Origin of the sequence: Shivajiella indica, assembly GCF_042683085.1 — a bacterium.
Lineage (GTDB): Bacteria > Bacteroidota > Bacteroidia > Cytophagales > Cyclobacteriaceae > Shivajiella > Shivajiella indica.
In genome coordinates this window covers 1-41,756 of record NZ_JBHUIV010000037.1, presented here as the reverse complement: position 1 = coordinate 41,756, position 41,756 = coordinate 1, and the positions used below count along the sequence as shown (strand labels likewise).

Sequence of the window (41,756 nt, the reverse complement as noted above, 5' to 3'; positions counted from 1 at the left end):
TCAGAGACGATGACGTTGATAGGCTGCAGGTGTAAAGTCAGTAATGACAAAGCCGAGCAGTACTAATAGCCCGAAAGCTTACTTCAGGTCGCCCTGTTGCATTTTCTGCGAGACATATCAATAAGAAACAAGAAACAAGAGACAAGAGCCAAGACTCGTGTATCGAAAGAACAAAGATATTAAGAGATTGAAGTGAAACGGGTCTAAAAGTCCCGCATCTCGCATCTAGAAGTCTCAAAGATTAGGCGGCCCAGCGCAGGGGTCCCACCTCTTCCCATCCCGAACAGAGAAGTTAAGCCCTGCAGCGCCGATGGTACTGGGGTTACACCCGGGAGAGTAGGTCGCCGCCACATTATTAAGACCCTCAGGAGATATCCTGGGGGTTTTGTGTTTTAGGGACAACAGGCCAGATGCGAGAGGCGAGAGGATAGATTAGACTCAAGAGAATCAAGAATAAAGAAACAAGATTTTGATAGGTGGATGTCGAAAGGCGGATTTCGGAAATAGTTGTCACGTCCTGAATTTACTTGACACAATTTTAATTGTTCAACCCCTTTAGGGTTGGGATTCTATTTTAGATTTTAAACTTCCAACCCCGCATTTCATACGGGGCTAATCAAGGTTAAACCACTTCGTGGTTATATAACTTTTCTAAAGTGTGGACTTTTTCTCTTGTGTCCTTTTGTCACTGTGGTGGTTCAAAAATAATCTCTCTGGGGTTATCTCATTGTTTTTTGAACAAAGGAAAAGGCTATTTTGGATTTGAAATTACCATGAAATTTCTGCCATTACGGGAAAATGATCAGAAGGATATTTCATCCCGTAATTGTCCGTCAGGATTCCATGCCTTAAAACTGTAATATTCGGACTGACAAAAATATGATCAATTATTCCCTCAGGTAGCTTGTCCCAAATATAGCCATTGAAAGTTCCCTGGTTTCCAATGGAAGGGATTTTGGATATCAATCTACTGTCTTTTAAATTAGAATTTTGGATTACTGTCAGGTATGCGGGGTTATCCGGAGTTACGTTGAAATCCCCCATAAAAATGACAGGTAGATTATTGTTGTTGATCTCTTTTATCTTTGACAGTACTAATTTACTGCTTTCTTCCCTTGCCAATTGCCCTATATGGTCATAATGTATGTTGAAAACATAAAATTGTTTGTTTCCCTTTTTTATTTTAAATCTCCCCCAAGTACATACCCTGTTTAATGCAGCATCCCAACCTTTGGAGGGCTTTTCCGGACTATCAGAAAGCCAGAAAGTTTCCTGTTCCATCACTTCAAATAGCTCTGGATTATAAAAAATCGCACTGAATTCTCCCTCATTTCCTCCTTTGTCCCTTCCAACTCCAATATAAGGGTAGCCAATTCCAGCCTTAATGTCTTCTAATTGATGATATAGTCCTTCCTGGGTACCGATTATATCCATTTTGTGAAACTTAATCTGATTGATCAAATGGATAGATCTGTCTTTCCATAAATTCCCAATGTCATTGGGGTTGTCAAATCTTATGTTATACGTGGCAATTTGATAACTTTGGGCAAAGACAATCCCAGAGGATAAAAAAGAAAATCCCAATAAAGTAAAAATCAAACAAATGGTTTTAGGGTTTAAAATCTTCATGGCTGTTATTTTTGTGAATGGAATATAATAAAATAGAAACAAGGTTTTCCAACCGTTTAGAAAAAGGTTTTGTTAAAACATAAAACAAAGACATGAAAACTATAAACCCAAAAGAGATCAGTACGACTCTGCTTCATAGTTATTTATTAGGTTCTATCGCTCCAAGACCTATTGCATTCGCCAGTACAATTGACAAAGACGGTAATGTAAATTTGAGCCCATTTAGTTTTTTCAACGTTTTTGGTTCAAATCCTCCCATTTTGATTTTTTCTCCTGCAAGGAGGGTCAGGGATAACAGTACCAAGCATAGCCTGGACAACGTGAAGGAAGTACCAGAGGTGGTAATCAATATTGTGAATTATGAGATGGTGGAACAGATGTCCCTGGCCAGTACTGAATATGAAAGAGGTGTAAATGAGTTTGTGAAAGCGGGTTTGACTGAAGAAAACTCCATAATGGTTAAGCCCCCAAGAATTAAGGAATCTCCGGCAGCATTTGAATGTAAGGTAGTAGAAGTGATTCCCTTCGGTGAAGAGGGGGGAGCAGCTAACCTGGTTGTTTGTGAGGTTATTTTAGCCCATTTCAAAGAGGAGATTTTTGGAGAGAACGGTCAAATTGATCCTTTTAAATTGGATGCAGTTGCCAGGATGGGAGGAGATTGGTATTGTAGGGCCAATGGGCAAGCACTTTTTGAAATACCAAAACCATTAAGAAATAAAGGGATTGGAGTAGATAATATTCCTAAAGAAATCAAAAACAGTGTTGTCCTGACCGGGAATAATTTAGGAAGATTGGGTAATGTTGAAAAAATTCCTTCCGAAGAGGAAATAGAGGCTTATGCCAAGCAGCCTACTATTAAAGAAATGAAACTTCGTTTTAAAAATGATAAAGAGAGCTTTTTATTCCATCTGCATGAATATGCTAAAGAAGTTCTCGAAAACGGAGATGCTGAAACAGCATGGAAAATCTTACTCCAGAAATTTTGAAAGTTTTACTAGAATTTTAGGCAATTAGAGGATTTTTCGTAATTAAAAAAAAGGAGCATCAAGGCTCCTTTTTTTATTGAATAAGATAATCATAGGGGGATCTTAACATCAGGCCCTCGTATTTTTTTATACTTTCGATCTGCTTGTAAACGGGATAAAGATTACCGAATTTTTGTTTTTGATAATACGCCTGTACCTCATTTGAAAATTGGCTTAAAAACCTTTCAAACCAAGGTTTGATTTCAGGATAATATACTACCCTATAGTCATCTCCAAGATCTGCTTTTTCTGCAGCGATTTTTATAGCATCCTCCAATCCTCCCAAAACATCGACCAGCCCATTTTCCAAAGCTTGGTTACCTGTCCATACCCTTCCAGAAGCAACGCCCATTACTTCTTCTTTTGTCATATCTCTACCCTCTGCAACTCTTTCCAGGAATATGTCATATCCCTCTTCTACTTGACCCTGAAATATACTCCTTTCTAATTCACTGACTTTTCTTGTTGGACTGAGGAAATCTGAAAATTGGCCTGTTTTCACTACATCAGTCGTAATTCCCAGTTTGTGGTTGAGTAATCCCTGGGCATTGAACCATAAGGCGAAAATTCCAATAGAACCGGTAATGGTGTTGGGTTGTGCCACGATGGTATCTGAGGCAGCAGCAATATAATACCCACCTGAAGCGGCAACTTCACCCATGGATGCAATGACAGGTTTTTCCTTCCTTGCCAATTCAAGTTCTCTCCAAATCACCTCAGAAGCCAAAGCTGAACCTCCCGGAGAGTTTACCCTAAGAACTATTGCTTTCACATTATCATTCTCCCTGGCTTTTTTGATTTCTTTTTTAAACTTCTCTGAACTGATCAATCCATCTGTTTCTCCGCCCATGATTTCACCTTCAGCAACTATAACCGCGATTCTGTTTCCTGAATACTTCTTTTTTGAAGTAGGGACTTTATTGATTCCGCTGATATTGATTGTATTGATTTTATCCTCTTTTTCCAGACCAAGTTTTTGTTTCATCAGATCAATCACCTGGTCTTCATACCAAATTCCATCTACGATATTCAATTCTGTAGCATCCTTTAGTTTTCTTACCAGCATATTGGAATTGATATTTGTAATTGTTTCAAAATCCAACCCTCTACTTTCTGCTATTTCACGCAAATAAAACTCATTCATGTCGTTCAGGAAGGACTGGGTCTGAAGTCTGTTTTCTTCACTCATTTTATCCAATAAAAATGGTTCAACCGCACTCTTAAAATCACCCACCCTGAAAACCTGTGGTTCAATTTCCAATTTTTCAAATAAACCTTTAAAAAATACGATTTCAGAGGCAAGGCCGTTAAATTCAACCAATCCGGACGGGTTGATATATATTTCATCGGAGATGGAACTCAGATAATATCCGTTTTCCGAATAAATCTCCCCATAGCTGATGATGAATTTTCCTGATTCTTTAAAACTTTTAAGTTCGTCCCTCAACTCTTTTATCCCAGCCTGTCCGGCAATTATGGTTCCCCCTTTCAGAAAAATGCCTTTGATATTTTCATTTGTTTTGGCGGTTTTAATCGCGTTTTTCAAACTTGTTAATCCTATTGTAGGAACACCGCCGAAGAGACTTATTGAGGAGAAATCAGGATCATCTTCACTGCTTCTTTCTACCAAAACCCGTCCTTCAAGATTCATGACCAAAACAGTATTTTCTTTTAGACTGATTTCTTCTTCAGAAGAGGATATCACAGCAATGATTCCTGCCAAAAAGAAAAAGCTGAGTACAGAGAAAATCAATAAGCCGACGATCACGGCCAAGACGTTACCAAGGAATCTCATATTCTATTTTGTTTTATGGGCTAAATTACTTCTTTTTTATTTATGTTTGACGTACTTCTATTAACAGTTAAATGGAAAAACTAGTTTTGATTATCGGAGGAAATCTTGGGGATAGAATAAAACTGATCCATGAAACTGTTCTGATGTTAAATCAGATTTTCGGTTTTCCTCTCTTATCCTCTTCCATATTTGAAAGCAGCCCATGGGGAGGTAATTCTTCAGGCAAATACCTTAATCAGGTTTTGGTTTATAATACTGATGTAAACCCTAAAAAGGTATTAGAACTTATTCAACATATTGAGAACTCCCTTGGAAGGAAAAGAGATGTGAAATGGGGAGATAGGACCATGGATATTGATATAATATATTATGGAAAAAAAGTAATGTCTAGCAAAACGCTTACCATCCCTCATCCATACATCTCAGAAAGAAAATTTGTTTTGGAGCCATTGCAGGAAATCCTTCCTGATTTCATTCATCCTGTTATAAAAAAATCGCATATTCAACTCAATGGTGAATGCTTGGACAAATCGGAAGTGAAAAAATATCAAAAAAGCCCAGGTTGAACCGGGCTTTTGATTTTTAAATGCTTGAAACTTCTGCTTCCTTGTGGATTTTTTTCACTAATCCTTGTAAAACTTTTCCAGGCCCGCACTCGATAAAATGGGTGGCACCATCTTCCACCATGTTTTGTACAGACTGGGTCCATTTAACAGGTGCAGTAAGTTGGGCTATTAAATTCTTCTTAATTTCTTCTACATCACTTACCCCGGTTGTACTCACATTTTGATATACAGGACAGCTTGGTTTATTGAATTGGGTACTCTCTATTGCTTTTTTTAATTTTTCACCTGCTGGAGCCATAAGAGGGGAGTGGAAAGCACCACCTACGGGTAGGGGTAGGGCTCTTTTCGCACCTGCTTCTTTCATCTTTTCGCAGGCAATTTCGATGCCTTTATTACTACCGGATATTACCAATTGACCAGGGCAGTTGTAATTGGCAGGCACAACTATTTCGTTTGAGATACCCTGACAGATTTCTTCAACTTTTTCATCTTCCAAGCCTAATATGGCAGCCATCCCAGATGGGTTGATTTCACAGGCTTCCTGCATTGCCAATGCCCTTTGATATACCAATTTTAGGCCGTCTTCAAAGGCCAGGGTGCCATTGGCAACCAATGCGGAAAATTCCCCCAATGAATGGCCTGCCACCATATCAGGGTTAAAATCAGGGGAAGTTTTTGCTAGGATGACTGAATGAAGAAATATAGCAGGTTGGGTTACTTTGGTCTGTTTTAATTCTTCATCACTACCTTCAAACATGATGTCAGAAATCCTAAACCCTAAAATTTCGTTTGCTTTCTCAAACAGTGCTTTGGCTTCGCTATTGTTTTCATACAGATCTTTTCCCATTCCTGAAAATTGGGCTCCCTGTCCGGGAAAAACATATGCTTTTTTCATTATTTAAGAATTTGTGAGTTGCAAATATACCAAAAAATAAAAGGCCTGGATAATGGCCCTTCACTGTTATTTTATTCCATTGTACCTACTATAATGTATCTATATTCATTCCCCCCAAATCATATATTTCAGTAATCTCTTTTAGAATACTTTTGAAGTCGATCTTTAAATCAATCAATTTCCCTGTTGCAACATCGAAGACCCAGCCATGTATTTTTAATCCTCTGCTTCTCACTGCTTTTTGAACAGTCGCTGTTTTCAAAACATTCACACACTGCTCCTGCACATTCAACTCCACCAATCTGTTATATTTCTCTGATTCGTCTGTGATGTTATTAAGCTCTTTTCTATGAATTCTGTAAACATCTCTTATATTCCTCAGCCATGGATTTAATATGCCTAAATCTGCAGCATTCATCGCTGCTTTTACCCCGCCACAATAATAATGTCCACAAACCACGATATGGTCCACCTTTAAATTTTCAACCGCATAGGTTAATACGGACATCATGTTGAGGTCAATACTGATGACCATATTGGCTATGTTCCTATGGACAAAAACTTCTCCCGGTTGCACTCCCATCAAATCCTCTGCTGTTACCCTGCTATCAGAACATCCAATGTATAAAATATCCGGATTTTGACCTTTTGCCAATTCTTGAAAATAATCTGGATTTTTTTCCAGTTTACCAGCAATCCATGCCTCGTTATTTTTGAAAACAGATGTTATATCCATCACTTATCATTAATTTGTTTAATGATACATTAAAAAAAAATTAATACCAAAACAAAATATTGAAAGGGAAGCTGTTCGTCTAAAGATCTTGACTATTGAGGAATTTTGACTTTTCTCTTTCATTCGGCAAGCGGCAGGTTTCTTTTTTACCAAACCATTTATATCTGTTCCTGGCAATCCAATCATAAATAGGATCTCTTAAAAATCCGGGAAATAGGATGAGAGTATAAAATATGGGCCAAAATCCGCTTAAATTTTTACTTATTTCCAAAGCTGCCCGGCTTTTTGAAAATACATCATTTCCCCTTACTAATAAAATTGAATCTGGGAAGCCTTCTGTTAACTTATAATTTTCCAATAACTTCTGGGCAATCCCGTCCTGAAGAGAAACAAATTTATACTTATTTTTTTTGTCTCTTTTGATTATAAAATCAACGGCGTCATTGCAAAGATTGCAGACGCCGTCAAACAGAATGATATCAAACCGATCCTGAATCCTCATCGGATAATCTGAACTGTTCCTTTTAGTTTTTTCTCCTGAAGTGAAGGATCCAAAGCATCAAACCTTACGGTTGCTGAGTAGAAATAGGTTCCTGCAGGTAATTCATTGCCGTTTTTATCCCTTCCATTCCATCTGATGAAAACATCATTTTCATTAGATGAAAGACTATTGTAAGTAAAGACTTCTACCCCCCATCTATTGACAATGAATATTTCTACACCTACCACAAATCTTGGGCATTTATCAAAAGGATTATCAAATGCCATGAATGTATCATTGATTCCATCTCCGTTTGGTGTAAATGCATTTGGCAATTCATAGGAAGGACAGTTATCCACGCAGACAATATTACTGGGTTCGCTTTCATTTCCAGAACGATCTACTGCAGTGATATAATAGCAGCCCCTATAGTTTGTCAGGTTTGAAACCGTGGCCTGGAATTCAAAAGGAGAATAGGTTCCGACAAGATTGAATTGACCTTCCTGGCCATTTTGGTTAAAATAAAGCCTAAACTCATTTAATTCATCATCGCAGACTCCTGTAAAGTCCGGCTCCCAACTTAATTCATGTTCAAAACTATTAAAGCCACAGATTTTATCTGATAAAAATTCAGTACAATCTGGCCCTTCAAAGGTTAGAACTGGTGGGCAAGGTAACCTATCATCATCCGGTCTGGCACAGACTATTTGCGATTTGTTTTCCAGTGGATAATCTATCCTATCAATATTGTAGATACCTTTAGTTATGACGTAATAGCAATATTCAATATCTTTTTTTAAGGAAACCCCGTTATGACTGCCATCATCAAAATAGGAGAAACCAGAAGTAGACGGGTCGACTTCTGCAATCAATACAAAATTATCCGCATCCTGCGCATCTGGATCTGTCCTGTTTCGGTATACTTCGTGTTTAAACTGGGATACTACATTGTTCCAAGGGACATTAAAAGTCCAGTTCAATTCAATGGCCTCATTGATAATTGTAGGCGAAAGCCTGACAGATGAAGCAGAACTTGAGCTGTCTATTGTGACATTATTTTGTTTCAGGATCACCTTATAATTATAAACCAGATTTTCAGTGTTTAGTCCTGTATCTGTAAATAAGGTGTCAGATGTCGTTACAACGGAAACTCTGTTTTGGTTTCCGGTAAAACCGGTATTTCTAAAGAGCTCATAGGTAAATGGACCTGGAAATTGGGTTCTGTCAATATCATAGGGAGGAGTCCATTTTACAAATATCTGCCCAGTTTCGGTATCTGTTTCCTCCACACTCACATTCGTAATGATGGGAACATCTACATCTACTGTGATACATATTTCTTCCGAAACGATACTTTCCCCTAACCTAGGTTGTGGAAATGCAGCAACTAAGCGGTAACAATATGTATTGCCGGGGGCAAGGCCTTCTCCATTATTATTATCCAAAAATTCAAAAACCCCCATGTTTGTAACGCCTACAAGTTCGTAACCCGCTCTGATCCCTGTTTCACAGGAGTCTGGTTCATATGGATCTGAATTGATTCTCCTCCAAACCTGCATGGTCTCGGCGGTACTACCACAGGAATAAGGTTCCCATGAGACATTGGCGGATCTTCCTTGTTGTTGTTCTACATCTTCCAAAACCGGTGGTGGTCCAACTACTTTGATATTCCAGGTTTTGATGTCCACCAATGCCGGGCCTGATCTAGGTTGATCGGTAATTCTTATCCTTACCTGATATTCTCTCTGCCGCACGTGGCTACAAATTGTCTGCCAATCAAAATTGATAATTCCTGGACTTTGTTGGAAAATACTTTTCGGGGAATAGTCGGCAGGGGATGAAGTTATCTCAATTGGATCCCCAAAAACCTCAATTTTGACCGGATCCCCATCAGGATCTGAACCTTGGATTATTTCTTCAATTCTTGTTCCTGCAATTACACATAAATCTGGGGGAAGAATCAATTCTGGCCTTCGGTTATTGGTGTTTTCTATGATGATCTGCATGTCCCTAATGACATAACCGATCATGATGTATTCTCCTCCTATTTTACGCCATTCCTGAATTTGGAAAGCAATGTTATATTGGCCTGCCAATCCCGGTGCATCCCAAAAAAGATCACCTGTAATTGGATCCATAGATATAAATGGATTTCCTGACCCATCCTCCCTATTGAAACTGAATTCACTGGACGCAGGACTTCTATAATTATTTACAAATCTTTGGAATCCCTGCTTTGGTTTAATAGTGACTTCATCAAAAAAGTAAGCTAAGCTATCTCCGTCTGGATCATACGCTCCAGGGTTGTGTATATATCTGATGTTGACTCCACCATTATCCACCGGAGGGATTGTCAGAACAGGGGAGTTGTTGATGCCAATAAATGGATCGATGGTGATCATTGTTTCTACGTAAAATGGGGTATCAACAGAATTGTCCATATTTAAGGTGGCATCATTTCTATTGAATTCCCTGAACCTGATCACATATTGCCCTGGACCTTGATAGGTATGGGTAATCACGAAGGTGTTTTTTTCAATCATATTTCCCAGTGATTCCACAAGAACAAAGTCACTTTCTGTATTTAAACTCACTTCTCTTCCATCCCCAAATTCTATATCTCCAGGACCAAATATTACGCTTGACCTGGTATCTGTGTAACCGACTACAGTTATTTTGTAAGTGAGTGTTACAGGAGACACCCTTTCAGCAGTGATTTCCCCGGCCCTGATATGCGTGGCATATGAGAATTGGGTTATTGTTAAAAGTGCTAAACAAAAAACTACAAATAATATAAATCTGAATTTCATGAATTTTCAGCTTTGTTTTTAGACTATATACGAAAGTAAACAAATCAGGATGAAAATATTCTATTTATTCAAACAATAAAAATAAACACTTGGTTAAAAAGACATTCAAAATACAACAAACATTTAATTTGAATACCTATTTAGAACGTTTTAAAATAAGTTTAAAGGATGAATTATGGATTGTTTGCTAAGATTTCCAAATGTAAATTTGTCCACGGAGTAAAATCTTAAAAAATCAATCGCACAATTAAGAAAAGTCATATGAGTTGGGTATCAAAAACCTTAAATAGCACCTTGGGCAGAAAGTTACTAATGGCCCTCACTGGATTGTTTCTCATTTTGTTCCTTATAGGGCACGTGTCGGGAAATACTCTATTATTTAAAAATGACGGAGGAGAGGCATTTAATATCTATGCCAAGTTTATGACCACTAATCCTGCGGTCAAAATTTTATCCTACCTCACCTATATTTCGGTAATCGCCCATGTAATCTATTCTATTATTCTTACTAGAGTTAACAAGTCAGCAAGACCTGTACCCTATGCAAGTAATCAAGCATCCACCAATTCTGCTTGGAACTCAAGAAACATGGGTGTTTTGGGTACAATTATTTTGATTTTCCTGGTAATCCACATGCAGGGATTCTGGTATCAAATGCACTGGGGTAATTTGCCTATGGTTACCTATAACGGTGAAGAATACAAAGATCTGTACACAATTGTCCAATTTGCCTTTCAGCAGGAATGGTTGGTCGCCCTTTATGTCGTCTCCATGGTATTCCTGGGATTTCACTTATCTCATGGATTTGCCAGTGCATTCCAGACCCTGGGCCTCAACCATGTGAAATATTCGCCGGCAATCAAGAAGTTAGGCATGGCATTCAGTATTATTGTTCCGGCTCTTTTTGCCAGTATGCCCTTGTACATCTATTTCTCATAAATGAATTAAACAAAATCAAGTATGATTCTAGATTCTAAAATTCCAGAAGGCCCTTTAGCAGAAAAGTGGTCAAAACATAAATTCAATGTAAAATTGGTCAACCCGGCCAATAAAAGAAAATACGATGTAATTGTGGTAGGTACAGGTTTGGCCGGAGCATCTGCAGCTGCTTCGCTGGCTGAACTTGGCTATAATGTCAAGGCTTTCTGTTTCCAAGACAGTCCCAGAAGAGCCCATTCCATTGCCGCACAAGGTGGAATTAATGCTGCTAAAAATTATCAGAATGATGGGGATTCTGTATATAGATTATTCTATGACACCATCAAAGGAGGAGATTACAGGGCAAGAGAAGCCAATGTATATAGGTTGGCAGAGGTCTCTGTGAATATTATCGACCAATGCGTGGCACAAGGTGTTCCTTTTGCCAGGGAATATGGTGGATTATTGGCCAACAGGTCCTTTGGGGGTGCCCAGGTTTCCAGGACTTTTTATGCCAGAGGCCAAACCGGACAGCAATTGTTGTTGGGAGCCTATTCTGCGTTGAGCAGGCAGGTGGCCAATGGAAAGGTTAAATTGTATCCAAGAACTGAAATGATGGATGTGGTATTGGTAGACGGTAAGGCAAGAGGTATTGTAACCCGTAACCTTATCACAGGAGCGATAGAATCCCATTCAGCACATGCTGTTTTGTTATGTACCGGTGGCTATGGAAACGTGTTTTTCCTTTCTACAAACGCTATGGGTTCAAATGTAACAGCTGCTTGGAGAGCGCATAAAAAAGGAGCTTTGATGGCCAATCCATGCTTCACCCAAATTCACCCAACCTGTATCCCTGTTTCAGGTGACCACCAGTCAAAATTAACTTTGATGTCCGAATCCTTGAGAAATGATGGAAGAGTTTGGGTTCCTGCAACAAAGGAAACTGCTGATAAATTAAGAAAGGGCCAAATTCAGGCAAATGATATCAAAGAAGAGGACAGGGATTATTTCCTGGAGAGAAAATATCCTTCATTTGGTAACCTTGTACCTAGAGATGTAGCTTCCAGAAATGCCAAATATGTATGTGACGAGGGAAGAGGAGTGAATGAAACAGGAGAGGCAGTTTTCCTTGATTTCAGGGATGCTATCATTAGAGATGGCAAAAATGTAATTGAAGCTAAGTATGGCAACCTGTTTGACATGTATCAGCAAATTACGGGCGAGGATCCCTATAAAGTTCCAATGATGATTTATCCTGCTGTGCATTATACCATGGGCGGTCTTTGGGTAGATTATAACCTGATGACCAATATCCCTGGTTTATACGCACTCGGAGAAGCAAATTTCTCAGACCATGGAGCCAATAGATTGGGAGCTTCTGCTCTGATGCAGGGATTAGCTGATGGATATTTCGTTATACCCTACACTATTGGGGATTATTTGGCACAAACCCCTTCTACAAAAATTGCATCTGATCATCCTGAATTCCAAAAGGCTGAGAAAGAAGTAAAAGATAGAATTCAAAAATTATTGGGCATAAAAGGTGATAAAACCGTAGATCATTTCCATAAGAAATTGGGAAAAATCATGTGGGAATACTGCGGTATGGCAAGGAATGAAGAAGGTCTGAAAAAAGCCAAAGCGATGATCAAGGAACTGAAATCCGAATTCTGGTCCAATGTCAAGGTCTTGGGAGAAAATGAAGAACTCAATCAATCATTGGAAAAAGCCCATAGAGTTGCAGATTTTATTGAACTGGGAGAATTGATGGTGGATGATGCCTTAAATAGAAACGAATCCTGTGGAGGGCATTTCAGAGAAGAATATCAAACTCCGGAAGGTGAAGCCTTAAGGGACGATGAAAATTTCGCTTATGTAGCCGCCTGGAAATATTTGGGAGAGGGTCAGGAAGAGGAACTGGTTAAAGAGCCTTTGAAATTTGAAAATGTGAAGTTGACCCAAAGAAGTTATAAGTAATTGTAAAAGCATTAAACTCGTCAGAGCCATGAATTTAACTTTGAAAATCTGGAGACAGAAAAACACTTCCGATAAGGGAGGTTTTAAAGAATATAAATTAGGGGGTATTTCCAAAGACATGTCCTTCCTTGAAATGTTGGATGTATTGAACGAGGATCTCTCTGAAAAAGGGGAAGATCCGGTTCACTTTGACCATGACTGTAGAGAAGGTATCTGCGGAATGTGTTCCTTATTCATCAACGGCAAGCCCCATGGTCCTTTGCAGACCACTACCTGTCAGCTGCATATGAGGTCATTCAATGATGGAGAAACTATCACTATTGAGCCTTGGAGAGCCAAAGCCTTTCCTGTAATGAAAGACTTGGTTGTAGATAGGTCTGCATTTGACAGAATTATTCAGGCAGGTGGATATGTTTCAGTAAATACAGGGGGCGTACCAGATGCCAACGAAATCCCTATTCCAAAAACCATTGCAGACCAGGCTATGGATGCTGCCCAATGTATTGGGTGCGGCGCTTGCGTAGCAGCCTGTAAAAATGCTTCCGCCATGCTTTTCACTTCAGCCAAAATATCCCAATTGGCACTATTGCCCCAAGGTCAGGTGGAAAGAAAAAGAAGAGCGGAGCAAATGGTGGCCCAAATGGATGCAGAGGGTTTTGGAGCATGTACAAATACAGGAGCATGTGAGGCAGAATGTCCAAAAAGTATCAGTATTACCAATATTGCAAGAATGAACAGAGAGTATTTCACAGCTGTAGTGAGCAGTGAAAATCTTTGATTCAAGATTGTTGTTTGATTGATATAGCCGGCTTGTCCGGCTTTTTTTATGTCAATTTAGGAAAAAATCCATATAACGATCCAATTAGATGAATTCTTGCTTTTAGACTAAATAAATTATCATTATCTTTGAAAATTCATATTAATTTAAAGTTTTGTTAATTATAAAGAAAGGGATTTAAATGCATTACATTGACCTTGGCATTTTTGTCGGGTACATGTTCTTGATGTTGGGGGTAGGTTATTACTTCATGCATCAAAATAAAAGTCAGGATGATTATTATGTGGGGGGCAGGAATATTGGCAGTTGGCATATCGGTCTATCTGTTGTAGCTACGGATGTAGGTGGTGGTTTTTCCGTCGGTTTGGGAGGGCTGGGTTTTGTCATGGGACTTTCAGGAAGCTGGATGTTGTTTACGGGATTATTGGGTGCATGGCTGGCAGCAGTTTTTTTAATTCCCAGGGTAAAGCAGGATAAAGCATTTGCTGGTTTTTATACCTTTCCTCAAATATTCAACCACCTTTTTGACAGGAAAGTAGGAATTGTCGCGGCGGTTATTTCACTGATAGGTTATTTAGGATTTACTTCTTCCCAATTATTGGCAGGGGCCAAACTGGCTTCAGGAACCTTTTCAGAACTGGGTCTGACCGAAGCTTTGGTGTTGATGAGTATAATTGCCGTAATTTATACTGTACTGGGTGGATTGAAGGCTGTAATTTATACAGACACTGTTCAATGGATTATTCTAATGGCAGGATTTATTTTTATTGGACTGCCTGTTGCTTATTTTCACGTTGGAGGATGGGAAAATATTAGAAGCACCCTACCGGCTGAGTTTTTGTCTTTATCCAATTTAAGTTGGCAGGACTTTGCAAACTGGGGAATAACCATCCTCCCCATTTGGTTTATAGGGATGACCCTTTACCAAAGGATTTTTGCAAGTAGGGATGTCAAATCAGCTAAAAAAGCATGGTTTATTGCTGGACTCTTTGAATGGCCGATCATGGCATTCATGGGTGTTTCTTTAGGATTATTATCGAAAGTCGCTTTTGAACAGGGATTGTTGGTATTTGATCTTGGAGAATTGGATCCTGAAATGGGATTGCCTATATTGTTAAGGACGATTCTTCCTCCCGGGATTTTGGGTTTAATGATGGCCGCTTATTTTTCAGCTGTACTTTCTACTGCAGATTCCTGTCTCATGGCCGCTTCAGGGAATCTCACCACTGATATTTTTGGAAAATGGTTAAAAAAGAAAAAAGAAAATTCTCAAATCAGATACAGTCAGGCATTCACACTTTTATTAGGAATCCTTGCCTTATGGATTGCTTTACAAATGACCAATGTCTTGTCCCTGATGTTATACAGTTATGCCTTTATGGTTTCCGGATTATTGATTCCGATTCTGTTTGGGCTATTTACCAATATGAAAACCCCATGGGCTGCAGTTACTTCCATGATTACCGGAGGCGCAGTTACTGCAAGCTTAGGGTGGTTAGAAGTTGACCTTTTTTTGGATTTAGATCCGAATTTTTTTGGGATTTTGACCTCTTTAGCAATGTATTTGCTTGTTTATAAACTGTTAAATAAAGAAAAACAAAATAAAACTAAAGTGTATGTTTAAATTAGAGACTTTATCAGCAGCCGACCAAGCCACCTTTTTACAGAAAAAAGAAATAGCAGATTTCTTATTTGTACAATTGGAGCAATATAGGGACCCTCATATCCATATTATGAACTGTCTGGATTATGCCTTGGATCATGCAGCTGATAAAGGTGGATTTGTGGTATTGGCAAGAGAGGAGGGGAAAATTGTAGGAGCTGTGGTGATCAATAAAACCGGGATGTCCGGATATATTCCGGAAAATATTCTAGTTTATATTGCAGTAGACGCTTCACAAAGAGGAAAAGGAGTGGGGAAAAAATTAATGAAAACAGCCATTGGTCTGGCAAATGGAGATATTGCGCTGCATGTCGAACCAGAAAACCCTGCAAAAAAACTATATGAAAGTTTGGGGTTTACCAATAAATACCTTGAAATGAGATTGAAGAAATAAAATGGCCTTTCTTACCTTAAATAGAAAAAAATTCCAAGAGAATTTCAATCACCTCAAAAATATGTTTGAGGAAAATGAGGTTTCCTGGGGAGTAGTTTCCAAATTACTTTGCGGCAATAAATTATTTTTGAAGGAACTGATTGATCTGGGGGTTAAAGAAATCCATGACTCTAGAATAAGTAATTTGGCAAAGATAAAAGAAATTAACCCTGATATTCAGACAGTGTATATTAAGCCTGTTTCCAAAAGGAATATTTCGAAAATGGTGAAGTATGCGGATGTAAGTCTGAACAGTGAACTGACGACCATCAAATGGATTTCAGAGGAAGCAGTTAGGCAAAATAAAATCCATAAAATCATCATCATGGTGGAAACCGGAGATTTGCGGGAAGGGGTGATGGGAGAACAGTTAGTGGATTTTTATGCAGGCATTTTTGAACTACCCAATATCGAAGTGATTGGTCTTGGAACCAACCTGAACTGTCTCAATGGCGTCATGCCCTCCACGGATAAGCTCATTCAGCTTTCTCTGTATAAGCAAATCATTGAACTTAAATTCAACAAAAAAATACCTTGGGTATCTGCTGGAACCTCCGTGACCATTCCGCTCATGCTCCAAAAGCAATTGCCGAAAGGAATTAATCATTTCAGGGTAGGGGAAACCCTTTACTTTGGTGTGGATTTATTTGAGGAAAAGGTGATCAAAGGTATGCATGGGGATGTATTTGAGCTTTATGCGGAAATAATAGAGATGCAGGAAAAGCCTTTGTTGCCAACAGGAACCTTAGCGGCAAATCCCCAAGGGGAAATCACTGAAATTGATGAGTCACTTTATGGTAGATCTTCTTTTCGTGCCATTCTTGATATTGGCCTATTGGATGTAGATCCAAAATACTTGATTCCTGAAGACGGAGAATTTGAAATTCTTGGGGCCAGTTCAGACATGTTAATTCTTAATCTCGGACAAAACCCCAAAAATTACAAAGTAGGTGATGTTGTCAAGTTCAATCTGAAATATATGGGAGCATTGGGAATTTTGAATTCCAGTTATGTGGATAAGGTAGTCAGTGAATAGGATTGGTCAATTAAAATTCTCCCTACTTACAATTATTTTTTATCATTCATGGAATTTATCCAATCTTTAATCAATTGTAAGCCTTCTTTATGGATAGTCACCCTGCCTATTTCAGGCATGGCTGCACCGACCAAATTGGTTCCCATCCTATAAGTAAGGATTGAATGATCTGCTTTTCCGGGGACTATATCATATTTGAAAGAACCGGCTCCAAAACCAGCAGCAACAGGAGTTTTGTTGACCCCTAATTTTAAAGAGTCCCTTTCCTCATAAGTCAAAAACAGACCAGAAGTACTGGCCGGACCCTGCTCCCTATGGCAATGACCGCAATTAATATCGAGGTAGGCCAAAGCCCTTAAATTCAAATCAACTGAAGGGTTATTGTAATTCACCATCGAAGGGTATGCTGTAGGGTCATTTATTCCTGACAAATAACCACTGTTTTCCCATTTCACTAACTGATTGATGGTCTCATGGCCAAAATCAAAATCATGATTGAGGTGTTTTGCTTTCACGCCGATTGGAGCCATCACTTCATGGATGTTATGACAGTTCTTGCATTGGTTTTTGTTGGGAACGATATAATTGATCACCTGCAAATCTCCTTTTTGATCAATCCAATGGACATTTTTCTCTGCCCCCACAACTTTGTACTCCGCATCACTCTGATCATCTTTCCAGACATAAGGATAAGCATCCCAAATACCATCTTTTTTTACAAGAAGCCTGGTTTCCAAAATTCTTTTTGTTCCCTCAGGATTGCTGAAATCAATAGGATAATAAAAGTTCTTGATGATAATGGTATGGTCAGGGAATTCCATTGTTCCTTCTTTATCCTCCAGAATTTTAGCAGAAGATCCGACAGGCATCCAAATAAACCTTGTTTTAAAAGCATAATCAGTGAATAAGGAAGAGGAAGGCTCATAAATCAACACACCCCCAGCTGGCTCTAAAGCATTTAATTTTCCTTTAAAGAATCCGTATTCAGAAAGTTTTTTATATGGGATATCCTCAAAATTAAGACTGGATAAATCGATTTCCGGAGCCTCCAAAGCCACAATTTGTGACTCATCCCACAAATCCATTTCAATTACCTCCTTCTCTTTACATGAAATGGATAGAGCAATTAAACCCAAGAAGAAAAGTTCGATGAAGATAGATTGTAAATTTTTCATGTAACTATAATTTGGCCACAGCACTTACGTCTGTTTTTATTTCCGTTTTGCAGTTGAAGGGGCTGTAATCCTTGGAAGCTTTTATGTTGTCCTCTCCTTCCCATAGGTCAAAAACAGTGATGTGTAAATTTTCCATATTTTTCTCCTGGATACAGATATTCATAGGGTTGCTTTGGATATTGTCACTTATTTTTTTATCCCAGAAACCATCATAGATGATGTCTTGGGTTTTCCCCTTTCCATGCGCATTATATATGGAAATTAACTGGCCAAACTCTTTGGTGAAATCAGGCAATTTCAATGTTCTTTTAAGGTCATTGTCATGGATGTAAATTTCAGAAGTGAAAGGGGACCAATTAGGGGCATCCATGGGAAATCCGGTGATATGATAATTGGCAATAGCAATGCCTACTGTTTTGTTTTTATGGATACGGTTATTGTAAACCTCCACTTCTTTTGCAGCAAGCAACACAATACCTGAACCTGGAGGAATCATGGTAACCGTGTTTCCGTTAGGTTCATCACTAAGTGGAGTAGCAAAATTTACATGATTGTTGGAAATCACCTCGTTATCATAAATTTTCGTTCCTTTACCGTCTGATTTTGGCAAGCCAGGTAAGTTAAAAACCAATATGCCTCCTGAATTATCCCTCGCTGTATTTCCGTAAACTTCAGCATTGTCGCAATTTTCAATTTCAATACCTGCTACATTGCCGAATGCCAGTGAATTTCTTACAATAATATTTTCAGATTGTCCCACATAGATTCCGGCATCTTTGGAATGAGAAGCTATACATTCATCGATCATAACATTTTTACATTGTACTGGGTAAATGGCATAGGTTCCATTTTTGGATTTTTCTCCATTGGTCCAGGTAACATTTACCTTTCTGAAAGTAATCCCATCACAATGCTGGCTTTTAATCCCATCTCCCGGAGCGTCTTCCACAGACAATTCTTCAATTTTGATATTGTTGCCCACCAGTTTAACCCCTTCTCCTCCAGCTTTCAATTCTTTGAAGGATAAGACGGTTTTGTCCATACCTTCCCCCTTGATGGTAATATTGTGGGTATTATCGAGAATGAGCTGTGTTTTTAAATTGTAAAAACCTGCAGGAATATGGATCACATCCCCTTCTTTGGCCATGATAAATGACTCAACCAACTTGTCTATTTCTTCTTGGTTTGCCCGTCTCAGCTTACTGCTGTCAAATGTCATTTCAGTTGTTGAGCTGGTGCAGGACCATAGGCTAAAAGCAAGGAGAAATGCAGGAAATAAAATGAATAGGTTGATGGATTTTTTCATAGCTGCAAGTTTTTAAACAGCTACAAAATTAATTTAATTGATCATCAAGCCATTTGACAAATGTCAAAAAATCAAATTGTTGACCTAATTCTGCTTAAAGTTTCCAATGACATATCCAAATAGGATGCAATTTGACCCACAGTCGCCTTTTGAATTATCAAAGGATTATCTCTTAGTAGATTCAAGTAACGTTCTTTTGCGGTTCTGAATTTTGAAAAAATGAACTGCTCTTCCAATTTAATATAGTATTGTTCAAGCACCAAACGATAAATATGTTCCAGGTATTTATCGCTATTCAGAAGTTGCTGCAAATCCTTATAATGAATTTGATAGAGTTCGCAATCTTCCAAAGTTTCTAAATTTTCATATCCTACCCTCTGTTTAATAAAACTTGACATGGCAGTAACAAAGTCTCCGGGAAAACTAAAACTGATGGTTACTTCTTTGTTATTAACAAAATAATAACTACGAAGCATGCCGGATTCTATAAAGTAAATGTAATTGGCAATATTTCCCTCTTTGACTAAAAAAGTCCCTTTTTGAATTTGGATAGGCTTCATTTTGGCAAAAAAAGCATGCAATGATGTTTCTGGGATATCATTAAACTCACTAAGAGTTTCTTCTAATTTTTTCACTAGGACTTAAACGTTGTTTGATTCCAATATCTTAAAAACAATCAAATAGCGCAATCAAAAATTTAAATCATAAAAATATTTTATCATTTGATCCTGTCCGGATTTTCTTCCAGGAAAGCTTTCCAACCTGCAGTTCTGCCCCTACTCTGAAGCCTTCCATCATGAAAGTGGTGGCAGAGGGCTACTGCCAAGGCATCAGTTGCATCCAATAATTTGGGGATTTCTTTTATATTCAGCAGGGTTTTGAGCATTTCAGCCACCTGTTCTTTGGAGGCATTTCCATTTCCTGTTACAGATTGCTTGACTTTTTTTGGGGAGTATTCAGCAATGGGAATCTCTCTTGCCAATGCCGCTGCCATAGCCACCCCTTGTGCCCTTCCCAATTTCAGCATGGATTGTACGTTTTCACCATAAAATGGAGCTTCCAATGCCACTGAATCTGGGTTAAATTCATCAATTAGACCGGTGATCCTTTCAAAAATCTTCTTCAACTTCAATTCGTGTCCTATATATTTTTTCAAATGGATGACGCCAAACTGTAAGAGGCTGTATTTATTTCCTTCTACTAAAATAATCCCATATCCCATCACGTTGGTTCCGGGGTCTATACCTAAAATTATTTTTTCCTTTATTGCTTTTTTATCTACTTTACTCATTACCGCAAGTTAAATGAAATCATGATAACATTTTATCTTTTATTTGGGATAGTTTATGCTGCAGTGATTGTAAGTCTGTCTGCTGGCTGGAAGCCTTTTTCAAAAGGCTCAAATCAATTGGAAAAATATGAAACGGTTACCATAATTGTCCCATTTAGAAATGAAGAAACCAATCTAAACCGGATTTTTGAATCAATAATTGGATTGGAATATAGACCCGTTCAGGTCATTTTTGTCAATGATAAAAGCGAGGACAAAGGCAAGGCTATTTTGGAACAACTCATAGGTCAAAATCAAGATTTGGATATTGATTTTCAACTTTTGGAGAATTCAGGAACTGGGAAAAAAGAAGCCGTTCTTACAGCATTAACTAATGCTTTTGGAAATTATATCTTTACTACAGATGTGGATTGTACGCTGCCTAAATATTGGATTGAAATTTTGTTGAATCAATTATCCAAAACCAATGTGAAGATGACCGCCGGACCGGTAATGTGTTTAGGGGGCAAGAATTTTTTTGACCATTTTCAACAGATAGAATGGGCAAGCATTGTATTGGTTACCCAAACCGGATTTGAATTAGGAAATCCGATCATGTGCAGTGCAGCCAATATGGCCTACAAGAAAGATGCGTTTTCCGAGATTGACCCCTACAAGGGAAACCTGAAACACCTGTCCGGAGATGACGAATTTCTATTGAAAAAAATGATTGCCAAATACGGAGTAGATGCAGTTAGTTATATTCCCCATAACCTTGTTTGGACCCAAGCCCAAAAATCCTGGAAGGACTTGATTTCACAAAGAATACGCTGGGTTTCCAAATGGAAACTGCATGATTCTATCTTCCATTCACTAATTTCTTTTGGACCTTGGGCAATACAGGTTATTTTTCTTTTAAGCTTTCTGCTTTTTTTTCAGGGACTGGTGGGTTACATGGTTTTTGCTTTTCTTTGGATTTCAAAATTTATTGTTGAAAGAAAAGCATTGAGCAAAGTACTATTATCATTTCAAATCAATCATGGCCCATTGGCCTACTTTTTGACAAGTATGATTCATCCATTCTATTTATTTTGTATAGGAATTGGGTCACTTTTTGGAAAATATGAATGGAAAGGAAGGAGTTCTTCCTAAATACAGTAATTTTAGGATTGGAAAAGATAAACAAATGACCGACGATGAATTTGATTTGCTGGATGAGCTTTATTTTGTCCAGCATTTTGACTATTTAAAAGATGCCTTGGGCTGGGAGGACCAGAGACTTTTGACTACCTTGCAATCTTTACACGAGAAATCATTCATTAAATGTCTGATTGGACCGGATGACGAAATATTCTCAAAAGTAAATTTTCTAAACCAAGGCAAACAGCTTTATTATCTGGCAACCAAAAAGGGCTTGATGGAGCATAATGCATTATAAAAACAATTGGGCACACAAACCGTGAAATATCAAAAAAAGGAACTCGAGCTTAAGGCCCTCCTTGAGATTACGCAGGCTATAAATGAAAATCAGCCTGCCTCTGTTCTTTTGGATATATTCAAGTTTACCTGCTTGGTCCATTTAAATATTAAATCTCTTTTACTCTACATGATAAACCAAGATCAGTATGAGAAAAAGATAAGCCATGGGCTAAAAAGTAAAGTGCCGGATACAATTTCAACAAATAAAGTCAATTATTCCAGAATCAAGGGTGAGCTGAATATAGAAGTTGGGCCAGGTTATTCTTTTTCTGAATTGGAAAGTTATCTACCTGTTTATCATAAAGATAAGATGTTAGCTATTCTATTTCTAAGGAAAAAGGATGAAATGGAAGAGCTTGATTTGGATTTTACCCAGGCCCTTGCCAATATCCTGGTCGTTGCGCTTGAAAATAAAAAATTTGCAAAAAGGCAATTGGACCAAGAAAGGTTAAAGAGAGAAGTAGAAATTGCTTCCAATGTTCAAAGGATGCTCTTTCCTGCTGAATTGCCCAATACCTCAAAGTTATCTGCCAAGGTTACTTATTTTCCCCATTCCACTGTGGGGGGTGATTATTACGATCTTATTTTTAAATCCGAGGATGAGGTTTTCTTTTGTATAGCGGATGTTTCTGGAAAGGGAATGCCAGCGGCCTTGTTGATGTCTAATTTCCAAGCAGCTTTAAGGACTTTATTGAGAAGTACTTCAGACCTCAAAATGGTGGTTGAACAGCTCAATTATACCATATTTGACAATACTAAAGGAGAAAGGTTTATCACTTTCTTTTTAGGGTTTTATAACTTTAAGACCAGGGAATTGGAATACGTCAATGCCGGTCACAACCCACCTGTATTATGTTGGGAAGGGGAGAAAAGGAGTGAGTTATTGGGAGCAGGGACCACTATTCTAGGAGCATTTGAGGAATTGCCGTTTTTAGAAATTGGGAAGAGATCTCATTTGAAGGCTTATACTATTCATCTATATACAGATGGTCTTACTGAAAGTATGAATGACCAAGAAGAGGAATATGGTGATGCCCGTTTTATTCAATTTGTTAAAAAAAGGTTGTGCATAGCCCCCAACCTTTTTCATGATCTATTTTTTAAAGATTTAAAAGAATTTTCTGCAGGAGGTGAACAGCGGGATGACATTACTTTGTTAAGCCTTAGGTTCCAATAAGATGGTATTAATACACCATATCCCTCCTTTGATCACCAAGATATTCCCCCAAATGGTTTGGCATAAAGACAGGGGTGAATCCAAAGTCTATTTGACTTTCGACGATGGTCCAGTTCCTGATGTTACTGATTTTGTGTTGGATGAATTGGGGAAAAGGGGATTAAAAGCAACATTTTTTATGGTAGGGGATAATGTAAGGAAAAATCCCACTTTGGCAATGAAGGTCATGGACCGGGGACATAAAATCGGGAATCATACTTTTCATCATATTGACGGCTATAAAACCAAAACCGAAGATTATCTGAAGGAGGTGGAATCCTGTCACCACATGATAGAACAAGTAACAGGGATCAAGACCAAACTTTTTAGACCTCCATATGGAAAAATTACAAGGGATCAGTTTGGGAAGCTTAAATCTGATCACGAAGTAATCATGTGGGATGTTCTAAGCGGGGATTATGATCCTCAACAAAGCCCGGAATTATGTCTTTCCAAATCCAAGCAATACACACAAAATGGTTCTATTATTCTTTTTCATGATCAGGAAAAGACCCATAAAGTACTAAGAGCTGTTTTGCCTTCTTTTTTGGAGTTTTTGGTGAAAGAAGGTTTTGAAACCCACTTGCTTTAAACATGGAAATCCTTGCAATAATAATTGTATCGATCCTGGTCTTCCAGGATTTTCTGCTTTGGATATTTTTGATTTATAGATTTAAAGATTATTCAGGAATTCTACCCGAAAATTTACCAAAGGTCAGTGTTTTCTTGCCCTGTAGAAATGAAGAACAAAACTTGCAGGAATGTTTGAATGCATTGGGAAAGATCAAATATCCCAGAGAAAAGATCCAATTTATTCTGGGAGATGACAGAAGTGCGGATCAAACAGGCAGAATTCTGGAAGATTGGGTCAAAAAAAATACGAGGTCAGAATTTGTGAAAGTGATAGAGGGGGATCCTTCAAAAATGAACGGAAAAGCAAATGCTTTGTCCCAAATGGTTAAATTAGCTTCCGGAGACTTTTATCTTTTTACAGATGCAGATTGCATTGTTCCTCCTTATTGGGTGCAAGGAATGGTCGCAGCCAGTATTCAGGAAGATGCCGGCTTGGTTACCGGAATTACATCGGTAAGGGGAAAAAACCTGTTCAGCCGTATGCAATCCATGGATTGGTGGCTGACATTAGGGATGGTTAAAGTCATGGATGATTTTGGAAGTTCAGTTACCTCTATGGGAAATAACATGTTGATTACAAAAGCTGCTTATGAATCTGTGGGAGGATTTGAAGGCGTTCCATTTTCTCTAACTGAGGATTTTGAAATAGCAAAGAGCATTCAAAAGAAAGGATATAAAAATATCCACTTTGTTTCTGAGATCAATCTAGTTCATACAAAAGGTCAGGCTGGATTTTTTGAACTATTGAACCAAAGGAAAAGGTGGATGTCAGGTGCAATGGGATTGTCGGCTTTTTGGAAGGTATTGTTGGCTTTACAGGTTCTTTTTTTTCCCTTTATCATACATTTATGCTTTTTACATCCTTTGGAAGGATTTTCAATTTGGTCAATAAAAGTGATAACCCAAGGATTATTTCTTTATTCTTTTGCTTCAAAAACTGGTGTAAAATTGAAAATCGGAGATTTGATTCTTTTTGAAATATATTATTTGATCATATCATGGTCCACTATTGTTTATTATTTTTGGCCCTCTAAGACAGTTTGGAAGGGGAGAAGGTATTGAGGGGATGTTGAGTGGAGAATGAAGAAAGAAAAATGTAGAATTTCGGATTTCGAAATGAAGAGGTTGGAATTGTCAACAACTATGAAACTCCAGGTGGGCGAATTATTTAAAAAATCAAACCTATTATAAAGTGCAGTATATAGATTCCCATGTTCATATTTATTCGAAAAAATATGACGATGACAGAGATGAGGTAATTAGACGTTCAGTTGAGAATGGTGTTGGGAAATTGTATATGCCCAACATTGATGAGGAATCGATCGATGCTATGTTGGAGGCCGAGATGAGATATCCTGGTATTTGTATTCCCATGATGGGCCTGCATCCCTGTGATGTGAAAAAGGGTTTTGAAAAACAACTCTATGTGATGGAGGATTGGATTAATAAGCGGGAATTTGCCGGTATTGGTGAAACAGGTCTGGATTTATATTGGGACAAAACATTTTTTGAAGAGCAAAAAGATGCCCTAAGGATTCAAATAGAATGGGCCAAACAAAAGAAGTGGCCCATTATCCTACATTGCCGGGAGTCAATGGATGAAACCATTCAGATTGTTAAGGAAGGAAAATCAGAGGATCTTAAAGGGATTTTCCACTGCTTTTCAGGAACGATTGATCAGGCAAAAGAAATTATTGATTTGGGATTTTTGTTGGGAATAGGAGGTGTTGTCACTTATAAAAACGGAGGTTTGGACAAAATTCTCCCTGAACTGGGTTTAAAACATCTAGTTCTGGAAACGGATGGTCCATATTTGGCACCGGTTCCCCATAGAGGAAAAAGAAATTCCTCTGAATATATTCCATTAATTGCAGAAAGGATTGCAGAAATCACCCAACGTGATCCAGAAGAAGTGGCTCGTGTGAGCACTGAGAATTCTAACAGGATTTTTCACCATTTCAAACTATGAACTATAAGATAGTAAGACTGAATACAGCAGCCAAAAGCGATATAACCTCCTCGGTGCTTATTATTTATACAGGAGGTACCTTGGGAATGGCCTATGACGAATCAGGTGCTTTGGTGCCTTTCAATTTTGGCCAGATACTGGAGAAGGTTCCGACTTTGACCCAGATGAATATTGCCATTACGGTTATTTCCTTTCCCGAACCCATTGATTCTTCTAATGTAAACATGCAGCATTGGGTGGATATGGCTTATATCATCTATGAAAACTATGACAGTTATGATGGTTTTGTCATTCTACATGGAACAGATACCATGGCCTATTCCGCTTCCATGATGAGTTATATGTTAGAAGGTCTAAGTAAACCTGTAGTGTTTACTGGGGCACAGCTTCCTATCTCCGCAATGCGGTCCGATGCGAGGGAAAACCTGATGACCGCTCTGGAAATTGCCACTGCCAAAGCTAATGGCAATCCAGTGGTTCCTGAAGTTTGCATTTTCTTCAACCACATGCTGCTCAGAGGAAACCGCTCCAAAAAAGTACAGAGTGTGCATTTTGATGCCTTTGAATCAGAAAACTATCCGGCATTGGCTGAGGCGGGTATCATTATTGATTACAATTATCCGGCTATCCGTCCTTTTGAGGAAGGAAAGAAGTTGAAATTTCATAATAAGTTGGACAACCATGTGATGATCCTGAAACTTTTTCCAGGGATTACATCACAAGTAATGGACTCCTGTTTTAATATTCCAGGCTTAAAAGGAGTGGTTTTAGAAACTTTCGGTTCGGGAAACAGTCCCAGTGAGCCATGGTTTTTGAAAAGTCTTGAGAAGGCGGTAGATAAAGGTATTATCATTCTAAATGTGTCCCAATGTAATGGCGGTAGGGTAATTCAGGGACGATACCAGACCAGTCGTGACCTTTTGAGGATCGGGGTGTTGAGTGGGGGAGATATTACCACTGAAGCAGCCATTACGAAAATGATGTTTTTGTTGGCCAATGAAAAGAAAGAGCATGAAATCAGGAGAAAGCTCATTACGCCTTTAGTAGGGGAGATGTCTCTAATAGGTTTGTCATGATCTTATCCTATTGATAGTGAGGCAGGGAAATTATTTTTTAAGATAGAGTTTGCAAAGGCAGGCAAATATTCATTTCTTTGCACTCCGATTCAGAAAATCAACCAAACAGAGAGGTGTCCGAGTGGTTGAAGGAGCACGCCTGGAAAGTGTGTATACCCCTAAAGGGTATCGAGGGTTCGAATCCCTTCCTCTCTGCGAAGAGCCAACTTTAGCGATAAAGTTGGCTTTTTTATTTGGATCTAAAGAAAACGAAATAGGAAGGGATGAGAACCCTCGATTAAGCCATTGGGTTCGAAATCAACCAAAGGGAGATTCACGAGGGGCGGTGCGGCGTGCCATGTGTGTACGAGTAATCCCTTCCTCTCTGCGAAGAGCCAACTTTTGCGATAAAGTTGGCTTTTTTATTTGGATCTAAAGAAAACGAAATAGGAAGGGATGAGAACCCTCGATTAAGCCATTGGATTCGAAATCGACTAAGTTGTTATGCAATTGGAAATAGATGAAAATCATTGATCAATATAGAAATCCGAATAACCAAAGAGGGATTTTATTTTTATGACCTATTTCGATATTGTCTGATACAATATAAGCATATTTCTCGCCTTGGATTTGTTTTTTGGTTTTAGACTGACCGCCTATTTCAAAAATATTCTTGCCTACCCTAAAGTCTCCGGTAGGTGAATATTCAATGGGATGATGCACTGAAACCTGATTGATAAAAAAACTTTCCCGAATACTTCCAATATCAGCATCCCGGTAGGCCAATGCATAGGCGATGTTGGGGTGGTGCAGGTAAATTTTCTCGGGTTTTTGTAAAATGCCAATTCCTTTGGTATCAGCATACAAACGTTTTATTATCCTCAATTCCTCCAAATAGCGCAAAAAATCGAGCAAACTATTGCGGGATACCCCTATCCGTTCGCTAAGTTTGGCAATATTGGGCTTGAAAGGAACGCTTTCTGCCAATATGTACAACAATTGTTTGATTTTTTCAATGCTTGCATAACTTATGTTATAACTGGGAGGTAGATCGGTACTCAGGGCAATTAGGATGGTTTCGATCAATTTTTGCTGATAGGCATTTTTACTCTCAAGAAAATAAGGATAATTACCATAAGTCAAATAATCCTTGAAATGGGCCAAAGGCTTAATCTTTTTAATGATTGACCTGGATATTTCTACATGATTATTTATAATATCTTCCAGAGTTACCTTGTCGAAATTGAGGAATCCGCTGAAACTTAAATACTCCCTATAAGACATACCATGAAGCTCATAGATAACTGCTCTTCGACTTAAATCTCCACGTGCTTTTTCAATATGAATCAGGGAGGATCCTGTAAATACAACCTGTAAATCCGGAAAGTCATCATAAATGTTTTTTAGTTCTGATGACCAATTAGGATAACGATGTACTTCATCCACCAAAAGCTGCTTGCCTCCTTCATTTACAAACTGCTCAGTCAGGCTGTATAAGTTGTTTTCAGTAAAATACAAATCATCCAAGCTGACATACAAGGTTTGGTTAGGGTTCAATTGTTTGACCTTTATATACTGAAAAAGTAAAGTGGTTTTTCCTGCTCCTCTTGCTCCTTTGATACCGATAAAGCGGTTGGACCAATCTATGTCCTCCAACAAAGACCTAACCTTGTTCTGTTGGATGCGATCTAACTTTTGATAATATTTTTGAAGAAGTTTTTCCAATAGTGTATTTTGTATCCAACAAAAATAACCAAAAAATGTTGTTTAGAAAAAACGTTTTGAATGGATTAAATGAATTGTTATAACTAAAATTTTCAAATCCCCATTGGGAAGGGTTTTGAAGGAGGCGAAAGGAATAATTCCTACAGCTAAACTCTTGTATCTACTCCTTCCTTTCCTAAAGAATACCAATTCAATAACCTAGCAGAAACACCTCATTTGGATGAAAAGTGAGTTTAAAATTGAGTTGGATGAAAGGGTGAATTATCTTATGCTTACATAGTCCGGTTTTCCATTAGATATTTAAGATAGGGAATGAATTCTTCAATTCCATCATTATTCTCGGGGCCTCTGGAAAATGCAACCAAAACTTTCATTGAATCCATTGGATTAAATCCTGCTTCTTCGGAAACCCAAATAGGTCATCATGGTTTTTTGGATTTTAACTTCACTTCAATTATGGATTTTAACGATTCAAGTTCTTTGGAAGTTAAGCCGGTTTCCTGAGTGAAAAAAGAAGCAAACTGAGCAGGAGAATCATTAAAAAGGCTTTTTTTTTGATTTAATTTCCGCATTTAATTTTTTAGATAAATGTTAAAATAAAAAAACATTGTGGATTATATTGGATAGAGTACCACGGCCAGTTTTCAATTAAATTGGGCTCAATTAGGGAAAAGATCAAGCCAATTTGAAGAATTAATTAAAAAAGGAAAAAGAGAATTTCTGATTAAATTGTTAGTCTTTTAGGTGAAAAATCAAGGAGGTAAAATAAAGTTTTATGTTATACGGATATTGTTTCATTTCGTAAATAGCGCATTTTACTATGTGAAATTAGGTGATTTTTCCTTAGGTCTATATTCTCTTCAATTCTGCATTTTCCTTCCACTTAAGCCATTTGTTAGTCCATTGGTATAAATTATCTAATAGGTTCATAATCCATATTTTAGCTTGCATAAAATTCAACAAATAGTATGGGAAATAAATTTTCTTTAAAAATTATGATTATTTCCTTTGCATTTTGAATTGAAAAAATGATAACTTTAAAATCTCATTATTACGTTAGAAACCGTTTAACCTTTAATTTAAAGTCTATTTAAAATCTACATTATGAAAAAGTTAATCGCTTTGTTCATGCTTTCCGGAATCTTGATGTTTCCGGTAATTACGAAAGCTCAAGATGCAGAACAAGATACTGCTGCAGAAGAAACAACTGAAATCGTGGAACAAGCAGCACCTGCTGCTCCTGCCGTTGTCGATGATGAAATCATTGAAGAGGAAAAAGGATTCCACCAAGTCATCAAAGAAAAGTTCATTGAAGGTGATCCTACTTTCATGTCTCCGGTATTGATCTGTTTGATCTTGGGTCTTGCTGTGGCTTTGGAAAGAATCATCACTTTGAACCTTGCCACAACAAACACCAAAAAACTTTTAGCTAAAGTTGAGGAAGCACTTGAACAAGGTGGTATCGAAGCGGCGAAAGATGTGACCAAAAACACTAAAGGTCCAGTTGCCTCTATCTTCACTCAAGGTTTGATGAGATACTCTGAAGGTATCGAAATGGTAGAAAAATCCATCATTGCTTACGGATCTGTGGAAATGGGCCGTTTGGAAAAAGGATTGGTTTGGATCTCTCTTTTCATTTCCCTTGCTCCAATGTTGGGTTTCATGGGTACGGTAATCGGTATGATCGGCGCGTTCGATGCAATCGAAGCAGCCGGTGATATCTCTCCATCTCTTGTGGCCGGTGGTATCAAAATCGCCCTTTTGACAACTGTTGCTGGTTTGATCGTTGCGATTATCCTTCAGTTGTTCTACAACTATTGCGTTGCAAAAATCGATTCATTGGTAAATGACATGGAGGATGCTTCCATCTCTTTGGTAGATATCCTTGTGAAGCATAAATTGACTAAGTAATTTTAGTCATTTATCCTTCAGCAAAATCAATCTTTAAATCGAAAATCAACAGATATGGATTCTATAGATATCTTTATATTCATTGCAGAAGGTTTGATCATTATTGGTGCTATTCTTGCGATTGTGATGCCATTAATCAAATCCCTGGGTAACCCTTCCAGTTTGGTCAAAACCGGTATGGGAGTAGCAGCTCTTGCGGTAGTCTTCTTTATTGCCTATTCCATGGCTGATAGCGAAGTTTTGCCAAAGTTTGCTGCCGAACCGTTTAACTTGACTCCAGGACTTTCCAAGTTCGTGGGAGGTTCACTTCTTACAACATATGCTCTGTTTCTCATTGCGATTGTAGGAATTGTGTTTACAGAAATTAACAAAGCAATAAAGTAATGGCGAAGAGCAAGAATAGATTGTCACAAGAAGTAAATGCAGGATCCATGGCGGATATTGCTTTCCTTTTGCTTATATTCTTCCTGGTAACTACAACGATTGCTTCTGATAAAGGTATTTTGAATATTTTGCCTCCAAAGCAAGATCCTAATCAGCCGCCGCCTGAAATTAAGTTGAATGAAAGAAACATCTTCAATATTCTGGTAAATGCCAATGATCAGCTTCTTATAGAAGGGGAGTATTTGGATAATACAGATCAACTATCCGAAGATATCAAGGATTTCATTCTTAATTTCGGTTCACCTGATGAAGATGCTGTTTCCTTGTATAATGGGCTTCCTGCTTCATTAAGGGAAAGAGCAAAAAGAGATCCAAATTCATCTGATCATCCAATGACTGGTGGGGCTGTTGTGTCTATCAAGACAAACAGGGGTACCAGTTATGAAAGATACCTTGAGATCCTCGACCAGGTGAAGAGAGCTTATTTCGAAATCTATGCTGAAAGGGTTGGTTTGACTTCAGATCAATATAGAGCTTTGACCGGAAAAACCCCGGCTGAAAAAGAACTTATTGACCGTGGTAAGGAAGGCATCCCAATGGCAATTTCCATTGCAGAACCAGATAAAATAGGAGGAAATTAATATGGCAAAGTTTAAGAAAAAGACCAAAACCTCGGAAAATATCCCAACCTCTGCATTGCCGGATATTATATTCATGCTTCTTTTCTTCTTCATGGTGACTACTGTATTGAGGGAAAATGAAATTCTTGTGGAGCAAAAAATCCCACAGGCTACTCAGTTGCAGAAATTGGAAAAAAAGACATTGATATCTTATCTGTACATTGGAAAGCCTAAAAATGTCGCCATGTATGGTACAGAACCAAGAATTCAGGCTAATGACGTTCTGATCGGTACCAAAGACATTGTACTTTGGGTAAACCAAGAAAAAGATAAATTGTCAGAAGCCGAAAGGGATCAGATTACTATTTCCATGAAAACTGACCGTGATGTAAAGATGGGCCCGATCTCTGATGTTCAGTTTGAACTTAGAGAAGCGGATGCAAGAAAGCTTCTTTATGCAGCGGTTGGAAAAGTTCAGAATTAATCCAATAAATAATTATATTGATAAAGCTATTCCGTTAGGAATAGCTTTTTTATTTTTAAGATATTATGATTCTTAAAAAACTATCTGAAAAAAAGAAGGTCCAATCGGCCTGGGCCATGTATGATTGGGCTAATTCGGTTTATAGCCTGGTGATCACCTCCACTATATTTCCGGTTTATTTTAACAGTGTAACCACTACAGAGGAATTAGGGGATGTAGTTTCTTTTTTTGGAATTGAAATTGTCAATACAGTCCTATATTCCTACTCCATATCTTTTTCATTCTTGTTGATTGCTTTTATTTCTCCGCTTCTTTCCGGTATGGCAGATTATGGGGGAAAGAAATTATTTTTCATGAAGATTTTTGCTTATTTGGGTTCTTTCGCATGCTTAGGCCTTTTCTTTTTTGACGGCAATAATCTGGAGTGGGGTATTATTTGTGCTGTTTTGGCAAGTATTGGCTATGCAGGCAGTATTGTTTTTTACAATGCTTTTCTACCAGAAATAGCGACTGAGGAAGAGTATGACTTTTTAAGTGCCCGTGGATTTGCTTTGGGTTACATAGGCAGTGTTATTTTGTTGTTGGTAAACCTTCTCATGATTGAATTTCCCGATTTTTTTGGTTTGAAAGATGGAGGTCATGCTGCCCGTTGGTCATTTTTAATTACGGGTGTTTGGTGGGCCGGATTTTCCCAAATCACCTTTAAATATTTGCCTGATAACCCTTACGGAAAAAAAAATAAGAATTCTTTGATACTTAAGGGCTATCATGAAATCAGGAAAATTTATCAAAAAGTTCGGGAGACCAAAGTGATGAACAGGTTTTTGGGAGCATTCTTTTTTTATAGCATGGGAGTACAGACTGTTTTGTATTTGGCTGCATCATTTGGTGAAAAGGAATTGGGGATGCCTGGAAATCTATTGATATTGACAGTTTTAATTATCCAAATTGTAGCTATTGGTGGATCTTTTCTTTTTGCCTTTTTATCCAAATTATATGGAAATAAAATGGCTTTGATCATTTTGGTTTTTATATGGATGCTTGTATGTGGGGCTGCATATTACGTTGCCAATGAATTACATTTCTTTATTCTGGCATTTGTAGTGGGATCGGTGATGGGAGGGATTCAATCCCTGTCCAGGTCTACCTATTCCAAATTGATTCCAGAAACAACTTCTGACCATGCCTCTTATTTTAGCTTTTATGATGTGACCGAAAAAATTGCCATAGTCATCGGTACTTTTTCTTATGGGATAATAGAGCAACTTACCGGAAGTATGAGAAATAGTTCACTGACGCTCGGTTTGTTCTTTTTGATAGGCCTGGGTTTTCTGTTGCTTGTGAAAATTCCTAAACAAGATCTTCCACCTGTAATTGATATAAAAAATGCTTAGTATAATTCCTGGTAATAAGGTATCGGAGTTGGATTCCAGTTACATCCTAGATCAGGGGATAACTTCTTGGGATTTAATGGAAAGGGCTGCTATCTCATTTTGTTCTTGGTTTAAAGGAAGGAAAAACTTTGAAGATAAACCTGTTTTTATTTTCTCAGGTCCAGGGAATAATGGTGGAGATGGCGTTGCGATTGCCAGGATATTGGCTGCATTTCACCTCGAAGTCAATTTGATTGTATTTGATGCCATTGACCATTGCTCTAAAGATTTTCAGATTAATTATAAAAAGCTTCCATCTACTGTAAAAGTTTTTAAAATTGAGGATTTTGATTTCAGAATTGATGTGCATGCTGTAATTATTGATGGGATTTTTGGGGTTGGGATCAATAGGCCTTTAGAGGGGAAATTCAAAGAGGCCATAGATAGATTAAATACATTCGATTGCCAGAAGATAGCCATTGATATTCCATCCGGCATTCCCGCAGACGGTCTTCTTCAGGGGAGTGCTTTTAGGGCTGATTATACGGTAACCTTTCAATTCCCCAAACTTTCCTTACTTTTTCCTGAACATGGAGAATATACCGGTGAGATCTTTGTGGCAGATATCGGAATTCAGGATAATTTTTTGGAGAAATTCGCGAGCGGAAAATATTTTATCCAACAAAGAGATATGCGGCCTTTGCATAAGACTTTTCATAAATTCAGTCATAAGGGTGATTTTGGAAAAGTCTTACTGATAGGAGGGAGTAAAGGAAAAGTCGGGGCTATGGTATTGGCTTCAACCGCAGCATTAAGAACCGGAAGTGGGTTAGTCCATGGATTTATTGATGAATCTGAAAGGATAATTTTGCAAACGGCTGCTCCTGAAGTAATGGTTGCATTTAAAGAAGAGTTAGAAAATTTGGCCAAATTCGATGCCATAGGGATTGGACCGGGTTGGGGGCTTAATGTGGATTTGAAATTTTATGAAAGTCTTTTGAAAAACTATAAGAAACCTATAGTAATAGATGCTGATGGTATCAACCTTTTGGCTTCCCATCCTGATTTAATTCAAAATATTCCGCAAGGCAGCATTCTTACCCCCCATATCAAAGAGTTTGAACGACTGACAGGAAATGTTTCCAATCATGTGGAAAGGCTTCAAAAAGCCAAGGACTTTGCAGTTGAGTATGGCCTTTTCTTGGTGTTAAAAGGAGCTTATACTTCCATCTCATGTCCAGATGGCAAACAATTTTTCAATTCTTCCGGGAATCAATATATGGCTACTGCGGGTTCAGGGGATGTATTGACGGGGATGATTACTTCTTTTTTAGGTCAGGGATATACACCCTTAAATGCAACCATTTGCGGAGTTTTCCATCATGGTTTAGCAGGGGAATTGGCCTCGTTTGAAAATAAAAGAGGTACTATAGCTTCTGATATCATTAAGTGTATTCCCAAAACTTACCTGGAATTGGGTATTGATTGAAAATATAAACTAAATAAGAACTTTAAGTCCTCACTTGGGGTTAAGGTTTCATTAAATCAAATAGATGAATAGGGAGAAACTGCTACTTTGGACGCTTGCGGCAATTAATTTTACCCACATAGTTGATTTTATGATTTTGATGCCTCTTGGGCCTCAACTGATGAGGATTTTTGAAATATCTCCAAGGGAATTCGGGCTCTTGGTTTCTTCCTATACCTTCAGTGCAGGTATCAGCAGTTTTTTAGGGGCTTTTGTACTTGATAAATATGATAGAAGAAGGATTATTTTATGGGTATTCACAGGGTTTTTATTTGGTACGTTGGCATGTGCCCTTTCTCCAAATTACCCGATCTTATTGATCTCAAGGATAGTAGCCGGATTATTTGGCGGGTTGACTTCAGCATTGATTTTATCCATTATTGGTGACGTTATTCCCGATTCCAGAAGAGGAAGGGCCATGGGATTGGTTATGGCTGCTTTCTCAGTAGCCTCTGTATTTGGGGTTCCTTTTGGCCTATTCATTGCCAGTATCACGAATTGGCATGCTCCTTTCTTTTTCCTTGCAGGCTTATCATTGGTGATTTTATGGATGATCTATAAATATATTCCATCGATCACAGCCCATCTTGTCACAGGGAAATTGAAGCCAAGTCCTGTTCAGGTTATTAAAAGAGTTACAGGTAACAATAACCAAATGAGGGCGATTACTTTGATGATTATGATGATGTTGGGACAGTTTACCATTATTCCATTTTTAAGTCCCTATATGGTTGCCAATGTAGGATTTACAGATTTGGAACTTACCTATATATATATCGCAGGAGGATTTTTTACCATATTTACATCACCCTGGGTTGGGAAACTGACCGATAACCACGGAAAAATCAAAGTATTTACGGTATTTATGGCACTCAATCTTATTCCCATAGCTATTGTTACCCATTTGGGTCAAACACCTATTCCTTATGTTCTATTGGTATCCACCATGTTTTTTGTGACCTCTAATGGAAGGATGGTTCCTGCGATGGCTTTGATTACGGGTACTGCAAAACCTGAAAATAGAGGGAGTTTTTTGAGTTTTAATTCTGCAGTTCAACAACTTTCTGCCGGTTTGGCTTCTTTTGTAGCAGGATTGATTCTGGCAGAAGGCATAGACGGAAAACTCTTAAACTACAATATAGTAGGCTATATTGCCATTGTTTTAAGTGTTCTTTGTATTCCTTTGGCCAAAAGGATAAAAGTAATAGACACGGATGAACCCTTGGTGGTCCTCAATGAAAAAAGTGGAGTTGAAGCCGAAAGTGTTCCATAAAAAAATCCACTGAATTTTCAGTGGATTTTTTTGTTTAAACCTTTTTAGAATTCCGCATGGCCTGGTGTTCTTGGGAACGCGATCACATCCCTGATATTTCCCATTCCGGTTACGAACTGAACCATCCTTTCAAAGCCTAATCCGAAACCGGAATGTGGGGTGGTACCAAAACGTCGGGTATCCAGATACCACCACATTTCCTCGGTTGGGATTGCCATTTCCTGCATTCTGTTTGTGAGTATTTCCAGTCTTTCCTCTCTCTGAGAACCACCGACGATCTCACCGATTCCAGGGAAAAGGATATCCATGGCAGCTACTGTTTTGCCATCCTCATTTTGTCTCATGTAGAAAGCTTTAATTCCCTTAGGGTAATCCATAAGGATTACTGGTTTTTTGAAATGCTTTTCGACCAAATAACGCTCATGTTCGGATTGTAAGTCAACTCCCCACTCTTCAATGAGGTATTGGAATTTTTTCTTCTTGTTATGATTGGAGTTTTTGAGGATATCAATAGCTTCTGTATAAGTCAGCCTTTGAAAATCGTTATCAACAACAAAACGTAATCTTTCCAATAGTCCCAGTTCACTTCTTTGGTCTGCTTTCTTGGTATTTTCCTCTTCAGCGGCCCTTTTATCCAGAAATTCCAGATCATCTTTGCAATTTTCCAGCGCATACGAAATGATATATTTCAGAAAATCTTCCGCTAGATTTTGATTGTCCTCAGCATCGTAAAATGCCATCTCAGGTTCTATCATCCAAAACTCTGCCAAATGCCTTGTAGTGTTGGAATTTTCAGCTCTGAAAGTCGGGCCAAATGTATAAATTTCTGCCAATCCCATCGCAGCCAGTTCGCCTTCTAACTGACCGGAAACAGTCAGGTTAGTTTCCCTCTCAAAGAAATCAGATCCAAAATCAATTTTACCTTCTTCATTCAATGGGAGATTTTTTAAATCCAAAGTAGTTACCTTAAAAGTCTCACCCGCACCTTCTGCATCAGAAGCAGTAATGATAGGTGTATGGATGTAAAAGAATCCTTTTTCATTGAAATATTTATGAACTGCAAAAGCCAAGGCATGTCTCACCCTGAAGACTGCTCCAAAAGTATTGGTTCTTATTCTTAAATGGGCAATTTCCCTTAAAAACTCCAAGGAGTGCTTTTTGGGTTGTAAAGGGTATTTTTCAGGATCAGCATCTCCGAGAATTTCCACCAATTCTGCCACTAATTCGGATTGTTGACCTGCCCCTTGAGACGTTACTACCCGGCCTTTTACCTTCAAGCAAGCACCGGTAGTTGCTCTTTTTAAAGATTCTTCACTGATGGAATTCGGATCAGCAACTATTTGATAATTGGTAATGGAGGAGCCATCGTTAAGTGCAATAAATGATACATTTTTATTACTGCGCTTTGTCCGTACCCAGCCCATGACTGTAACATCCTGATCTATGAAGTCTTTTTCAAGAAGTTCTTTAATTTTTACTCGTTTGTTAAAGGCCATATGATTGATTGAATTTATAAATAATAATGAGCCTCATTGAATTGGCTTTTCAAAGGGAATGCAAAAAAACGATATAATAAGCTTTTTATCAAAAAATTGTTCTAATTTCCTAAATTTGGACATGAAGAAGTAACTTATATTTGTTGCTAGCTTCCATTCAAATCTTTAGCCTTATGCAAAAATTAAATTTAAGTCAGGTCTTATCACAGAAGCTTTCTCCTCAGCAGATTCAGTTTATCAAGCTGCTGCAGGTTCCGACCGCAGAATTGGACCAAAGGGTTGAAGAAGAGTTGGAAATCAATCCTGCACTCGAAGAAGGAAAAGAAGAGGAAAAAAAGGAATCCGAAGAAGAGGATTTTGAGGATAATTATGATGAGGATTTGGGGTATGATGACAAAGATGTAAACCTGGATGATTATTTGAATGATGATTATGGAGGGTATAAAATGCAGGGTGATGGGAATTATTCTCCCGACGAGGAAGAAAGAGAAATACCCATATCCAGTGGGATTTCCTTGCATGAGCAATTGATTTCGCAATTGGGATTTTTGAAACTCGGCGAAAGGCAGAAATTGATCGGAAGACAATTGATAGGAAGCATTGAAAGCGATGGGTATATCAGGAGAGATCTGGAAGCGATTATCAATGATCTTGCATTTGGCCAAAACATTGAAACAGATATAGATGAGATTGAAGAAATCCTAAGGAAAATCCAAGGCTTTGATCCTGCTGGAATAGCAGCCAGAAACTTGCAGGAATGTCTATTGATCCAATTAGAAAGAAAAGAACATCCTGATGATCCATCTGTACAGACGGCCATCCGAATCATTAACGAATGCTTTGATGAATTCACAAAGAAGCATTATGCCAAAATTCAAAAGAAATTAGATATTGATGAGGAAGTTCTTAAAGAATCAGTCAATATAATTACAAGACTCAATCCAAAACCTGGGGGAATTTCTGATGGTTTGATCAAAACCCAATATATAATTCCAGATTTTATCCTTATCAATGCAGATGGAAAACTTGAAGTGACGCTTAATTCAAAAAATGCCCCTGAGCTTCGTGTAAGCCGTTCCTATTCGGAAATGTTTGACGCCTATGAGAAAAGTGACAAGAAGGATAAAAAGCTCAAGGAGACCGTCACTTTCGTTAAACAAAAGCTGGATGCTGCAAAATGGTTTATTGATGCGATTAAACAAAGGCAGCACACCCTGCTCAGAACCATGCAGGCAATTTTGGATTATCAATATGAGTTTTTTATTGATGGAGATGAAACCAAGCTGAAACCAATGATTTTGAAGGATATCGCAGAGAAGATTGAAATGGATATTTCGACTGTTTCAAGGGTAGCCAATAGCAAATCCATTCAAACTGAGTTCGGGATTTTTCCATTGAAATATTTCTTCTCTGAGGGCATTGCTACCGATTCGGGTGAGGATGTGAGCAACAAAGAGGTTAAAAGTGTGTTACAGACTATGGTTGAAGGAGAAAATAAAAGGAAGCCTTTATCTGATGATAAACTTGTAAAATTACTGAATGACAAGGGATACAATATTGCAAGGAGGACTGTGGCTAAATATAGAGAGCAATTGAATATTCCTGTAGCCAGGTTAAGAAAGGAACTCTAAGTGGATCGGAAATTGGCTTTATTTATTTCTTACCTGTTCCAGCCGGTTTTAATGCCTACGCTAGTATTTGGATTTTTGATGTTTTGGGCTCCCCAATTGGTCAATGATGCCTATTTTCATAAATGGTTTTTACTGTTAATGGTTTTTTTGACTACTTATGTGATTCCTTTGTTAAGTATTTTGATGATGAAACTGACCGGGAACATTGCTTCTTTTCATATGGAAACAAAAGAAGAGCGGGTTTTTCCATTTTCTATGATCAGTTTATTTTATATGGTCGTTACTTATTTTTTTTATTTGAAATTTCAAATAGACCCCGTTTTTATTTTAGCAATGGCTTCGATTACTGTCTGTGTAATTCTATTGACCAGTCTGACATTTTTCTGGAAAATCAGTGCCCACATGATTGGGATTTCAGGATTTATGGCAATTGTGGCTGCAGTTTCTATAAAATACCCTACCTATTTTCAATTGGAGATTTTATTGGGTTCAATAGTACTGGTAGGGCTAATTGGATCAGCAAGGCTTAATTTAAATGCCCATAGACCTTTTGAAGTTTATTTAGGTTTTGCCATTGGATTTGCCATTTGCTTTGGTTCATTTTTTTTCATGGCATAAAAAAAGCCGAGAAATTCGGCTTTAGGATGATGTAGGATAAATTTTGTTAAAATAGGGCGAATGAAACGCCGAAATTAATTTGGCCGGCTTGTGTGGAAAAAGGGCCTTTGCCTTTTTGCCAGACATCGTTCAAACCATAATAACCCCAGATATTGAAGCCAGGAAATCCGACTCTGGTATAAACACCATATCTTAAAGGGCTGAGTCCATAAGATTGTCTATCTTTAATTCTTCTGGTTAAGCCATTGGGGTCTGTATATTCTATTTTTGTATGGGCTGTCATGAGGTAACCAACTTTTCCGCCAAGTGCAAAACGAACACTTTTGCTATAATTTTTCCTATTGAAATGGTATCTGAATTCGATTGGGATATCCAAATAATTTAAGGAAACGTTGTTTTTACCTATAGATATATCGTCTCCATAAACTTCCGTGATGGGTAATAAGCGGCTGGATTCCGGACCTATTTCAGGATTATTAAAAATTGTACGGTTATTGGTGAAGGCCATCTTATCTGAACCATATCCAAATCCAGGATTCAAAGTGAAGCCGGATCCTTCTCCTAGTTTGATTTCAGTCTGATAGTAAATATTGAATGTTCTTGAAGGGAAAAAATCAGTTTTGAGTTCATTAGGCCTATTATTTAGCGAGTTAAAACCGAAATCCAGAAACAGATCTCCCTTCAGGTCAGGTCTGCCACCTATAGGAGTTGGAACTCTTTCCTTTTCTTGCGCCAGCAAAAAACCGGTTGTAATAAAATTGATTATTAATAGTATGGTGATTCTTTTCATGAAATCGCTCATTGATTTGAAAATTTCGGCTAAATTATAAAATCATATGTTATTTGCTGTCCTTTTTCTCTTAATTATTCTTAATTCAAATTCCGTGATTGTTGGATTGAACGTAAAAAGTCAAAAATTGCTTTTTGTTTATTTGAAAAAGGTAACTACTTTTGCATTCCCAATCGGCCTCGTAGCTCAACTGAATAGAGCACTTGATTACGGCTCAAGAGGTTTCAGGTTTGAATCCTGACGAGGTCACTCTTAACAAAGTTCTTAAAAGAAGCTGATTTATTAGAGTTCTGTTACTGTTAGCAAAAGCTAAATTAAGTAAGTTTTGATTGCCACTATAACGAAAGCTCAACTGAATATAGCATCCCGACGTACGTCGGGAAGGTTTCAGGTTTGAATCCTGACGAGGTCACTCATAACAAAGTTCTTAAAAGAAGCTGATTTGTTAGAGTTCTGTTACTGTTAGCAAAAGCTAAATTAAGTAAGTTTTGATTGCCACTATAACGAAAGCTCAACTGAATATAGCATCCCGACGTACGTCGGGAAGGTTTCATGTTTGAATCCTGACGAGGTTACATTTCCATTCTATAAATTGATAAGAATTTTATTGAAATTCTTATACCCTTATTTTCTCCATTACGTATATACCTTTAGATTTATTGATATAAAAATAATATCTCAGGTTTTCAGGAGGTTGCCTCTGGAGAAAGAAAAAAATCAGGTGTTTTGAAAATAAGTTATTGTCAAAGGCAAAAAAGTAATTACCTTTGCAGTCCTGTTCGGAATGATCGGGAAAAAAGATCGGCCATATGGGTTGACATTTCTGCCTTTAGAGGCGGAAAAAGTTCATTGAAGTACTGGATACGAAACGACACAATTAAGAAAGACCTGAGAACGGTCTGATTGAAAAAACCTGGGGTCACGGAATCAATGGATGCAGAGATGCATCCGTAAAAAACTTTACAATGGAGAGTTTGATCCTGGCTCAGGATGAACGCTAGCGGCAGGCCTAATACATGCAAGTCGGACGGTAGAGATTCTTTCGGGGATCTTGAGAGTGGCGCACGGGTGCGTAACG

At 38.1% G+C, this 41,756-nt stretch carries 37 protein-coding genes, 2 tRNA genes and 3 rRNA genes; 29 read left to right on the top strand and 13 right to left on the bottom strand.

The features are described 5' to 3' along the window. A 23S ribosomal RNA gene (locus ACFSKV_RS20545) occupies positions 1 to 86 on the top strand; the annotation flags it as partial. Positions 87 to 241: 155 nt separating this feature from the next. Beyond that, a 5S ribosomal RNA gene (rrf, locus tag ACFSKV_RS20540) occupies positions 242 to 353 on the top strand. Between the two features lie 415 nt (positions 354 to 768). Here the strand turns inward: rrf and ACFSKV_RS20535 are convergent. Then, complete coding sequence (locus ACFSKV_RS20535) at positions 769 to 1,629, bottom strand: endonuclease/exonuclease/phosphatase family protein (RefSeq protein WP_380807148.1); 861 nt, start codon at positions 1,627 to 1,629, stop codon at positions 769 to 771. A 92-nt stretch (positions 1,630 to 1,721) separates the two neighbouring features. Between ACFSKV_RS20535 and ACFSKV_RS20530 the strand changes: the two genes are divergently transcribed. Continuing rightward, entirely contained in the window at positions 1,722 to 2,615 is an 894-nt protein-coding gene (locus ACFSKV_RS20530) for a flavin reductase family protein (protein WP_380807145.1), read from the top strand. Between the two features lie 73 nt (positions 2,616 to 2,688). On the opposite strand, the gene sppA is transcribed toward ACFSKV_RS20530, so the two are convergent. Then, positions 2,689 to 4,449, bottom strand: coding sequence for a signal peptide peptidase SppA (gene sppA, locus ACFSKV_RS20525; RefSeq protein ID WP_380807142.1), 1,761 nt, complete (start codon positions 4,447 to 4,449; stop codon positions 2,689 to 2,691). Positions 4,450 to 4,520: 71 nt separating this feature from the next. Between sppA and folK the strand changes: the two genes are divergently transcribed. After that, complete coding sequence (gene folK / locus ACFSKV_RS20520; protein WP_380807140.1) at positions 4,521 to 5,015, top strand: 2-amino-4-hydroxy-6-hydroxymethyldihydropteridine diphosphokinase; 495 nt, start codon at positions 4,521 to 4,523, stop codon at positions 5,013 to 5,015. Between the two features lie 16 nt (positions 5,016 to 5,031). On the opposite strand, the gene fabD is transcribed toward folK, so the two are convergent. The 4 genes from fabD to ACFSKV_RS20500 all read right to left on the bottom strand — a co-directional run bounded on the left by fabD (position 5,032) and on the right by ACFSKV_RS20500 (position 9,937). Further along, complete coding sequence (gene fabD / locus ACFSKV_RS20515; protein ID WP_380807138.1) at positions 5,032 to 5,910, bottom strand: ACP S-malonyltransferase; 879 nt, start codon at positions 5,908 to 5,910, stop codon at positions 5,032 to 5,034. 88 nt (positions 5,911 to 5,998) lie between these two features. Next, on the bottom strand, positions 5,999 to 6,646 hold the full coding sequence (locus ACFSKV_RS20510; protein ID WP_380807136.1) for a carbonic anhydrase: 648 nt from the start codon (positions 6,644 to 6,646) through the stop codon (positions 5,999 to 6,001). Between the two features lie 79 nt (positions 6,647 to 6,725). Next, on the bottom strand, positions 6,726 to 7,148 hold the full coding sequence (locus tag ACFSKV_RS20505; protein ID WP_380807135.1) for a thiol-disulfide oxidoreductase DCC family protein: 423 nt from the start codon (positions 7,146 to 7,148) through the stop codon (positions 6,726 to 6,728). Continuing rightward, the gene (locus ACFSKV_RS20500) at positions 7,145 to 9,937 is read right to left on the bottom strand and encodes a T9SS type B sorting domain-containing protein (protein WP_380807132.1); all 2,793 of its coding nucleotides are present in this window, start codon (positions 9,935 to 9,937) and stop codon (positions 7,145 to 7,147) included. The genes ACFSKV_RS20505 and ACFSKV_RS20500 overlap by 4 nt, the downstream gene beginning before the upstream one ends. Before the next feature lie 261 nt (positions 9,938 to 10,198). On the opposite strand from ACFSKV_RS20500, the gene ACFSKV_RS20495 reads away from it, so the two are divergent. The 6 genes from ACFSKV_RS20495 to ACFSKV_RS20470 all read left to right on the top strand — a co-directional run bounded on the left by ACFSKV_RS20495 (position 10,199) and on the right by ACFSKV_RS20470 (position 16,742). Continuing rightward, positions 10,199 to 10,876, top strand: coding sequence for a succinate dehydrogenase cytochrome b subunit (locus ACFSKV_RS20495; RefSeq protein WP_380807131.1), 678 nt, complete (start codon positions 10,199 to 10,201; stop codon positions 10,874 to 10,876). Between the two features lie 21 nt (positions 10,877 to 10,897). Beyond that, a complete protein-coding gene (locus ACFSKV_RS20490) occupies positions 10,898 to 12,832 on the top strand; it encodes a fumarate reductase/succinate dehydrogenase flavoprotein subunit (RefSeq protein WP_380807129.1) in 1,935 nt (644 codons plus the stop codon). Positions 12,833 to 12,860: 28 nt separating this feature from the next. Then, positions 12,861 to 13,610 (top strand): succinate dehydrogenase/fumarate reductase iron-sulfur subunit, encoded by a 750-nt coding sequence (locus tag ACFSKV_RS20485; protein WP_380807128.1) that lies wholly within the window; start codon positions 12,861 to 12,863, stop codon positions 13,608 to 13,610. A 181-nt stretch (positions 13,611 to 13,791) separates the two neighbouring features. After that, positions 13,792 to 15,234 (top strand): sodium:solute symporter family protein, encoded by a 1,443-nt coding sequence (locus ACFSKV_RS20480; protein WP_380807126.1) that lies wholly within the window; start codon positions 13,792 to 13,794, stop codon positions 15,232 to 15,234. Next, positions 15,227 to 15,667: a GNAT family N-acetyltransferase gene (locus ACFSKV_RS20475; RefSeq protein WP_380807123.1), complete on the top strand. Its 441-nt coding sequence runs from the start codon at positions 15,227 to 15,229 to the stop codon at positions 15,665 to 15,667. Before ACFSKV_RS20480 ends, ACFSKV_RS20475 begins: the two co-directional genes overlap by 8 nt. 1 nt (position 15,668) lies before the next feature. Next, positions 15,669 to 16,742, top strand: a complete 1,074-nt coding sequence (locus ACFSKV_RS20470) for an alanine racemase (protein WP_380807122.1) — start codon at positions 15,669 to 15,671, stop codon at positions 16,740 to 16,742. A gap of 32 nt (positions 16,743 to 16,774) precedes the next feature. Here ACFSKV_RS20470 and ACFSKV_RS20465 read toward each other — a convergent pair whose 3' ends face one another. From ACFSKV_RS20465 to ruvC, 4 genes are all read right to left on the bottom strand, one after another. Next, a complete protein-coding gene (locus ACFSKV_RS20465; protein ID WP_380807121.1) occupies positions 16,775 to 17,917 on the bottom strand; it encodes an SO2930 family diheme c-type cytochrome in 1,143 nt (380 codons plus the stop codon). Positions 17,918 to 17,921: 4 nt separating this feature from the next. Then, the gene (locus ACFSKV_RS20460; RefSeq protein WP_380807118.1) at positions 17,922 to 19,223 is read right to left on the bottom strand and encodes a parallel beta-helix domain-containing protein; all 1,302 of its coding nucleotides are present in this window, start codon (positions 19,221 to 19,223) and stop codon (positions 17,922 to 17,924) included. A 71-nt stretch (positions 19,224 to 19,294) separates the two neighbouring features. Continuing rightward, complete coding sequence (locus ACFSKV_RS20455) at positions 19,295 to 19,858, bottom strand: Crp/Fnr family transcriptional regulator (RefSeq protein WP_380807117.1); 564 nt, start codon at positions 19,856 to 19,858, stop codon at positions 19,295 to 19,297. An 83-nt stretch (positions 19,859 to 19,941) separates the two neighbouring features. Then, positions 19,942 to 20,514: a crossover junction endodeoxyribonuclease RuvC gene (gene ruvC / locus ACFSKV_RS20450; RefSeq protein WP_380807114.1), complete on the bottom strand. Its 573-nt coding sequence runs from the start codon at positions 20,512 to 20,514 to the stop codon at positions 19,942 to 19,944. Positions 20,515 to 20,535: 21 nt separating this feature from the next. On the opposite strand from ruvC, the gene ACFSKV_RS20445 reads away from it, so the two are divergent. The 8 genes from ACFSKV_RS20445 to ACFSKV_RS20410 all read left to right on the top strand — a co-directional run bounded on the left by ACFSKV_RS20445 (position 20,536) and on the right by ACFSKV_RS20410 (position 27,061). After that, complete coding sequence (locus ACFSKV_RS20445; protein ID WP_380807113.1) at positions 20,536 to 21,645, top strand: glycosyltransferase; 1,110 nt, start codon at positions 20,536 to 20,538, stop codon at positions 21,643 to 21,645. Beyond that, on the top strand, positions 21,617 to 21,931 hold the full coding sequence (locus tag ACFSKV_RS20440) for a hypothetical protein (RefSeq protein ID WP_380807111.1): 315 nt from the start codon (positions 21,617 to 21,619) through the stop codon (positions 21,929 to 21,931). Before ACFSKV_RS20445 ends, ACFSKV_RS20440 begins: the two co-directional genes overlap by 29 nt. A gap of 6 nt (positions 21,932 to 21,937) precedes the next feature. Continuing rightward, positions 21,938 to 23,149, top strand: coding sequence for a SpoIIE family protein phosphatase (locus ACFSKV_RS20435; protein WP_380807110.1), 1,212 nt, complete (start codon positions 21,938 to 21,940; stop codon positions 23,147 to 23,149). A gap of 1 nt (position 23,150) precedes the next feature. Further along, positions 23,151 to 23,780, top strand: a complete 630-nt coding sequence (locus ACFSKV_RS20430; protein WP_380807109.1) for a polysaccharide deacetylase family protein — start codon at positions 23,151 to 23,153, stop codon at positions 23,778 to 23,780. Between the two features lie 2 nt (positions 23,781 to 23,782). Beyond that, on the top strand, positions 23,783 to 24,883 hold the full coding sequence (locus ACFSKV_RS20425; protein WP_380807108.1) for a glycosyltransferase: 1,101 nt from the start codon (positions 23,783 to 23,785) through the stop codon (positions 24,881 to 24,883). Between the two features lie 130 nt (positions 24,884 to 25,013). Continuing rightward, complete coding sequence (locus ACFSKV_RS20420; RefSeq protein WP_380807105.1) at positions 25,014 to 25,790, top strand: TatD family hydrolase; 777 nt, start codon at positions 25,014 to 25,016, stop codon at positions 25,788 to 25,790. Then, entirely contained in the window at positions 25,787 to 26,866 is a 1,080-nt protein-coding gene (locus ACFSKV_RS20415; protein ID WP_380807103.1) for an asparaginase, read from the top strand. Before ACFSKV_RS20420 ends, ACFSKV_RS20415 begins: the two co-directional genes overlap by 4 nt. 107 nt (positions 26,867 to 26,973) lie before the next feature. Further along, positions 26,974 to 27,061 (top strand) — tRNA-Ser (locus ACFSKV_RS20410). 318 nt (positions 27,062 to 27,379) lie between these two features. On the opposite strand, the gene ACFSKV_RS20405 is transcribed toward ACFSKV_RS20410, so the two are convergent. After that, a complete protein-coding gene (locus ACFSKV_RS20405; RefSeq protein ID WP_380807101.1) occupies positions 27,380 to 28,570 on the bottom strand; it encodes an ATP-binding protein in 1,191 nt (396 codons plus the stop codon). A 1,104-nt stretch (positions 28,571 to 29,674) separates the two neighbouring features. Here ACFSKV_RS20405 and ACFSKV_RS20400 point away from each other — a divergent pair. The 7 genes from ACFSKV_RS20400 (at position 29,675) to ACFSKV_RS20370 (ending at position 36,143) form a co-directional block, all read left to right on the top strand. Further along, positions 29,675 to 30,481 carry a MotA/TolQ/ExbB proton channel family protein gene (locus ACFSKV_RS20400; protein ID WP_380807099.1) on the top strand — a complete coding sequence of 269 codons (807 nt, stop codon included), beginning with the start codon at positions 29,675 to 29,677 and terminating at the stop codon, positions 30,479 to 30,481. Positions 30,482 to 30,535: 54 nt separating this feature from the next. Next, positions 30,536 to 30,865: a hypothetical protein gene (locus tag ACFSKV_RS20395; RefSeq protein WP_380807098.1), complete on the top strand. Its 330-nt coding sequence runs from the start codon at positions 30,536 to 30,538 to the stop codon at positions 30,863 to 30,865. Next, positions 30,865 to 31,506 carry an ExbD/TolR family protein gene (locus ACFSKV_RS20390; protein WP_380807096.1) on the top strand — a complete coding sequence of 214 codons (642 nt, stop codon included), beginning with the start codon at positions 30,865 to 30,867 and terminating at the stop codon, positions 31,504 to 31,506. The genes ACFSKV_RS20395 and ACFSKV_RS20390 overlap by 1 nt, the downstream gene beginning before the upstream one ends. A 1-nt stretch (position 31,507) precedes the next feature. Further along, complete coding sequence (locus ACFSKV_RS20385; RefSeq protein WP_380807094.1) at positions 31,508 to 31,969, top strand: ExbD/TolR family protein; 462 nt, start codon at positions 31,508 to 31,510, stop codon at positions 31,967 to 31,969. Between the two features lie 65 nt (positions 31,970 to 32,034). Further along, positions 32,035 to 33,363 (top strand): MFS transporter, encoded by a 1,329-nt coding sequence (locus tag ACFSKV_RS20380; RefSeq protein ID WP_380807092.1) that lies wholly within the window; start codon positions 32,035 to 32,037, stop codon positions 33,361 to 33,363. Further along, a complete protein-coding gene (locus ACFSKV_RS20375) occupies positions 33,356 to 34,831 on the top strand; it encodes an NAD(P)H-hydrate dehydratase (protein WP_380807090.1) in 1,476 nt (491 codons plus the stop codon). The genes ACFSKV_RS20380 and ACFSKV_RS20375 overlap by 8 nt, the downstream gene beginning before the upstream one ends. A 64-nt stretch (positions 34,832 to 34,895) precedes the next feature. Beyond that, positions 34,896 to 36,143 (top strand): MFS transporter, encoded by a 1,248-nt coding sequence (locus ACFSKV_RS20370; protein WP_380807087.1) that lies wholly within the window; start codon positions 34,896 to 34,898, stop codon positions 36,141 to 36,143. A 44-nt stretch (positions 36,144 to 36,187) separates the two neighbouring features. Here ACFSKV_RS20370 and asnS read toward each other — a convergent pair whose 3' ends face one another. After that, on the bottom strand, positions 36,188 to 37,639 hold the full coding sequence (gene asnS, locus ACFSKV_RS20365; RefSeq protein ID WP_380807084.1) for an asparagine--tRNA ligase: 1,452 nt from the start codon (positions 37,637 to 37,639) through the stop codon (positions 36,188 to 36,190). Positions 37,640 to 37,812: 173 nt separating this feature from the next. On the opposite strand from asnS, the gene rpoN reads away from it, so the two are divergent. Both rpoN and ACFSKV_RS20355 read left to right on the top strand, forming a co-directional pair. Beyond that, positions 37,813 to 39,270 (top strand): RNA polymerase factor sigma-54, encoded by a 1,458-nt coding sequence (rpoN, locus tag ACFSKV_RS20360; RefSeq protein WP_380807082.1) that lies wholly within the window; start codon positions 37,813 to 37,815, stop codon positions 39,268 to 39,270. A 51-nt stretch (positions 39,271 to 39,321) separates the two neighbouring features. Then, complete coding sequence (locus ACFSKV_RS20355; protein WP_380807081.1) at positions 39,322 to 39,888, top strand: PA-phosphatase; 567 nt, start codon at positions 39,322 to 39,324, stop codon at positions 39,886 to 39,888. A 46-nt stretch (positions 39,889 to 39,934) separates the two neighbouring features. On the opposite strand, the gene ACFSKV_RS20350 is transcribed toward ACFSKV_RS20355, so the two are convergent. Next, positions 39,935 to 40,678: a porin family protein gene (locus tag ACFSKV_RS20350; protein ID WP_380807078.1), complete on the bottom strand. Its 744-nt coding sequence runs from the start codon at positions 40,676 to 40,678 to the stop codon at positions 39,935 to 39,937. 175 nt (positions 40,679 to 40,853) lie between these two features. Between ACFSKV_RS20350 and ACFSKV_RS20345 the strand changes: the two genes are divergently transcribed. Continuing rightward, a tRNA-Arg gene (locus ACFSKV_RS20345) sits at positions 40,854 to 40,927 on the top strand. Between the two features lie 713 nt (positions 40,928 to 41,640). Further along, positions 41,641 to 41,756 (top strand): 16S ribosomal RNA (locus ACFSKV_RS20340); the annotation flags it as partial.

Excerpts from the sequence above, each read along its gene's own strand:
- rpoN (WP_380807082.1), top strand. The coding sequence starts at position 37,813 with ATGCAAAAATTAAATTTAAGTCAGGTCTTATCACAGAAGCTTTCTCCT.
- ACFSKV_RS20465 (WP_380807121.1), bottom strand. The coding sequence starts at position 17,917 with ATGAAAAATTTACAATCTATCTTCATCGAACTTTTCTTCTTGGGTTTA.
- ACFSKV_RS20470 (WP_380807122.1), top strand. The coding sequence starts at position 15,669 with ATGGCCTTTCTTACCTTAAATAGAAAAAAATTCCAAGAGAATTTCAAT.
- ACFSKV_RS20495 (WP_380807131.1), top strand. The coding sequence starts at position 10,199 with ATGAGTTGGGTATCAAAAACCTTAAATAGCACCTTGGGCAGAAAGTTA.
- sppA (WP_380807142.1), bottom strand. The coding sequence starts at position 4,449 with ATGAGATTCCTTGGTAACGTCTTGGCCGTGATCGTCGGCTTATTGATT.
- ACFSKV_RS20535 (WP_380807148.1), bottom strand. The coding sequence starts at position 1,629 with ATGAAGATTTTAAACCCTAAAACCATTTGTTTGATTTTTACTTTATTG.
- ACFSKV_RS20530 (WP_380807145.1), top strand. The coding sequence starts at position 1,722 with ATGAAAACTATAAACCCAAAAGAGATCAGTACGACTCTGCTTCATAGT.
- ACFSKV_RS20425 (WP_380807108.1), top strand. The coding sequence starts at position 23,783 with ATGGAAATCCTTGCAATAATAATTGTATCGATCCTGGTCTTCCAGGAT.
- asnS (WP_380807084.1), bottom strand. The coding sequence starts at position 37,639 with ATGGCCTTTAACAAACGAGTAAAAATTAAAGAACTTCTTGAAAAAGAC.
- ACFSKV_RS20490 (WP_380807129.1), top strand. The coding sequence starts at position 10,898 with ATGATTCTAGATTCTAAAATTCCAGAAGGCCCTTTAGCAGAAAAGTGG.
- ACFSKV_RS20510 (WP_380807136.1), bottom strand. The coding sequence starts at position 6,646 with ATGGATATAACATCTGTTTTCAAAAATAACGAGGCATGGATTGCTGGT.
- ACFSKV_RS20415 (WP_380807103.1), top strand. The coding sequence starts at position 25,787 with ATGAACTATAAGATAGTAAGACTGAATACAGCAGCCAAAAGCGATATA.
- ACFSKV_RS20440 (WP_380807111.1), top strand. The coding sequence starts at position 21,617 with ATGAATGGAAAGGAAGGAGTTCTTCCTAAATACAGTAATTTTAGGATT.
- ACFSKV_RS20400 (WP_380807099.1), top strand. The coding sequence starts at position 29,675 with ATGAAAAAGTTAATCGCTTTGTTCATGCTTTCCGGAATCTTGATGTTT.
- ACFSKV_RS20370 (WP_380807087.1), top strand. The coding sequence starts at position 34,896 with ATGAATAGGGAGAAACTGCTACTTTGGACGCTTGCGGCAATTAATTTT.
- ACFSKV_RS20395 (WP_380807098.1), top strand. The coding sequence starts at position 30,536 with ATGGATTCTATAGATATCTTTATATTCATTGCAGAAGGTTTGATCATT.
- ACFSKV_RS20430 (WP_380807109.1), top strand. The coding sequence starts at position 23,151 with ATGGTATTAATACACCATATCCCTCCTTTGATCACCAAGATATTCCCC.
- ACFSKV_RS20445 (WP_380807113.1), top strand. The coding sequence starts at position 20,536 with ATGATAACATTTTATCTTTTATTTGGGATAGTTTATGCTGCAGTGATT.
- ACFSKV_RS20460 (WP_380807118.1), bottom strand. The coding sequence starts at position 19,223 with ATGAAAAAATCCATCAACCTATTCATTTTATTTCCTGCATTTCTCCTT.
- ACFSKV_RS20380 (WP_380807092.1), top strand. The coding sequence starts at position 32,035 with ATGATTCTTAAAAAACTATCTGAAAAAAAGAAGGTCCAATCGGCCTGG.
- ACFSKV_RS20390 (WP_380807096.1), top strand. The coding sequence starts at position 30,865 with ATGGCGAAGAGCAAGAATAGATTGTCACAAGAAGTAAATGCAGGATCC.
- ACFSKV_RS20500 (WP_380807132.1), bottom strand. The coding sequence starts at position 9,937 with ATGAAATTCAGATTTATATTATTTGTAGTTTTTTGTTTAGCACTTTTA.
- fabD (WP_380807138.1), bottom strand. The coding sequence starts at position 5,910 with ATGAAAAAAGCATATGTTTTTCCCGGACAGGGAGCCCAATTTTCAGGA.
- ACFSKV_RS20385 (WP_380807094.1), top strand. The coding sequence starts at position 31,508 with ATGGCAAAGTTTAAGAAAAAGACCAAAACCTCGGAAAATATCCCAACC.
- ACFSKV_RS20480 (WP_380807126.1), top strand. The coding sequence starts at position 13,792 with ATGCATTACATTGACCTTGGCATTTTTGTCGGGTACATGTTCTTGATG.
- ACFSKV_RS20475 (WP_380807123.1), top strand. The coding sequence starts at position 15,227 with ATGTTTAAATTAGAGACTTTATCAGCAGCCGACCAAGCCACCTTTTTA.
- ACFSKV_RS20355 (WP_380807081.1), top strand. The coding sequence starts at position 39,322 with ATGCCTACGCTAGTATTTGGATTTTTGATGTTTTGGGCTCCCCAATTG.
- folK (WP_380807140.1), top strand. The coding sequence starts at position 4,521 with ATGGAAAAACTAGTTTTGATTATCGGAGGAAATCTTGGGGATAGAATA.
- ACFSKV_RS20375 (WP_380807090.1), top strand. The coding sequence starts at position 33,356 with ATGCTTAGTATAATTCCTGGTAATAAGGTATCGGAGTTGGATTCCAGT.
- ruvC (WP_380807114.1), bottom strand. The coding sequence starts at position 20,514 with ATGAGTAAAGTAGATAAAAAAGCAATAAAGGAAAAAATAATTTTAGGT.
- ACFSKV_RS20485 (WP_380807128.1), top strand. The coding sequence starts at position 12,861 with ATGAATTTAACTTTGAAAATCTGGAGACAGAAAAACACTTCCGATAAG.
- ACFSKV_RS20505 (WP_380807135.1), bottom strand. The coding sequence starts at position 7,148 with ATGAGGATTCAGGATCGGTTTGATATCATTCTGTTTGACGGCGTCTGC.
- ACFSKV_RS20350 (WP_380807078.1), bottom strand. The coding sequence starts at position 40,678 with ATGAAAAGAATCACCATACTATTAATAATCAATTTTATTACAACCGGT.